The following is a 57,671-nucleotide window of genomic DNA, read 5'->3' as shown; positions in this document are numbered from 1 at the left end:
CCGGGGCCGGCAAGTCCACCATCGCCTCGCTGGCCGTCCGGCTGGTCGACCCGGACGCCGGCACGGTCACCGTCGACGGGGTGGACGTGCGCCGGCTCACCGCCGCGTCGCTCGCCTCGACCGCCGCCCTGGTCGCCCAGGTGCCGTTCGTCTTCGACGACACCGTCCGGGCCAACATCAGCCTGGACCGGCCGGGTATCGACGACGAGGACGTCTGGGCGGCGCTGCGGCTGGCCGAGGCGGACGGTTTCGTCGCCGCCCTCCCCGACGGGTTGGACACCATGGTCGGTGAGCGGGGGACCTCGCTCTCCGGCGGTCAGCGGCAGCGGCTCACCCTGGCCCGCGCCCTGGCCGGCCAGCCCCGGCTGCTGGTGCTCGACGACGCCACCAGCGCGGTCGACCCCCGGGTCGAGGCCGCCATCCTGGCCGGGCTGCGCGCCCCGGCACCCGGACAGCCGGCCGCCGCGTCGATCCTGGTGGTGGCGTACCGGCGGGCCACCATCGCGCTCGCCGACGAGGTGATCTACCTGGAGCAGGGCCGGGTGCTGGCCCGGGGCACCCACGCCGAGCTGCTGGCCACCGTGCCCGGCTACGTCGACCTGGTCACCGCCTACGAGCAGGCCGAACAGGAACGCGCGGAGAACCGGACGTACGACGAGGTCGCCCCGCTGCCGTCGGGCCTGGAGATCGAGGTGGACCGGTGAGCGCGAGGAGTGCAGCGCAGCGGAGCCCCGCAGTCGCGAGCGGAGAGGTGGACCGGTGAGCGCGAGGAGTGCGGCGCAGCGGGGTCGTGTGGGCGGGAACGGAAGGTCGACGTCGGTGGGCGAGGGTGGCGGGGACGGGCCGGTCGAGCGGACGGAGGGGACCTGGCAGACGTTGCGGCGGGGGTTGGCGCTCTCGCCGGAGCTGCGTACCGGGTTGGCCGGCACGTTGGCCCTGGCGCTGGTCTACATGGTCGGCCGGGTGGCCGTACCGGTGGCCGTGCAGCGCGGCATCGACCAGGGGATCGCCGTACCCGACGGGCCGGATCTCGGGGTGATCGTCACGGTGGTCACCGCCACGGCGGCGGTGCTGGTGCTCACCACCGTCTGCGGTTACCTGATGATGCGGCGGCTGTTCACCGTCAGCGAGACCGCGCTGGCCAACGTCCGGACCAGGGCGTTCCGGCACGTGCACGACCTGTCGATGCTGCACCAGCAGTCGGAGCGGCGCGGGTCGCTGGTCTCCCGGGTGACGAGCGACGTCGACCAGATCACCCAGTTCCTCCAGTGGGGCGGGGTCATCCTCGTCGTCAACCTGGGCCAGCTCGCGGTCACCACGGCGGTGATGCTGGCGTACTCCTGGCAGTTGACGCTGGTGGTGCTGGTCGCCTTCGCGCCGGCGGTGCTGATCATCAGGTTGTTGCAGCGCCGGCTGGCCGGGGCGTACGGGGTGGTCCGGCAGCGGACGGGCACCCTGCTCGGCACGATCGCCGAGAGCGTGGTGGGTGCGCCGGTGATCCGGGCGTACGGCGTGTCGGGACGCACGGCCCGACGGCTGGACGCGGCGATCGAGGGGCAGCGGTTGGCCCAGCAGCGGGCCATCCGGATCAGCATCATGGGCAGCTCGGTGGGGGAGTTGGCGGCCGGGGTGGCGCTGGCCGGGGTGGTGGTGGTCGGGGTGTCGCTGGGGGTCGACAGGACGCTGTCGGTCGGTCAGCTCACCGCGTTCCTGTTCCTGGTCACCCTGTTCATCCAGCCGGTGCAGATCGCCACCGAGGTGCTCAACGAGGCACAGAACGCGATCGCCGGCTGGCGGCGGGTGCTCGACGTGCTCGACATCGCGCCGGACGTGGCCGATCCGGGGGAGCAGGGCCGGGACCTGCCGGCCGGTCCGTTGGACATCCGCTTCGCCGACGTGACGTTCGCCTATCCCGGGGGCCCTCCGGTGCTGCACGGCGTCACCCTGGACATCGCGGCGAAGAGCCGGGTGGCGGTGGTCGGTGAGACCGGCAGTGGCAAGACCACCTTCGCCAAGCTGCTCACCCGGCTGATGGATCCGACGCAGGGGCGGGTGCTGCTGTCCGGGGTGCCGCTGCACGAGGTGCGGTTCGACTCGCTGCGGTCCCGGGTGGTGATGGTGCCGCAGGACGGGTTCCTGTTCGACGCCACGGTCGGGGAGAACGTCCGCTTCGCCCGTCCCGAGCTGACCGACGCGGAGTTGACGGCCGCCTTCACCGAGCTGGGCCTGGCCGACTGGCTGGACGGTCTGCCGGCCGGACTGGCCACCCCGGTGGGGGAGCGGGGGGAGGCGTTGAGCGTCGGGGAGCGGCAGCTGGTGGCGCTGGCCCGGGCGTACGTGGCCGATCCGGACCTGCTGGTGCTGGACGAGGCGACCAGCGCGGTCGACCCGGCCACCGAGGTACGTCTGCAACGCACCCTGGACGCGGTGACCCGGGGCCGTACGACGCTGGCCATCGCGCACCGGTTGTCCACCGCGCAGGCCGCCGACGAGGTGGTGGTGGTGGACCGGGGCCGCATCGTCCAGCGCGGCCCGCACGAGGAGCTGCTGCGTGATCCGGACTCGGTGTACGCCCTGCTCTACGCCTCGTGGTTGGAGCAGACCCGCTGATCCACCTGCTGCTCCCCGGTGGCGGTGGCATCCGGTGGACGTGGTCGCCCGGGTGCTCTACTCTGCGGGTTAGGTAAGGCTAACCTTTTTCGGAGGTGCCCGTGGCTCCGACCCCTGCTGAGCTGATCCGTACCCTGGTGGCCGGTCGGTTACCCGGCCTGGTGCACCTCGCCCACCGCCCCGGCCCGTTCCACGTGCGGCACGCCACCGACGCGGAGGGACGCGTGCTGCTGCTCGTCCCGGTGTTCAGCGACCTCGCCGCCGAGCTGGACCCGGCCGCCGCGCGGGACGTCGCCGTGGTGCTCGACGTGCTCGACCTGCCCCCGGCCGCCGGTGCGCCGTCGGCCGGCCGGGCCTGGGTGTCCGGCTGGGCGGCGCCGCTGACCGGCGACCCGGCCCGCCGGGCGGCCGTGGAGTTCGCCGCCGTGGACCCGACCGGCGACCTGCTCGACGTCGGCAGCCGGTTCCGGCTGCACCGCTTCGAGGTGGCCGAGGCCCGGCTGGAGACCGCAGGCGTGGTGCACCGGGTCGATCCGGGCGAGTACGCCGCCGCCGAACCGGACCCGGTGCACGCCGACGAGGCCGCCCTGCTGGCCGACCTCGCCGACCACCACGGGCCGCAGGTGACGGCGTACCTGCGCCGCCGGCTCGACCTGGCCGGCGGTGAGCCCCGGGTGGTCCGTCTCGACCGGTACGGACTGGTCGTGGCGCTCGGCGGCCCCGGCGACCGCCGTCGCGCCCGCCTGCCGTTCCCGCACCCGGTGACCGACCTGTCGGAGCTGCCCCGGCTGCTGCACCCGCTGCTCTGCACCCGTTCCACCGCTCACCCCCGCCCGCACCGCCACCCCGCCAACACCCGAACCGACCGCGACTAGCCCGCCCCACCCCCCGGCGTCCCACCCTGCCCCGGTGATCAAGAGGTTCGCGTCAGGACAGCCGCCCGGCACGCGAACCTCTTGATCACCGAGGCGGAGCGGTGGGGGAGTGGGGGAGGGGGGCGGTGAGGTAGCGGTGGATGGTGGGGCCCAGGGTGGCGGCCAGGGCGTCGGCGCTGGCGGAGGCGACCGGCTCCAGCCGGATGACGTAGCGCATCATGGCCAGCCCGATCATCTGGGTGGCGACCAGCCCGCCGCGCAGCGGCAGCTCCGCCGGGTCCACGTCGAGCTGGTCGAGGACCCGGCGCAGCACCTGGGTGGTCAGGAACTCGCGCATCAGCCGGGCCGTCCACTCGTTGTCGGTCGCCGAGCGCAGCAGCGCCACCGCCGCCCCACCGGCCGGCGAGTCCCACACCCCGAGGAACGTGCGGACGAGCCGCTCCCCGATCCCGTCCGGGTCGCCGGCCAGCACGGCGGGCAGCAGCGCGGCCGGGTCGACCGGGATGTCGACGGTGGCCCGGAACAGCTCCTCCTTGCTGCCGAAGTAGTGGTGCACCAGGGCCGGATCGACCCCGGCGGCGGTGGCGATCTGCCGGATCGAGGCCGCGTCGAAGCCGCGCTCGGCGAACGCCGACCGGGCGGCGGCGAGGATCGCCTGCCGGGTGTCCTGGTTGCCGGGGCGGCGGCCGGTGCGTCGGGCCACCGGGCTCACCCGCTGCGCCGACGCAGGGTCGCCGCCGCCAGCACCAGGGCCAGCACCGCCGCGCCGGCCACGATCGACACGTCCCGCCACATCAGGCCGGTCGGTGCGGAGTGCGCGCCGACCTCCTGGAGCGCCTCCACCGCGTACGACAGGGGCAGCGCGTCGCTGACCGCCTGGAGCCAGCCGGCCATCTGGTCGCGCGGCACGAACAGCCCGCACAGCAGCAGTTGCGGGGCGACCACGACCGGCATGAACTGCACCGCCTGGAACTCGGTGCGGGCGAAGGCGCTGCAGAACAGCCCCAGCGCGACGGCCAGCACCGCGTTGACCGCGGCGATCAGCACGACCAGCCCGGCGGACCCGGCGGTGGTCAACCCGAGCAGCCGGTACGCCGCCGCGGCGGCGACGGTCGACTGCACCGCCCCGGCCAGCCCGAACGCGATGCCGTAGCCGAACAGCAGGTCGAGCTTGCCCAGCGGGGTGGTGAGCAGCCGCTCCAGCGTCCCGCTGGTGCGTTCCCGCAGCATCGCGATGCTGGTCACCAGGAACATGATGATGAACGGGAAGAAGCCCAGCATCACCAGGGCGACCCGGTCGAAGGGGGACGGCTGGCCGGGCGGGGCCGGCTGGTCGGCGTACATGAAGTAGACCAGGGTGAGCAGCACCGTCGGCACCACCACCAGCAGCGCCACCGTACGCCGGTCGTGCCGCAGCTGACGCAGGATGCGCGCGGTGGTGGCGGCCAGGATCGTCGGGTTCACGCCGCCTCCCCGGTGCCCGTCGGGCCCGCCCCGGCGGCCCGGATCAGCCGCAGGAACGCCTCCTCCAGGTCGTCCACCCCGGTGGCGGCACGGACCGCGTCCGGGGTGTCGTCGGCGATCAGCCGGCCGTGGCGGATCAGCAGCAGCCGGTCGCAGCGGGCCGCCTCGTCCATCACGTGGCTGGACACCAGCAGGGTGGTGCCGGCGGCGGCCAGGGCGTGGAACCGGGCCCACAGGTCGGCCCGCAGCACCGGGTCCTGCCCGACGGTGGGCTCGTCGAGGACGACGAGTTCCGGCTCGCCGACCAGCGCGCAGGCCAGCGAGGCCCGGCTGCGTTGCCCGCCGGAGAGGGTGCCGACCAGTTGGCCGGCGGCGGCGGCCAGGCCGACGTCGGTGACCGCCGCGTCGGCGTCGGCGGTGCTGCGCCCCTGGAGGGTGGCGAAGTAGCGGGCGTTCTCCCGGACCGTCAGGTCGGCGTAGACGCTGGGGGCCTGGGTCAGGTAGCCGACCCGGCGGCGCAACTCGGCCGCGCCGGCCGGGTGCCCGAGCACGGTGACCGTGCCGGAGCTGATCGTCTGCACCCCGACGACGGCCCGCATCAGGGTGGTCTTGCCGCTGCCGCTCGGGCCGAGCAGCCCGGTGACCGAGCCGCGCGGCACCGTGCACCCGATGCCGTCCAGCACTCGTCGTCGACCCCTGTCGACGACGAGGTCGCGGACGGCGACGGCGTCGTCCATGGCACCTCCTGACGAACTCATCGCTTGTTGAAATCAACAGTAGTTGAATTCCTCGACGCCGCGCAACACTCCCGCCGGCCGGCGCTGCTCGAGGCGTACCGGGCGGGGTGCTGACCCGGACGACCCCACCCGCAGGAGGACTCGCAGCAGGCGCGGCTGCGGGAGGCGGTCCCCGTCGACGCGGTGGCCGGCGAGCGGTGTCCGGCTGCCGCGATGCGGACGGCCGGGCACTGGTCCATCGACCGACCGCTTCGCACACTAGCCTTCGGACCGGGCGCTAGCTTCCGGACCGGACAGGGAGTCCGCCTTCGGGCATTGCGCCCCGATCGGACCTACGGCACGATGGCGCGGTGGATCACGCTCCGTTGCCGGAGGCCGCCTTCCTGGCCGACTGGACCGACCGGCTGCGCGGGTCCGCCGAGCGCCCGGTGGTCGGGATCCTGCTGCGTGGCAGCCACGCCCGGCGGGCCGCCACCGCGTACAGCGACGTCGACCTCGACGTCCTGGTGAGCACGACCGGGCCCACCCCGGCGACGCCGCCGGGCGGGCCCGGCCCGTGCTGCGCACCCGAACAGGCCCGGGCGGCGGGCCGGTCCGCGCCGCCGGGGCCGCCGGGCCGGGCGGGCGGCGCGCGGCGCGGCCCGGTCGACCCACCGGGCGGGTCCACGCGCGGCCGGTGGCCGACCGGGACGCCGTACGACGCCCGCCGGGCCTACCTGGCCGAGGTCGACGGGCGGATCGTGCACGTGTCGGTGGCCGCCCGGGACGTCCGCACCTGGGTCGACCGGCTCGGCGAACCGGCCGACTGGGCGTTCGGGCTGCCGGTGACCACCCCCACCCGGCTGCTCTGGGCCGACCCGACCTGGCGTCGCCGGATCGACCTGCCGGTGCTCTGCCAGCCCGCCGACCAGCCCCGCCTGGAGGAACTGGTGGCCACCCTCGGCAAGGTGGCCGGGGCGCTGGCCGCCGACGACCCGCTCGGCGTCCGGCTGGCCGCCGCCGACCTGGCCCGGCTCTGCCCGTCCGTGCTGCGCCCGGCCAACCCGGGGGTGCGGGTGGCGTCCCGCCGGGCCGCCTTCACCGCCGCCCTGGACCTGCCGGTCGCGCCGCCGGGCTACCGCGACGACATGCTGCTCTGCCTGGGGGTACGCCCGGGCGGCACCGGCGAGGTCGGCGTGGCCGCCGCCCGCCTGGTCAGCGGGGTGCTCCCGCTGGTGCGCCCGTACGCCGACCGGGTCGCCGAGACCGCCGGCCCGGACCTCGCCCGCGCCCTGTGCGACGGCCGGCTGGAGCGGTACGTCGCCCAACTGTCCCGGGCGGTCGGGGACGGCTCGCAGGTGCCCGCGCCGCGTGCGGGACAATCGGTAACTGTGCCCGTACCTGACTCTTCCCCCCGCGACGGCGGACCCGGCGGCGCGGTCCGCCCCTCCCGTCTCGACCCGGCCGTCGCCGCCCGGCTGCGTCGCACCCCGGACGGCCTGGTCGCCGCCGTCGTGCGCCAGCACGACACCGGCGAGGTGCTGATGGTCGCCTGGATGGACGACGAGGCGCTGCACCGCACCCTCACCACCGGCCGGGCCACCTACTGGTCGCGTAGCCGGCAGGAGTACTGGGTCAAGGGCGCCACCTCCGGCCACCACCAGTACGTCCGCTCGGTGGCGCTGGACTGCGACGGCGACGCGCTGCTGGTCGGCGTGGACCAGGTCGGCGCGGCCTGCCACACCGGTGAGCGCACCTGCTTCTTCACCGAACTCCCGGTCACCTCCCCGGGGGGAGCGTCCTCATGACCGACGGTGCGCTCAGCCCCGATCTGGCGGGCTTCGTCGAGGCGGCGGCCCAGTGGCGGGTGGTGCCGGTGACCCGTCGGCTGCTGGCCGACGCGGAGACCCCGGTGGGGGTCTACCGCAAGCTGGCCGGCGGGCCGGGCACCTTCCTGCTGGAGTCCGCCGAGCAGGGCGTCGGCTCGGCCGGCATGGCCTGGTCGCGTTACTCGTTCATCGGGGTGCGCAGCAGCGCCACCCTGGTCGAACGGGACGGCGTCGCCCAGTGGACCGGCACCCCGCCGGCCGGGGTGCCGGTCTCCGGCGACCCGGTGCACGTGCTGCGGGAGACCGTCGCGGCGCTCGCCGGGGGGACGCCGGACCCGGCCGCCGGCCTGCCGCCGCTGACCGGCGGCATGGTGGGCTACCTGGGGTACGACCTGATCCGCCGGTTCGAGCGGCTGCCCGAGCTGACCGAGGACGACCTGGGGCTGCCGGAGCTGGGCATGATGCTCGCCACCGACCTGGTGGTGCTTGACCACTACGACGGGTCGGCGATCCTGGTCGCCAACGCGGTGCTGCCGCCGCTGACCGACCCGGACCGGGCCGAGCGGGTCACCGCCGCGTACCACCACGCGGTGGGACGGCTCGACGCGATGACCACCGCGTTGTCCCGACCGATTCCGCCCATGATCTCGACGGTGGGCCGGCCACCGGCCGGTGACGTGGTCAGCCGGACCCCGGACGGCGGCTACCCGAAGGCGGTCGAGGCGGCGAAGGAGGCGATCCGGGCCGGCGAGTGCTTCCAGATCGTGCTGGCCCAGCGGTTCGAGCGGGCCACCGACGCCGATCCGCTGGACGTCTACCGGGTGCTGCGGACGACCAACCCGAGCCCGTACATGTACCTGCTCCGCTTCGACGGGTTCGACATCGTCGGCTCGTCCCCGGAGGCGCACCTCAAGGTCAACGCCGACACCGACGGGCAGCGCCGGGCCATGCTGCACCCGATCGCCGGCACCCGGCCGCGCGGGGCCACCCCGGTGGCCGACGCGCGGCTCGCCACCGAGCTGCTGGCCGACCCGAAGGAACGCGCCGAGCACGTGATGCTCGTCGACCTGGGCCGCAACGACCTGGGTCGGGTGTGCCGGCCGGGCACCGTGCAGGTGCCGGAGTTCGCCACCATCGAGCGGTACAGCCACGTGATGCACATCGTCTCCACGGTGGTGGGCACCCTGCGCGACGACCGGACGGCGTTCGACGCGCTGGCCGCCACCTTCCCCGCCGGCACCCTGTCCGGGGCGCCGAAGGTGCGGGCCATGGAGATCATCGAAGGGCTGGAGCCGGTGCGCCGGGGTCTCTACGGCGGCACCGTGGGCTACTTCGGGTTCGGCGGCGACCTCGACATGGCGATCGCGATCCGCACCGCGCTGATCCGCGACGGCCGGGCGTACGTGCAGGCCGGGGCGGGTGTGGTGGCCGATTCCGATCCGGCCGCCGAGGACCAGGAGACCCGGAACAAGGCCGCCGCCGTGCTGGCCGCCATCGCCGCCGCCGAGACCCTGCGGCCGGCGCGGTGAGCGGCACCGGGGCCACCACGACGACGGCGACCGACGGCCCGTCGACCGGCCGGCGCGAGCTGACGTACGCGGTGCTGCTCTGCCTGGCCGGCGCTGGCCTGGCGGCGTGGGCGGCGACCCGGACCTGGTCGGTCGAGGTGCTCGCCCGGGGTGCGCTGCCGCCGAGCCGGCAGGAGCGTTCCGGGGCGGACCTGCTGCCGTGGCTGTCGGCGTTGGCGTTCGTCGCGTTGGCCGGCGGCGGCGCGGTGCTGGCCACCCGGGGACGGGTCCGGCGGCTGCTGGGTGGCCTGGTCACCCTGCTCGGCCTGGCGGTGGCGGCCGGTGGCGGCTACGGGCTGGTCGCCACCGGCGGCGGCGAGGCGCACCGGCAGTGGCCGGCGCTCTGCCTGCTCGGCGGGCTGGTGGCCGCCGGCGGGGGGCTGCTCACCGCACGGCGCGGCGCGGCCTGGCCGGCGATGGGCGCCCGCTACGAGCGGACGGTCCGCGCCGACGGCCCGGCCCGACCGGGCGGCCGGCCGATCGCCGGGGGGAGCAACCGGGAGGCGTGGGACGCGCTCGACCGGGGTGAGGACCCGACGGTCAGCTGACCGGGTGCGGCGCGCGGGCGGCCTGCCGGTCCCGGGTCGTGGCCCGGGTGGCGGCCAGCTCGGCGACCAGCCGGTCCAGGGCGGCGCGCTGGTCGGCGCGGGCCCGGTCGGCGCAGACCGCCTCCCAGGCGTTGCCCCGCGCGGTACGCACCCGGCCCTCGCCCACCACGACGCGTTCGACGGTGTGCACCACCTCGACGGCCAGCGAGGCGACGGTCCGGGAGATGGTGGTGAGTCCGATGCCGGCGTTCGGCCCCGCAGTGCTCATAGGTCACCCCGCACGATGAGATCCGATGGTGGGCAGGCGCATCGTCGAGTCTGCCCGACACCGATGCTGCCGGGTTCACGTTTCGCCCTGGTGACGGCCCGGTCAACGGCCCCCACCTGGGTGGCGGCGTCCTTCTTGAGCTTGGTCACAGCCGCCGGGTCCGACCGGTCGAGCTGCGCGCCGGGCCCGGACGTGATCTCATAGCGTATGGGCATCGATCGATGGTCCGGGGCGTTCCGGACGACGGGTGTCGATGACACCCACCGACGGGCCCGGTGGCGCTGCGTGACATTCCGTTCACCGGAGGTCCGGCATCATGCCACAGCCCATCTCGTGAGGAGCGCCATACCCCCGGCGTCTGTCGCCAGGTGGCGCCCCCTAGCATCGGCCCATGACACCCGGAGAGGGGAGTCCGTTGGTGACTGCTGAGCATGCGCACGCAGAGGGGGACGGGGCCGGTTCGGCGGCGTCCGGAAGCGTGCTCGACGAGATCCTGGCCGGCGTCCGTGAGGACGTGGCCCGGCGGCAGGAGCAGCTTCCGCTGGAGCGGCTGCGGGAACTGGCCGCCGCCGCGCCACCACCGCTGGACGCGTACGCGGCCCTGCGCAAGCCCGGCGTGGCCGTGATCGCCGAGGTGAAGCGTTCCTCGCCGAGCCGCGGCCGGCTGGCTGAGATCGCCGACCCGGCCGAGTTGGCCGGCGAGTACGCCTCCGGCGGCGCGCGGGTGATCAGTGTGCTGACCGAGGGACGCTGGTTCGGCGGTTCCCTCGACGACCTGGCGGCCGTGCGGGCCGCCGTGCAGGTGCCGGTCCTGCGCAAGGACTTCGTGGTCTCCAGCTACCAGGTGCACGAGGCGCGGGCGCACGGTGCCGACCTGGTGCTGCTGATCGTCGCCGCGCTGGAGCAGAACGCCCTGGTCGGGCTGCTGGAGCGGATCGAGTCGCTGGGCATGTGCGCGCTGGTCGAGGTGCACACCGAGGAGGAGGCCGACCGGGCCCTGGAGGCCGGCGCGCAGGTGATCGGGGTCAACGCCCGTGACCTGCGTACCCTGGAGGTCGACCGGTCGGTGTTCGAGCGGATCGCCCCCGGCCTGCCCAGCAGCGTCGTCAAGATCGCCGAGTCGGGCGTGCGGGGCCCGCACGACCTGATCCGGTACGCCTCGGCCGGCGCCGACGCCGTCCTGGTGGGCGAGGGGCTGGTCACCCAGAAGAGCCCCCGCGAGGCGGTCGCCGAGCTGGTCAACGCCGGGAACCACCCGGCCACGCCCCGCCCGACGCGCTGACCCGACGGGCAGATCCGCGCAGCGAGAGGACATCGCGATGAGCGAGCGATTCGTCACCGGCGACGCGACGGTGCGTCGGCGCGCGACCGGCCGGGGAGCGACGGCATGAGCGCCGGCGAGGCGGCCGAGCGGTTCCCCGACTCCGCCGGTCACTTCGGCCGCTTCGGCGGCCGGTTCGTCCCCGAGGCGCTGGTCGCGGCGCTCGACGAGCTGGACGCCGCGTACCGCAAGGCGATGACCGACGAGGAGTTCCTCGCCGAGTTCGACGCCCTGCTGCGCGACTACGCCGGCACCCCCTCGCTGCTGTACCCCGCCGAGCGGTTCTCCGCCAGGATCGGTGCCCGGGTGCTGCTCAAGCGGGAGGACCTCAACCACACCGGCGCGCACAAGGTGCGCAACGTGCTGGGCCAGGCGTTGCTCACCCGGCGGATGGGCAAGCGCCGGGTGATCGCCGAGACCGGCGCCGGCCAGCACGGGGTGGCCACCGCCACCGCCGCCGCCCTGTTCGATCTCGAGTGCGTGGTCTACATGGGCGAGGTCGACACCGAACGGCAGGCGCTCAACGTGGCCCGGATGCGGATGCTCGGCGCCACCGTCGTACCGGTGACCACCGGCTCGCGCACCCTCAAGGACGCGATGAACGAGGCGATGCGGGACTGGGTCGCCAACGTCGACGACACCCACTACCTGATCGGCACCGCCGCCGGCCCGCACCCGTTCCCGGAGCTGGTCCGGGACTTCGTGCGGGGCATCGGCGACGAGGCCCGCCGGCAGTGTCTCGACCTGACCGGCGCGCTGCCCGACGCGGTGCTGGCCTGCGTCGGCGGTGGCTCCAACGCGCTGGGCATCTTCCACGCGTTCGTCCCCGACACCGACGTGCGGCTGTACGGCTTCGAGGCCGGCGGCGAGGGCGTGGAGACCGGCCGGCACGCGGCCAGCATCACCGGCGGCAGCTCCGGAGTGCTGCACGGCACCCGCACCTACGTGCTCCAGAACGCCGACGGCCAGACCATCGAGTCGCACTCCATCTCCGCCGGTCTGGACTACCCCGGGGTCGGCCCGGAGCACGCCTGGCTGCACGACACCGGCCGGGCCCGCTACCGGCCGGTGACCGACGCCGAGGCGATGGCCGCGTTCGAGCTGCTCTGCCGTACCGAGGGGATCATCCCGGCGATCGAGAGCGCGCACGCCCTGGCCGGCGCGGTGCAGATCGCCCCGCAACTCGCCGCCGAACTGGGCCGGGAACCGGTCCTGGTGGTCAACCTCTCCGGTCGGGGCGACAAGGACGTGCACACCGCCGGCGAGTACTTCGGCATCCTCGACAAGGAGCAGTGAGACCGTGAGCCGGATCGGGGTGGCCTTCGACAAGGCCCGCGCCGACGGGCGGGCCGTCCTGGTCGGCTGCATGCCGGCCGGGTTCCCCACCGTCGACGGCAGCATCGCCGCGATGACCACGATGGTCGAGGCCGGGGTGGACGTCATCGAGGTGGAGATCCCCTACTCCGACCCGGTGATGGACGGCCCGGTGATCCAGAAGGCCAGCGACATCGCCCTGGCCGGCGGCGTCCGCACCGCCGACGCCCTGCGCATCGTCGAGGCGGTCGCGGCCACCGGCGCGCCGGTGGTCACCATGACCTACTGGAACCCGATCGAGCAGTACGGGGTGGACGCGTTCGCCAGGGACCTGGCGGCCGCCGGGGGCACCGGCCTGATCACCCCGGACCTGATCCCCGAGGAGGCCGGCGAGTGGCTGGCCGCCTCGGACGCGTACGGGCTGGACCGGACGTTCCTGGTCTCCCCGTCGTCGACCGACGCCCGGCTGCGGATGACAGTCGAGCACTGCCGGGGCTTCGTCTACGCCACCGCCATCATGGGGGTCACCGGGGCCCGGTCGCAGACCTCCGACGCCGCACCGGTGCTGGTGTCCCGGGTGCGGGAGGTCACCGAGTTGCCCGTCGGGGTGGGGCTCGGTGTCGGCACCGGCGCGCAGGCGGCCACCGTCGCCGGGTACGCCGACGGGGTGATCGTGGGCAGCGCGCTGATCCGCCGGCTGCTGGACGCGCCGGACCTCGACGCGGGGCTGGCCGCCCTGCGTACCCTCTCCGCCGAACTCGCCGAGGGCGTCCGCCACCCGGCCCGCTGACCTGCCCGCCCCGGCCACGGGCGATCGAACTCCAGGCCGGCGACGCTCGGGTTCCCCGACGGTGGGGTGCCGGCGTGCCGCCGACCGGGGTGGTGCGCGCGGATCACCGGGCCGGACCGGGGCGCGGCCGTTCGGACCGGGGCTCCGACCGGACCGGGGTGCCACGGCGGGCGTCCGCAGCGGTAGCCTGTGCACCCGTGACCCTCGTCTCGATGACGCCCCTGGCGGCGCTGCCCAGCCCGACCACCGCCGTCTGGCAGCTCGGGCCGGTCCCGCTGCGGGCGTACGCCCTCTGCATCGTCGCCGGCATCGTGGTCGCCTGCCTGGTGACCGAGCATCGGCTGCGCCAGCGGGGCGTCGCCCCCGGCGCGGTGCTCGACATCGCGGTGTGGGCGGTCCCGACCGGCATCATCGGCGCCCGGATCTACCACGTCGTCACCTCACCCGAGAAGTACTTCGGCACCGGCGGCGACCCGTGGAAGGCGTTCGCCATCTGGGAGGGCGGTCTCGGCATCTGGGGGGCCGTGGCCGGTGGCGCGGTCGGCGCCTGGATCGCCGCCCGGCAGCTCGGCATCCCGCTGACGGTGGTGGCCGACGCCCTGGCCCCGGGCCTGCCGCTGGCCCAAGCGGTGGGTCGGCTGGGCAACTGGTTCAACAACGAGCTGTACGGCGGGCGGACCACCCTGCCGTGGGGCCTGGAGATCCACCGGATGGACCCGGACAATCCCGGGCACGCGCTGCGCGACGACGCCAACCAGCCGATCCTGGAGCCCGGCCTCTACCATCCGACGTTCGCCTACGAGGCGCTGTGGAACCTCGGCGTCGCCGGCCTGGTGTTCGCCCTGGACCGGCGGTTCAAGCTGGGACGTGGCCGGGCCTTCGCGCTGTACGTGATGGGCTACACCGCCGGCCGGTTCTGGATCGAGCTGATGCGCACCGACGAGGCGAACCACATTCTCGGTCTGCGGCTCAACGTGTGGACCGCCGGCCTGGTCTTCCTCGGCGCGTTGGTCTACTTCCTGCGGGCGCGGGGCCCCCGCGAGTTCCTGATCCCGCTCGACGCCCCCGCTGCCGTTCCCGCCACCGACGCCGCCGGTGGCGACGTCTCCCAGGTCGACCTCGCCGCCACCGGGAAGGGGTCCCCGACGGCCGTCCCGGCGGGGTACCGGGTGGTCGACGAGGAGCAGTTCACCGCGTACCGGGAGAGCGGGGTGCTGCCCGACGCGGCCGACGGTCCGGCGGCCGACGACGGGGTCGACCGGCCGGAACCCGGTGACCCCCCTGCCGACACCGACGCCCGGTCCACCGGGGCCGACAGCGGCGACGAGCCCGCCGGAGCCGACCGGTCCGCCGGTGCCGCCGGCCGGTCCGCCGACCGGGACAGCTGAGCGGGCGCGGCATGCGCAGCGCGGTGGTGGTCGGGGCCGGCCTCGGCGGTCTGGCGGTGGCCGGCGCGCTGGCCCGCTCCGGGTGGCGGGTCACCCTGCTGGAACGGGCCGACCGGGTACGCCCCGAACCCACCGCCGTGGTGCTGTGGCCCAACGGGGTACGCGCGTTGCAGGTGCTCGGCATCGGTGCCGGCCTGGACGCCATCGCGACCCCGTTGCCCGACGGGGGTATCCGCCGCCCCGACGGTCACTGGCTGGTGCAGCCCCGGCCCACCCCGACCGACCGGATGCCGGTGGTCGTGCACCGGGAGGACCTGCACGACGCGCTGTTCGCCGGCCTCGGCGACCGGGTCGAGCTGCGCACCGGGGTCGCCGTGGACCGGGTCCGGGCGGACGCCGCCGAGCGGCCCGGGGTCGGCTGGAACGGCCAGTTCGTCGAGGCGGACCTGGTGGTCGCCGCCGACGGCACGGACAGCGTGCTGCGCCGCCAGCTCGCCCCCGAGGCCGCCGTGGTCAGCTCCGGCTGTGCCGCCTGGCGGGCGGTGATCCCCTGGTACCGGGCCCCCCTGCCGGCCGACCAGCCGGTCGGGGGCGAGGTGCTGGGCGCTGGCTACCGGTTCGTGGCCGCCTCGCTGGGGGAGCGCGGCTCCTCCGGGGCGTCCCGCCGGGGCGGCGTCTACTGGGTGGCGACCGCCGCCGGCGCGCCCCGGCCGGAGCCCCCGCAGACCCAGCTCGCCCTGCTGCAACGCTGGTACGCCGGCTGGCCCGCGCCGATCGGTGAGCTGCTGGCCGCCACCGAACCCGCCGACCTGGTGCAGCAGGAGATCCGTGAGCTGCGTCCGCTGCCCCGGGCGTACGGCTTCCCGGCCGGGCCGGGCGGGGTGGTGCTGCTCGGTGACGCCGCCCACGCCATGCCGCCGCACCTCGGGCAGGGCGCGTGCCTGGCGTTCGAGGACGCGGCCACCCTGTCGTCGCTGCTGCGCGAGTCCCGGCTCCCCGACGCCGTGCTGGCGTACGACCGGGTGCGGCGGCCCCGCGCGGCCACCGTGGTCCGGCAGACCCGGCGGATGTCGGCGGTGCTCCAGACCCGGGGCCGGCTGGCCCTGCGCGCCCGCGACGCGGCCCTCGGCACGATCACCCCCCGGCTGCTCTCCGGCGCTGCCGCCACCGCCGCCACCTGGCGTCCCCCCACCCCCTGACCCACCCACCCCGCTCTCTGCCTCCCGCCCTCGCCGCCTGCCTCGCCCTGCCGCCATCGGGCGGTGATCAAGAGGTTTGCGTCACGGTGAGCGCCCGAGGTGACGCAAACCTCTTGATCAACCCGCGAACCTCTTGATCACCTGAACGCCGGGTCGGGTCACGGCCGTGGCAGGGCAGCGCGGGGCCAGGGCGCGCCGGGCCGGGGTCAGATGAGGGCGGTGGGTTCGGCGATGCAGGCGGTGCCGATGCGGCGGAAGCCGACGCGCAGGTAGATCCGGGCGACGTCCTCGCTGCCGGCGGAGAGGAAGACCAGGTCGGTGCCGGCGGCGCGCAGGGTGCGGGCCAGGGTGGCGGTGACCGCGGCGGCGAGCCCCCGGCGGCGGGCGGCGGGCAGGGTGGCCACCCCGGCGATCTCGGCGACGTCGTCGACCCGCATCGCCATTCCGCTGGCGAGCACGCCGTCCTCCGGCGTCCAGGCGACCGCGGACAGCCGGCGGCCGGCGGCGATGGCGGCCCGCTCCTCGTCCAGCGCGGCCACGTCCAGCTCGGTCATCGCGGCGTCCCGGTCGGCCGGTCCGGCGTCGCCGGGGACGGTGCCGGCGGCGGAGAACCCGACCGCGGCGACCGCGCGCCGGGCCGCCACGTCGAGCGCGAAGCCGGGCGCGTCCGGGTCCAGCACCCGCACCGGTACGTCGGTGAGCGTCGCCGGGTCGGGCGGGGCAGCCTGCGGGTCGAGCACCATCAGCGGGGCCTCCAGCACGGCCAGGCCGGCGGCGCGGGCGGTGGCGAGCAGGTCCGGGGTGGTCTCGTGCACCCACTCGAACGCCTCGGGCAGGCCCAGCTCACGCTGCCGTTCCCGGACGGTGTGCAGGTCGGCCAGCGACGGGGGCGTGTCGGCGTCGAGGCGGGGGCGGGCATAGAACGGCCAGCCTGCCCCCTCCCGGGCGAACAGCACCAGACCGCCGTGTTCCTCGGCGCGGGCGGCGTCTCGGGGCACCGCGTCGTAGAAGCGTTCCAACCGGTCGAACAGGTCGCGGTGTGCAGGATCCACCGCGCGAGACTACACGTCCCAGAGTCTGGAAGGTGTGATCAATCTGCACTGGCCCTGCCCGGGTCGCCCTAACGTAGACTCAACAGACCGCCCAGGGCCGACGTCGTCCCGACCATGAAACAACCTGAGTGACGACAGGAGACCCGGTGGCCCTTCCGTACCCGCACAGCCCGCAGCCGGTCCCTTCCGCGACCGGTCTGTACGACCCGGCGCACGAGCACGACGCGTGCGGGGTGGCCTTCGTGGCCGACCTCTACGGGCGGCGCTCCCACGCGGTGGTGGCGAACGGCCTCGGCGCGCTCTGCCGGCTCGACCATCGTGGCGCCCGGGGCGCCGAGCAGAACACCGGCGACGGCGCGGGCATCATGATCCAGGTGCCGGACGCGTTCCTGCGCGCGGTGGTGGACTTCCCGCTGCCCCCGGCCGGCCAGTACGCCACCGGCCTGGTCTTCCTGCCCGACGACGACGGCGGTGAGGCCCGCGCCCGTCAGGTGGTGGAGAAGTACGCCCTCGTCGAGGGGGCCGAGGTGCTGGGCTGGCGCGAGGTGCCGACCGACCCGAGCGGCCTGGGCGAGACCGCGCTGGCGGCGATGCCCCGCATCCGCCAGCTCTTCCTGGCGGCGCACCGGCTCACCGACACCCCGGCCGGCCCGGCGGGCTCCCCGCTGTCCGGCATCGACCTGGACCGGGTGGCGTTCTGCGTCCGCAAGCAGGCCGAGCGGGAGACCGCCGAGCGGGGCGTGACCGCCTACTTCCCGTCGTTGTCGGCGCGGACGATGACCTGGAAGGGCATGCTCACCCCCGACCAGCTGCCGGAGTACTTCCCGGAGCTGACCGACGAGCGGGTCGACAGCGCGATCGCGCTGGTGCACTCCCGGTTCTCCACCAACACCTTCCCGTCCTGGCCGCTGGCCCACCCGTACCGGTTCATCGCGCACAACGGCGAGATCAACACGATCCGGGGCAACCGGAACTGGATGCAGGCCCGCGAGGCGCTGCTGCGCAGCCCGCACCTGCCCGGCAACATCCGCCGGGTGTTCCCGGTCTGCACCCCGGCCGCCTCCGACTCGGCCAACTTCGACGAGGTGCTGGAGCTGCTGCACCTGGCCGGCCGGAGCCTGCCGCACGCGGTGTTGATGATGATCCCGGAGGCGTGGGAGAACGATCCGGCGATGCGTCCGGACAAGCGGGCCTTCTACCGGTTCCACGCCAGCCTGATGGAGCCGTGGGACGGGCCGGCATCGGTCGCCTTCACCGACGGTGAGATCGTCGGGGCGGTGCTGGACCGTAACGGCCTGCGGCCGGGCCGCTGGTGGCGGACCACCGACGGGCTGGTGGTGCTGGGCAGCGAGGCGGGTGTGCTCGACCTCGACCCGGCCACGGTGGTCGCCAAGGGCCGCCTCCAGCCGGGCCGGATGTTCCTGGTCGACACGGTCAACGGCCGGATCGTCTCGGACGACGAGATCAAGACCGAGCTGGCCGCCGCCCAGCCGTACGACGAGTGGCTGCACGCCGGCCTGATCGACCTCGGTGACCTGCCCGCCCGGGAGCACGTGGTCTACACCCACGACTCGGTGCGCCGCCGGCAGCAGACCTTCGGCTACACCGAGGAGGAGCTGAAGATCCTGCTCGCCCCGATGGCCCGTACCGGGGCGGAGCCGCTCGGCTCGATGGGCACCGACACCCCGATCGCGCCGCTGTCGACCCGGCCCCGGTTGCTCTACGACTACTTCCACCAGCTTTTCGCCCAGGTCACCAACCCGCCGCTGGACGCGATCCGGGAGGAGTTGGTGACCAGCCTGGCGTCGACCATCGGTCCGGAGGGCAACCTGCTGGACCCGGGTGCGGCGAGCTGCCGGCAGATCGTGCTGCCCTACCCGGTGATCGACAACGACGAGCTGGCGAAGCTGCTCGACGTCGACGAGGACGGTGACCTGCCCGGCTTCAAGGCGGTCCGGGTCTCCGGGCTCTACCGTGTCCGTGACGGCGGGGCCGGCATCAAGGCCCGGCTGACCGAGATCTGCCGGCACGTCTCCGAGGCGATCGAGGACGGCGTGCGCATCCTGGTGCTGTCCGACCGGGACTCCAACGCCGACCTGGCGCCGATCCCATCGCTGCTGCTGACCGCGGCGGTGCACCAGCACCTGGTGCGGGAGCAGACCCGGACCCAGGTGGCGCTGATCGTGGAGTCCGGCGACTGCCGCGAGGTGCACCACGCGGCGGTGCTGATCGGGTACGGCGCGGCGGCGGTCAACCCCTACCTGGCGTTCGAGTCGGTGGAGGACATGATCGCCACCGGGGCGCTGGTCGGGGTGGAGCCGGGTAAGGCGGTCCGCAACTACGTCAAGGCGCTCGGCAAGGGCGTCCTCAAGATCATGTCCAAGATGGGCATCTCGACGGTGTCGTCGTACTGCGGGGCGCAGGTCTTCGAGGCCGTCGGCCTGGACACCCGCCTGGTCCACAGGTACTTCCGGGGGACGCCCAGCACCATCGGCGGGATCGGGCTGGCCGAGATCCACGCCGAGGTCGCGGCCCGGCACGGGCAGGCGTGGCCGACGCCCGGCACCACCGGCTCCGCCCGGCTGGAGGTGGGCGGCGAGTACCAGTGGCGGCGCGAGGGTGAGCTGCACCTGTTCAACCCGGAGACGGTCTTCCTGCTCCAGCACGCCACCCGCAGCCGCCAGTACGACGTGTTCCGCCGGTACACCGCCAGGGTCGACGAGTTGGCCGCGCAGGCCGGTTCGCTGCGCGGGCTGTTCACCCTGCGGACCGGGCTGCGCCCGGCGGTGCCGATCGAGGAGGTCGAGCCGGCCACCGAGATCGTCAAGCGGTTCGCCACCGGCGCCATGTCGTACGGGTCGATCTCGGCGGAGGCGCACGAGACCCTCGCCATCGCGATGAACCGCCTCGGCGGCAAGTCCAACACCGGTGAGGGCGGCGAGGACGTCGACCGGCTGCACGACCCGGCCCGCCGCTCGGCGGTCAAGCAGATCGCCAGCGGACGCTTCGGGGTGACGAGCGAATACCTGGTCAACGCCGACGACCTCCAGATCAAGATGGCGCAGGGGGCGAAGCCCGGCGAGGGTGGGCAGCTGCCCGGCAACAAGGTGTGGCCGTGGATCGCCCGCACCCGGCACGCCACCCCCGGCGTCGGCCTGATCTCCCCGCCGCCGCACCACGACATCTACTCCATCGAGGACCTCGCCCAGCTCGTGCACGACCTCAAGTGCGTCAACCCGGCCGCCCGGGTGCACGTCAAGCTGGTCAGCGAGGTCGGCGTGGGCACCGTCGCGGCCGGGGTCGCCAAGCTCAAGGCCGACGTCATCCTGATCTCCGGGCACGACGGCGGCACCGGCGCGTCCCCGCTCAACTCGCTCAAGCACGCCGGCACCCCCTGGGAGCTGGGCCTGGCCGAGGCGCAGCAGACGCTGCTGCTCAACAAGCTGCGCGACCGGGTCACCGTGCAGGTCGACGGGCAACTCAAGACCGGCCGGGACGTGCTGGTCGCGGCGCTGCTCGGTGCGGAGGAGTTCGGCTTCGCCACCGCCCCGCTGATCGTCGAGGGCTGCGTGATGATGCGGGTCTGCCACCTCGACACCTGCCCGGTCGGCATCGCCACCCAGAACCCGGTGCTGCGGGAACGCTTCACCGGCCGGCCGGAGTTCGTGGAGAACTTCTTCCTCTTCCTCGCCGAGGAGGTCCGGGGATACCTGGCCGAGCTGGGCTTCCGCAGCATCGAAGAGGCGATCGGGCGGACCGAGGTGCTCGACGTCGTACCGGCGATCGACCACTGGAAGGGCCACGGCCTCGACCTGACCCGCGTGCTGCACACCCCGGAACTGCCGGAGGGCACCGCCCGGCGGGGCATCCGCGCCCAGGACCACGGCCTGGAGCAGGCCCTGGACAACGAGCTGATCGCGCTGGCCGAGCCGGCGCTGCGCGACGGCAGCCCGGTCCGGGTGGAGGTGGCGGTGCGCAACGAGCACCGCAGCGTCGGCGCGATGCTCGGCGGCGAGGTGACCCGCCGGCACGGCGGCGCGGGCCTGCCCGACGACACCGTCGAGTTCGTGTTGCGCGGCACCGCCGGGCAGTCCTTCGGCGCGTTCCTGCCGCGCGGGGTGACCCTGCGGTTGCACGGCGACGCCAACGACTACGTCGGCAAGGGGCTCTCCGGCGGCCGGATCGTGGTCCGCCCGGACGCCGCCGCGCCGTTCGTCGACCCCGAGGCCACCGCCGGGCAGCGCGCCGAGGACCAGATCATCGCCGGCAACACCATCCTGTACGGGGCCACCGGCGGCGAGCTGTTCCTGCGCGGCCGGGTGGGGGAGCGGTTCGCGGTCCGCAACTCCGGCGCGGTGGCCGTCGTGGAGGGTGTCGGCGACCACGGCTGCGAGTACATGACCGGCGGCACTGTGGTGGTGCTCGGTGAGACCGGCCGCAACTTCGCCGCCGGCATGTCCGGCGGTACGGCGTACGTGCACCGGCTCGACACCGGCCGGGTCAACGCGGAGCTGGTCGACCTGTCCCCGCTGCGTGACGCCGAGCGGGAACTGCTGCACGACCTCGTGCAGCGGCACGTCGCCGAGACCGACTCGGCGGTCGGCGCGGAACTGCTCAAGCGCTGGCCGGAGGCGGTCGGGGAGTTCACGGCCGTGGTCCCGAGGGACTACCGCCGGGTGATGGAGATCATGAAGGCCGCCGAAGCCGCCGGCCGCGACGTCGACGACGCGGTCATGTCTGCGCTGACCGCGTCGGTGCCGCCCGTCCCGCGGGTGGTCGCCCAGGAGGTGGCTCGTGCCTGACCCGAACGGTTTCCTGCGCTACGAGCGGCGGTTGCCGGCCCGTCGACCGGTGGCGGTACGGATCACCGACTGGCGGGAGGTCTACCCGCCCGCCGGGGAGGAGCTGATCCGCGAGCAGGCCACCCGCTGCATGGACTGCGGCATCCCGTTCTGCCACGACGGCTGCCCGCTGGGCAACCGCATCCCGGACTGGAACGACCTGGTCCGCACCGGCAGTTGGGACGCCGCGGTCGACTCGCTGCACGCCACCAACAACTTCCCCGAGTTCACCGGCCGGCTCTGCCCGGCTCCGTGCGAGGCGGCCTGCGTGCTGGGCCTGGGCGGGCAGCAGCCGGTCACCATCAAGCAGGTCGAGGTGGAGATCGCCGACGCGGCGGTGGCCCGGGGCGGGCTGAACCCCCGCCCGGCGTCGGCGTCGACCGGGCGCTCCGTCGCGGTGGTCGGCTCCGGGCCCGCCGGGCTCGCCGCTGCCCAGCAGCTCGCCCGCGCCGGTCACGCCGTCACCGTGTACGAGCGGGACGACGCGATCGGCGGTCTGCTCCGCTACGGCATCCCCGACTTCAAGCTGGAGAAGCAGCACATCGACCGCCGGCTGGACCAGCTCGCCGCCGAGGGCGTGCAGTTCCGTACCGGGGTGAACGTCGGCGTCGACGTGACCGCCGAGGAGCTGCGGGCCCGGCACGACGCGGTGCTGCTGGCGTGTGGGGCGCTCCAGGGGCGGGACACCCCGGAGACGCCCGGTCGGCCGCTGCGCGGCGTCCACCAGGCGATGACCCACCTGGTCGCGGCGAACCGGGTGGTGGCGGCGGCCGGGGACGGCCGGCCCGCGCCGGCGGTGCTGCCCGACGGTACGCCGATCGACGCGGCAGGCAAGCACGTGGTGATCATCGGTGGTGGCGACACCGCCGCCGACTGCCTGGGCGTGGCCCACCGGCAGGGCGCGGCCGGCGTCCACCAGCTCGACCTCTACCCGGAGCCGCCGCACGGCCGCGACGCCGAGCGGGACCCGTGGCCGACCTGGCCGTGGGTGCTGCGCAACTACCCGGCGCACGAGGAGGGCGGGGAGCGGGTCTTCGCGGTGGCCGTGCAGGAGTTCGTGGACGACGGCACCGGTCAGGTCAGGGCCGTCCGGATCGCCGAGGTGACGGTGGAGCGGCGCGACGGTCGACGGATCGTCACCGCGCTGCCCGGCTCCGAGCGGGAACTCCCGGCCGACCTGGTGCTGCTGGCCATCGGCTTCGAGGGCACCGAGGAGCAGCCGCTGCTGGCCCAGTTCGGGGTGACCCGCAACGCCCGGGGCGCGGTCGACGCCCGCCCCGACTGGCAGACCGACGCCGACGGGGTGTTCGTGGCCGGGGACATGCACCGGGGGGCGTCGCTGATCGTCTGGGCGATCGCCGAGGGGCGGGCCGCCGCTGCCGCGATCCACTCCTACCTCGGAGGGGTGGGTGACCTGCCGGCCCCTGTCGACCCGGCCCGCCAACCCCTCGCCGCCCGCTGACCCTCGCCCGCCGCGCCCGGCCGGCTCACAGCCGCTTCTGCCGCGACCACCTGACCCGGCTCTGCCGTTGTGGTGTCCCGGGGCGTCGGAGCCAGCCCGCCGAGAGTGCATGTCATCACGGAGAGCGATATGCCTGACAGGCATAAATATGACTGTCAGGCATATCGCTCTCCGGAACCATCGTTCCGGGACGGCCCGACCCTGCCCCGACCAGAGCCGGCCCGACCGGCCCCGGACCCGGCCGGACCCCGAGCGGACCGGACCCGACCTCGGGCCGAAACCGGGCCGCGCCGAAACCGAGGCGCGCCGATACCCGCCCGGGTGTAGGAAGATGACTGCCGGTCCGGGCTGCCCGCGCCGGTGCCGGGGGCGGGCAGCCCGAACCGGGGTCGGTCAGCGCGCCAGTAGCTGGTGCGCCGCCCGGATCTGGGTCCACGACCTCGGCTGGGCCGGTGCGGTCGTGGTGCGGGTGGCGGCGGCCGGAGCGGGCCGGCCGGGGGTGAACAGCCAGGTGGTGAAGACCGGGTCCAGATCGAGGCCGGAGATCTGCTCGGCGAGGGCCTGGAACTGGCCGATGGTGCCGTTGCCGTACTGGTGGGCGGCGGTCCAGGCGGGCAGGATGCGGAAGAACGCGTCGTCGCCGACGGCCAGCCGGAGCTGGTGCAGGGCCATCGCGCCCCGGTCGTAGACCGCGTCGTCGAAGACCGCGCCGGCACCCGGGTCACCCGGCAGCACCTGCCAGAAGCCGTCGTCGGCGGGGTAGTTGGCGTAGGTGAAGTCGAACAGTTCCTGCGCGGTGCCCTCGCCCTGCGCCTCCGACCAGAGCCACTCGGCGTACGAGGCGAAGCCCTCGTTCAGCCAGATGTTGCTCCAGTTCGCCACCGAGACCGAGTCGCCGAACCACTGGTGGGCGTTCTCGTGCACCACCACGTACGGGTTGCTGCCGCGTCGCCAGAAGCCGGGCCCGTACACCGGGCGGGTCTGGGTCTCCAGGGCGAAGCTGAGGCTGTCGAGCGGCGCGGCCACGCCCCCCTGCGCCTCGAACGGGTACGGCCCGAAGATGCCGCTCTCCCAGTCGACGACCTCGGCGGTGCGTTCGATGCTGGCCCGGGCGGCCGGCTTCCGGTCGCCCAGCGTAGTGCTGTAGGCGTTGATGACCGGCTGCCCGTTCGGGGCGGTGTCGGTGACGATGTCGTACTGGCCGATCGCCAGGAACGCCAGGTAGGTGGCGCCGGGCTTGGTGCTGCGCCAACCCCACCGCATTCGGTTGCCGGCCTCGGCCAGCGGGGGCCGGGGCTGCACGCCGTTGCTGATCACCTCGACGCCGTCGGGCACCGACACCGAGATGTCCCAGGTGGCCTTGTCCAGCGGGTGGTCGTTGGAGGGGAACCACCACCAGGCCGACTCGGGCTCGTTGACGGCGAGCGCGCCGTCGACGGTGCGGGTCCACCCGGAGTAACCGTCGACCAGGGTCTCCGACGGCACGCCGGAATAGGTGACCACGACGGTCATCGCCTGACCGGTGGTGATGCCGCGCGGCGCGGTCACCACCAGCTCGTGGACGCCCTCCCGGGCGAACCGGGCGGTCCATCCGTTGACCCGTACCGACTCCACGTCGAGCAGGAAGTCGAGGTTGAACCGGGAGAGGTCCTGGGTGGCGGTGGCCAGGATGGTGGTGGTGCCGCTGAGCCGGTCGGTGGCCGGCTCGTAGCGCAGCCGGACGTCGTAGTGGTCGACGTCGTAGCCACCGTTGCCGTAGTCGGGGAAGTAGGGGTCGCCGAGGCCGGGGCTGCCGGGTTTCGGGGCGGCCGAGACCGCGACCGACCGGCTCTTGCCCGGTCGGGCGTCGGCCTGGCCGGGGGCACCGGTCACCAGGGTGCCGGCGGTGGTGACGGTCAGGGCGGCGATGGCCGCCGTGAAAACACGTCGCACGGGGTGGACTCCCTCCATCGGGGTGTTCGCACCGACAACCTAATCGACGGCGGTGGAATAGTCCGCCCCGGATGGTGGCCGCGCCGACCGGGCCGGCCGGGTGACCGGCGGCATCCCACCGGACACCCCCGGTTGCCCCCGTCGTCGACAATGGGAGCCCTCTCTGGACCCTGTCGGCGGCGGAGGTGCCCGCATGCGCGAACCGGTGACCCCGCCGCCGCCCCGGCCCCCCACCGTGGACGGCCCCCCGGCCGGTGGCACCGAACTGCTCGCCCTGCTCACCCGGCTGCTGCGCCGGCCGCGTCGGGGCGACCGCCGGCTGCCCGTGCTCTGGCTGGTCCGGGCCGCCACCGGCGGTGACCCGGGGGGCCTGCTGCGCCGCTTCGTCGGGCGGGGCGCAGGCCGCCGGGTCCCGCACGCCGTCCTCGACCTGGCCGCCCGCCCCGACCTCGCCGACGTCCCGGCGGTGCTGCGGGAACTGCACAGGCAGTTGTCGCTGGAGGCGTTCGGGGCGGCCCGGCTGCGGTTCCGGCACCACCCGCTGGCCGACTGGCTGATGCAGCAGACGCTCGACGTGGGCGTCGACGCCGCCGACAGCGGCCGGGCCACCCTGGTCCGCCGGCTGCGCGACTGGCGTGGCCGGCGTCCCGTCGAGGAGCCGCAGGTCAGCGGGGAGTCGGGGGTCGGCACGGCGCTCCAGGTGCTGCTCTGGCTGCTGCGCCGGGCGGTGCCCAGCGCGGTGTTCCGGATCGCCGTCTCCGGCCGGGTGCCTGTCGTCGGCGGCCACTACCGGTGGTTCATGCGGCAGCAGTACCTCGCCCCCCGCCAGTCGGTGACGTTCCTCGGGTTCGCCGAACGGCTCACCGCCGGCTGGCGCGACGGCGAACAACCCGCCCAGGTGGACAAGCTGCTGCTGCACGCGTTCCTGGAGGACCTGCGGCAGGCGTACCGGCGACGGGTGTGGCGGCCCGGGGACTGGCGGCGCACCGCGTACCCGGTGCTGCTGCTCGACGGGGTGGACGCCGACGGCGTCGGGCACACCCTGGTCCGGCTGCTCACCGACGTGCGCAACGAGACCGGACGCAACGACCCGCTGCTGGTGGTGGCCCTGGCCACCGCGCCGCCGCCGGAACTACCCGGCACCCGCCCGCTGCGCGAGGCGGACGACGCCTACGACGAGTGGGCCGAGGCGCTGCCCGAGACGCGGCGGCTGCGGCGTTCCGCCGCCTGGCTGGTGGCGCTGCGCCCGGACGACGAGGACCCCGTCCCGCCACCGGGTGCCGTCCCGCCCGCGCTCGTCGCCCCCGACCCGCCGTGGTGGGCGCGGCGGTTCCTGCCGGCGGCGGTGGCCGTGGCCCTGCTGGCCGGGGTGGGCGTGTGGGCGGACAGCCGGTGGACGCTGGACTGTCATCCGACGCCCACCGGCCAGGTGCGGGTGCAGGTGACCGCCGGGGAGTGCGTCGGCTACAGCGACACCGCCGCCCAGGTGTTCAACGGCGAACCCGGCCAGGAACGGCTGCGCGCGGTGCAGCGGCGGATTTTCGCGCAGAACCGGGCCGCCGAGGAGGTGTGGCGGCGCAGCGACCGGCGGCGGCCCTACCTCACCCTGGTCTACCTGGGCACCCTCACCGGCAACCGGACCCGGGCCGACGAGGAGTCCTACGTCTCCGAACGCGAGGAGTTGGAGGGCCTGGCCACCGCCCAGTACGCCCTGCTCAAGGAGTCCGCGGCGGCCGACGGGGCGGCCCTGCTGCACGTGGTGGTCGCCAACGGGGGCCGGCAGATGCGTCACGCCGGGCCGGCGGTGGCGATGCTGGAACGGCTGGCCCACGACGACCCGACCGTGCTCGGGGTGGTCGGGCTGGTGGAGAGCCGCACCAGCACCGCCGCGGCGGTGCGCGAACTCAACCGGGTCGGCCTGCCGGTGCTCGCCCCCACCCTGTCGGCCGACCGGATGGACGGGAACTCCAGCCTCTACCTCCAGATCTCCGCGCCCAACTCGGCGCAGGCCGCGATGATCGAGACGTACGCCCGGCAGGTGCTGCGGGTGACCGAGGCACACGCCTACTACACCACCGGCGAGGACAGCTCCCTCACCGAGGACCTCTACGTCGGCACCCTGGTCGACGGGCTGCGCCAGCGGTTCGGCAGCCGGCTCACCCGGCTCGACGAGTGGCGTACCGGGCGTCGGTTGACCGCCGAGTGCGGCTACCGGGGGGTGCTGCTGTTCGCCGGGCGCTGGTCGGAGTTCGACGGGTTCCTGCGGGCGTTGAAGGAGTGCGGCAACGACCCGCCCCGGCACCTCGTCGCCGACGACTCGGTCAACCGCTACATGGCCAACCCGGGGCTGCGGGCCAGTGCCCCGGGCAACCTGCCGGTGACGTACGTGTCGAAGGCGGCGCTGGCCACCTGTGCCGCGCTGCGGGCCGCGCAGGCCGCCCGGGACGACGCCCGGGGCAGCTTCCTGACCTGGGTCGGCGCCGACGACCTGCTCGACCCGCCGCGCTGCCGCGACGGTGCCGGCGCATCCGTCGGCGAGCGGGTCAGCCTCGCCTACGACGCGGCGATGATGATGGTGCGGGCGCTGGAGAGCCTCGCCGCCCGGCTGCGGCACGCCGACACCGGCCGGCGCTGGGAGCCGCGCTCGGTCAACCCGGTCGGCGTGCACGCCGAGGTGCTGCGGCAGAACGCCGCCGCCGGCTACCCGGGGGTCGCCGGGGTGATCCGGTACGCTCCCGACTCGGGCGAGCCGGTCGCCAAGCGGCTGGCGTTGCTGCGGGTGGTCCGGGTGCCGGACGTGGCCGCCGAACCGGTCGAGGTGTTCCACTGTGGCGCCGCCGACAGTGGACCCGACCCGGGCTGCCGACCGGTCTGACCCGTGGGCGGGTCGTGCGTCCGGGTGCGCCGGGGCGCTAGGGTTCCCTCGATTCGTCCGCACGTGGGTGGGGAGCAGTGGGTGGGCAGGCTCGCATCGGCGTACGGGCAGGCGGTCGCCGCGCACCGGCAGGCCCGGCAGCGGTGGACGGCGGCCCGTGCTTTGCTGGACCGGCTGGCCGGGCAGCCCGTCCCGGAGCGCACCGCCGACCTGGTCGCCCGACTGGCCCGGCTGGCCGACGCGCTGGCCGCCCCGCCGCCCGGCAGCACCGACCGGGCCGACCCGGCCGCACCCGCCGGCCCGCCCCCCGGCCCCGTCGCCGGGGCACCCGGTGGCCCGCCGCCGGGGCACGTCGTCGTGTCGCCTGGCGGTCCGGCCCGTGGCCACCGTGCAGCGTTCTGCGGGGACGGGCCGGCGGCGGTGCGCATCGGTGAGGCGTCCACGGCGGACGGCCGGTTCCCGCTGCTGCTGCCGTTGGGCGCCGGCCGGCACCTGGCGGTCGACGGCGACGCCCGTGATCCCCGGGTGGCGGTGCTGCTGCGGGTGCTGGTGCTGCGGCTGCTCACCACGGCCGCCCCGGGCAGCGTCCGGGTGGTCGGCATCGACCCGGCCGCCTGGGGGGCCACCTTCATCCCGCTGCGTCCGCTGCGTGACGCCGGGGTGCTCGGCGGGGTCGCCACCACCGAGGCCGAGATCGGCGCGCTGCTGGACGCCGCCGAGGCGCACGCCCGCGCGGGGGAGGCCGAACTGCTGCTGGTGGTGGCCGCGTCCGCACCCGGCCCGCGCGAGCTGGGCCGGCTCGCCGCGCTCACCCACGCCGGACCGTCCGCCGGGGTGTGCGTGCTGTTCGCCGGGCGCGCGGTGACCACGCCCGGCCAGGCCCCACCCGCACTGGGCGGCACCACCGAGGTACGTCTCGACGAACGGTACGCCCGCGTCGGCGACCCGCCGGGGTACCCGTTCAGCGCCGACGGCACCGGCCTGCCCGTGCCGGTGCTGCTCGACGGTGACCCGCCCGCCGCCGCCGTCCAGGCGCTGGCCGACCGGCTGGGCGCGCAGGTGCGCCGGGACACCGCCCTGCACCTGGCCGACCTGCTGCCCGAGCGGCGCTGGACCGGCTCCGCCCGGGCCGGCCTGTCGACGGTGGTCGGCCGCTCCGGGCGTACCCCGGTCAGTCTGGCCTTCGACGACGCGACGCCGCACTGGCTGGTCGGTGGCCGCACCGGAGCGGGCAAGACGGTCTTCCTGCTCGACGTGCTCTACGGCCTGGCGGCCCGCTACTCCCCGGCCGAGCTGCACCTGTGGCTGCTCGACTTCAAGGAGGGGGTGAGCTTCACCGAGTTCGTCCCCACCGACCGGGACCCGTCGTTCCTGCCGCACGCGCGCGCCGTCGGCGTCGAGTCCGACCGGGAGTACGGCCTGGCCGTGCTCCGCGAACTGCGCCGGGAGCTGGGCCGGCGGGCCGGGCTGTTCAAGCGACACGGGGTGACCAAGCTCGCCGACCTGCCGGACACCGAACCGGTGCCCCGCACGGTGGCCGTGATCGACGAGTTCCACGTGCTGTTCGCCGGCAACGACCGGCTGGCCCGGGAGGCCGTCGACCTGCTGGAGGAACTGGCCCGCAAGGGCCGCTCGTACGGCGTGCACCTGGTGCTGGCCAGCCAGAGCACCAGCGGCGTGGAGGCCCTGTACGGCCGGGCCGAGTCGCTGTTCGGGCAGTTCGCGCTGCGGGTGGCGCTGCCCGGCGGGGAGGCGGTGCTCGGCCCCCGGGCGACCGTCGCCGGCCCGACCTCGATCGGCACGGCGCTGGTCAACACCGCCGCCGGGGCGGCCGGCGCGGACACCCTGCTGCGGTTCCCCGACGCGCACGCCGACACCCGCCAGCTGGCCCGGCTGCGCTACGAGCTGTGGGACGCGCGCCCCGACGACACCGGCCCCCCCGAGGTCTTCCGGGGCTACGCCACCGCCCACCTGGAGGACGAGCCGTCCCCCGCCGCCACCCGCCGCCCGGCGGTGCTGGTGGGTCGTACGGTCGACGTGGCCGGCAGCACCGCCCGGTTCGACCTGGACGCCTCCCCCGGCCGGCACCTGGCCGTGGTGGGCACCTCGGCCACCGGCGCGCACGTGTTGCGGGCCGCCGCGCTGAGCCTGGCCGGCCAGCACCGGCCCGGGGAGGCCGAGTTCGTGCTGGCCGCGCTGGTGGCCGCCGCCGACGAACTGGCCGACGACACGGCCGCCGGGCTGAAGGCCGCCGGGCACCCGGTGACCCAGGTCGACGCGGCCGGGCTGCGCGCCCGCATCGGTGAGCTGGCCGCCGGCGGCGGGGAGCGCGGCCGGACGTACCTGGTGGCCTTCGGGGTGGACGCGGCCCACGCGGTGCTCGCCGCCACCGACCCCGACAGCTACCGCACCGGCCACGACGACCTGCGGGCGCTGCTGCGGGCGGGGCCGGGGCGCGGGGTGCACCTGCTCGGCTGGTGGCGGGGCCTGCGCCGGCTCGCCGACGACCTCGGCGGCAGCCAGAACCGCGACGACGTGGCCTGCCTGGTGGCGCTGAACGTGCCCGCCGACGACCTGGGGCTGCACCTCGGGGTGACCGACCTGGTGTGGACCCCCCGCCCCAACCGGGCCCTGCTCGTCGACCGGCACGCCCCGGGTACCGCGCTGATCGTGCCGTTCGTCCGCCCCGGGTATCACCCCGAAGAGGAGCACTGAGTGGCCGGCTACGACGAGTACGCGGCGGCCGTCCGGCAGCTCTCCGCCCGGATCAGGGAGGGGGAGCGCGGCGCCGTCGCCGAGGCGGAACGCCGCCGTACCCTGCACGCCGGGGTGACCCAGCTCGGTCAGCGGCTGGCCGCCCAGGAACAGCGCCTCGCGCAGCTCGCCGCAGCCGCCGGCCTGCCCGCCGTGCCCGACCCGGCTCCCGGGCCGGACTCCGCGCCCGGGGCCGGTACGGGTCCCGGCGCGGGTGCCGGCTCCGGTTCGGCCCCGGGTTCCGCTGTGTCCCCCGGTTCCGCTGTGTCCTCCGGGTCCGCTGTGTCCCCCGGTTCCGTGGTGTCCCCCGGGTCCGCTACCGCTACCGGGGCGGTCGCCGGGTTCGGTGTGGCCGGCGGGTCCGGGGTGGACGGCGATCCGGCGGTGGTGCTGGCGGAGGCCGGGCGGCTGGTCGACGAGGCCGACCGGCTGGGCCAGCAGGCCGAGGCGCTGGCCCAGCGGCCCGCTCTGCTGCCCACCTGGTCGCCGACCGCCCGCGCGGTCGCCGTCTACGTCGGCTGCGCCACCGTCGGGGCGCTGGTGATGCTGGTGCTGGTGGTCGCCAACGGCATCGGCGTGGTCGACGGCGTCACCCTGGGCGCGCTGACCTGCGCCGGGCTGCCGCTGATCTCCTTCGTGGCCGGTTGGCTGATCCTCGGCCGGTGGGGGCGGCCGGCCCTGGCCACCACCGACCCGCCCCGGTACGCCCCGCTCGGCTTCTTCATCTGCGCCCTGCTGGTGCCGCTGGCGTACTGCGTCACCCTGGTGCTGTTCCGCCTTGCCCGCTGACCGTGATCGCCTCGTCCGGGTGATCCCCTCACGTGGGTCGATGGTGCGGGGTCCGGCGCGTCCCGATGCCGCTACCTCGGCCCCCATGGGGCGGACGCGGGGTGGCCGCGTCCGGTGGTCGCCTCGTAGGCTCGCGGTGACCGTGGCAGGGCGGCAAGGGGCGGGGGGAGTGCGGGTGAGTGCGGCGGAGATGATCGCGAAGCTGGCCGTGGCCGCGCAGAAGCTGGACGAGGCGCGGGCGAAGACGGCCTCGGCCGCCCAGGACGCCGCCGAGGCGCGGGCCCTGGTCGCCGGGGCGTTGCAGGGCGTCGCCGCCGGCCCGCTGATCGGCATGATCGACAACTACCGGCAGGCGCTCGACCGGGCCGTCCAGGGTGGCCAGCCGGCCCGGCAGCAGGTCGAGGAGACCATCACGAAGGTACGCACGCTGGGCAACTGAGCGGGGAACCGGTGACCCGGCATTCCGGGCGGACGCGTGGTGGCGGCCCATCGCACATCGGTCCGGCCCGAGCCGGCGTCGCCTGTCGGCCGGAGGGACAGGATGGACGTGACGATCGGAGTGGCACAGTGACGGTGGTGGGTGGGCGCGACGGCGGCGAGCTGGACGGGTTCCACGTCGGGCGGGTGCCGGCGGGCACCGGGGAACTGGTGTCGGACTTCGCCACCGAGTGGGAGGACGTCGGCTTCGCCACCCGCGTCTGGGAACGGGCGGTGGACGACGGCTACCGGGTGGACCTGCGGGTGCACGTCCTGCGCGGCGAACGGCTGACCACGCTGGTGCGCCTGCGCGAGTTCCTGGCCGGATACCACGAGCGGGACTCCGCCGAGTGGCCGCTGGCGGAGTTCGCCCGTGGCGGGGACGTCGGACTGGCCGGCGGGGGTGAGGCGTTCTGGCTCGTCCGGCCGGGCCTCGCGGTCGACGTGCTGGTGGACGTCGACCGGTTCGACGCGGAAGCCGCGATCGAGGTGGCCGGCTCCGTGACGGAGTTGCCCGCCGCCTGACCACGGGAAAAGCCGGTAAGAGCTATCAGGTCATCGTGCGCGGCAGGTTCGCACCACTCGCTGACGAGCAGCGGGCCGCGCTGCTCGCCAGGGTGGACGAGCATGGCGCCCACCAGGCGAAGTTCACCGAGGAAGGCATCGTGACCTACGAGCGGTCCCTGCTCGGGTTCACCTTCCGCTGTCTCGTCCCGGCCACCGAGGCGGACGGGGCGGCGGTGGTGACCGGCAGGGCGGAAGCGTTGGCCGCTGCCGCCGTCGCGGAACTCGGTGCGGGCCACCGTGACCTCACGTCGGTGTCGACCGACCTCGCCGACATCAAGATCCGCCAACGCGCACGCTCCTGAGGCCAGCCACCTGTCACTGACGTTTCGGGTGAGCAGCGATACTGGTCGCGCGGGTGTGCAGCTTTCGCACCGGTATTGCCATGTATACCGAATGCTATACTGCGTGAGTGGTGGGAGAGTGGGACGTCTACCTCGTCGACGAGATGCGTGACTGGATCGGAAGCCCCGATCCCGTCACCTATGCGCCCGTCGTGCAGGCCATCCGACCTTCTCGCTGAAGTCGGTCCTGGGCTGGGGGGCGCTGGTTGACACCATCCACGGCTCGACGATCGCGAACCTGAAGGAGTTGCGGCCCGGCAGCGTGCGCATCCTGTTCGCCTTCGACCCGTGGCGTTCGAGCGTTCTCCTGGTTGCGGGCGACAAGTCCGGACAATGGCAGCAGTGGTACGTCGAAGCTGTTCCACTGGCCGAACACCGCTACGAGGTTTACCTGAAGGAACGCGCCGAGGAGAGGGGTAATCGGTCGTGAGCAGCAACTACGTGCGGTGGAATGACATCCGCGCCGAGCATGTGGAGCGGGCCGGTGGTGAGGGAGCTGTCGAAGCCGGCAAGCGGGAACTGCTCGCCGAGGTGCTCGGGCACCGTCTTGCCGAGGTGCGCCGTGCCCGCAACCTGACCCAGCAGCAGGTCGCCGACCGTATGGGTGTCACCAAGGGGCGTGTCTCGCAGATCGAGCAGGGCAAGGTCTCCGGGCAGGAGGTCCTCGCCCGCTACGCCGCCGCGCTCGGCGGACGCCTCCATCAGGCGATCTACTTCGACGACGGAGATATCGCCGCCATCGCCTAGCCCGTACAACTCCGAGATTTGGTTTGCTCTCGCGTGCGTGGTGAGCGCCAACCACGATCGAACGTGTGCTGTGGCGTTCCGGCTTACTCCGGGCAGGCGTGAGACCGCCGCTCCGGGAGGACAGATGAGGCTCGTACACCGGCGGGTTCGGGGCCACCGTCGCCGTCACCAACCTCGGTGACCCCGTCACCGGCTGGCAGCTCACCTGGTCGTTCACCGCAGGTCGGCGTGAGCATCACCTTCTACGAACGCCGCTAGCGCGGGGGAGGGTGCCCGCCCTCCGCCCCGGCACCCGGCCCCGCCCACGGTCCCGGTGGGTCGGGGCCGGGGCGCGTCCGGCCCCGGCCGGTCAGCCGTCCAGCGCCAGCCGGGCCACCTCGTCGGCGCAGCCCCAGGACAGGGTCACCCCGGCACCCCCGTGGCCGTACGCGTGCACCAGCCGTTGCCCCGGGGCCGGCCCGGCCTGCACCGCGACCCGCGGCCCACCGTGCCGGGCCGGCCGCAACCCGACCCGCACCCCGAGCACGGGGGCGTCGGCCAACTCCGGCACCAGCGCCACACACCGGGCCCGGATCGCCGCCGAGGTGGCCGGGTCGGGGCCGGTGTCCCACGCGTCCGGTTCGGCGGTGCCGCCGAGCACCACGTCGTGCCGGCGCGGGTGCACGTAGGTGATCCCTGCCGGGTTCTCCTCGTCGCGCACCGAGGTGGTCAGGCCCGGGTTCGCCACCAGCACCAACCGCCCGCGTACCGGGTGTACCGCGGGGTCGTCGGCGAGCCGGCCGGCGGCCAGCCCGGTGGCGTTGACCACCGTCGGGGCCAGCGCGAAGCCGTCGTCGAGCCGCTCCAGCCGGCCGGTCACGACCCGCCCGCCGGTGGCCGTGAACCGGTCGGCCAGCCAGCCCAGGTACGGCGACATCTCCACCGCCGGCGCGGTGAACCGCAACCGGGTGGCGTACGGCCCGGAGCCGGGGTGGGCGACCAGGTCACCGGCCGCCGCCGCCCACCACGGCGGGCCGGTCCACGGGCGACGCAGCAGCATCCGGGTCGGCCGGGCCACCACCCCGGGCACCCCGGCGTCGGCCTGTCGGCCCAGTTCCGCGTACGTCCCGATGGCCCAGCGCAGCACCCGGGGGTCGGCGTCGGTGTGGCTGGGGTACCAGACGGCGGCGGCGACCGCCGACACCGTGTCGCCGGGCGGGTCGGCGGTCAGCAGGGTCACCCGCGCGCCGTGCTCGCGTAGCCGCACCGCCGCCGTCAGGCCGATGATCCCGCCCCCGACCACCAGCACGTCCGTGTCCATCGTCGACCTCCCCGCCGGTGCCGCCCGTGGACACGGGCCGCCGGACCTGGATCGTCTCCCCGACCGGCCCGCCGGGTCCACGACAGAAATGGTGCCGGGAACCGTCGACGGACAGATATCCGACAGTTGTTCGGAAAGCCGATCTCCGCTGGGAAATGGGATCGCGGACGGCATTCGTCATCGGTAATGTCCAGCGGCGTCGAATTCCGCCAATCGCGGAGTCGGCCGACAGCATTGGTGTCATTCGTCGCCGGTGGCGACCGGTCAGGCGATCCGTTTCGGTCCGCCGACCCGTCCGGTTTCGCGGCCGTCGGGTCCGCCGACCGACCGGTCCGCAGGCGGTCCGGTCCGCCGGGCCCCGGTCACGGCCGGCGACATCCGTAGTCGAGGAGCCTCCCGTGCCCGACCTGGACCCCGAGCCGCAGCCCGAACCCCGCGCGGCCCAGCCCGGCCCGCCCGCCGACGGGCAACCCGCCCCGCCGGCCGGGACACCCCTGCGCCCGGCAGGCGACCCGGCGTCACCCGGCGGCGAACCGCCGGCCGGACCGACGGCGTCGGCAGGTGCCGCCCACGCGCAGGAGTCCCCGGCCGCCGGGGACCGGTTCGCCCACCGCCCGCCCGGCTACCCGAGCGCCCTGGTCTGGCTGCGCGCCGGCATCGTGCGGGACTGGCGGGGCGTGCTCGGCGCCTTCCTCGCCACCTGGTTCTACGTACCGTTGGCGCTGGTCGCGGCGGTCTGGGGTGGCCTCGCCCTCGGCCTGTACGGGCTGGTCGCCGGGGGCACCCAGTCCGACGAGGCGGTGCCGGCGCTGTTGCGGGACGCGCCGCTGGTCGGGCCGCTGCTGGACGCTTTCGTGACGCGTTCCGGCGGGGTGGTCGGCGGGTTCGCCGGATTCGCGCTCGGTGCCCTGGTCGGCTTCCTGGCCATCCTCGTGCTGCCCTGGCGCAACGCCTTCGACGAACCGGCGAACCTGTTCACCGGCCTGGCCGGGATGGTGGTCGCCGCGGGCCTCGTCGGGCTGCTCTACACCGTCGGGCGGGTGCTGCTCGAACCCTGGCTGCTCGGCGTCTCGGGGGCGCGTCAGCTCAGCCGTCGGGAGGCCGAACGGCTGCGTCCACTGCTGAGCGACTGCGCGGCCCGGCTCGGCCTGCCCGGTGAACCCCGGCTGCTGATCGAGGACGACCCGGTGCTCACCAACGCCCGCGCGTACGCCCGGCACGTCGTGGTGAGCACCGCCGTGCTCGATCGCACCGACGAGGAGATCGCCGCGCTGCTCAGCCACGAACTGGTGCACTGGCGCACCGGCGACGAGGTGACCAGCGCGTTCATCCGGGGCGTCGGCCTGCCGTTGGTGCTGGTGCACGCCGTACCGGCCTGGCTGATGCGGCGGTTCCCGCACCCGGCCACCGACTTCGTGGTGTTCCTGTTCTTCTGGCCGGTGCTGCTCACCATGCGTTACCTGGTCCTGCCCTGCCACCGCCGGGACGTCCGGGCCGCCGAGTACCGGGCCGACGCCGGCGCGGTGCTCGCCGGGCATCGGGAGGGGATGCGGTCCATGCTGGAGCGGCGACGCTCCTTCGAGACCGGACGCAGCGGCTGGGACGAGGCCGTCTGTGCCACCCACCCCCCGTCCGAGCTGCGCCTGGACCGGCTGGACCGGCCCGTCCCCGACCCGACCGCCGACCGTGCCGCCACCGCGCGCGGCCTCGACGAGCTGTTCGGCGGTACGACGACGACTGTCGGCTCCCGTCGCGCCCTGCTGGTCGTCGGCGCGCTGGTGCTGGTGAGCTGCCTGGGCGGGGGGCTGACCACGGCCCAGTGGGCGTTCTTCCGCCCCCAGGCGGCCGTCGGCGACTACTTCGCGGCCCTGGCCGACCACGACGGCCCGGAGGCGCTCGAACGGCTCACCCCCGACGTGCGGGCGGCGCTGGGCGACAGCGGGCAACTCGCCCGGATGGTGGCGGCGAAGGACTACCGCCCGCCCACCGACGTGTCCGTGACGGGGGTGGAACGCGACGGCGACGAGGCGGTCGCCACGGTCGGCTACACCCTCGGCGGGCAGAAGCTGACCGCCGAGCTGCCGTTGCGCCGCGACGAGCAGGCCGTGCTCGGGCTGTTCCACCGCTGGCACATCGACGCCGCCCCGGCGACCCTGACCCTGCCCGGCGGCCCGGCCCCGCTGACCGTCAACGGGGTGCCCGCACCCACCGGTGCGGAGGGGGTGGCGGTGCCGCTGCTGCCCGGGGCGTACACGGTCGCGGGGGAGAACAACGCGCTCAGCGAGACGGCGTCCCGGGTGGTCTACGTCGTACCCGGGCAGCAGAGCGTGAGCGGCGCGGAGCTGACGCCCACCCTGCGGCCCGAGGCGCAGGCGGCGGCGGAACAGAGCGTGCGATCCTACCTGGACGGCTGCGCGGCGCAGGCGGTGGCCGCCCCGCAGGGGTGCCCGTTCCGCTACTACACCGGCGGCTCGACGGTGAAGAAGATCGCCTGGAAGATCACCCGGTACCCGACGATCGAGCTGACCCTGACCGGCCCGACCACCGCCCGGGTCTCCACCTCGTACGAGGCACAGGGGTCGGCGCAGGCCACCGGCAGCACCGTCGGCTACTTCGGGACCACCCCGTTCACCGAGAACGAGACGTTCGGGGTCAGCGGCGTGCTGTCGGTGGTCGACGGCACGCTGACCTTCCAACCCGGTGACGACTGAGCCGCCCGCCGGACCGCACCGTGGGCGACGACCGAGAGGGAAACCGAGATGACCGCGCCCCGCTCCACCGCACCGGTCCGGCTGGTGCTGGCCCCCCGTGTCGCCGGCCCGCAGCTGACGACGCTGCTGGCCTGGCTGCACCGCGAGCCGCGCTACCGGGCACTGGTCCGTGACGCCGGGCCGGGGAGCGGGCCCGGTGGCCGGGCCGGCTTCAGCGACGCGGTGATCATCGCGGTGGTCGCCCAGGGGCTGCTGCCCGGCCTGTTCAACCTGGTGCAGAGCTGGGTGGACCAGCAGCGGACCGAGGTGAGCATCCGGCTCCAGGTCGGCGACTCCGAGGTGGAGATCCAGGTCAACGGCCGCACCGACGCGGCGAAGCTGCTCGACGAGGCACAGCGGGCCCTGCGCCCGACGGACCCCGGCGACGAGATCACCCCCGCCGGCTGACCCACGCCCCGCCCGGTCCCGCATCGGCCGCGCCGGCGGGTCCCGCTCCCGGGCGGGCCGCTCTACCGCCGTCGGCGCTCGGCCAGGGGGCGATGTAGCGGTATCCCGAGCCAGGGATGCGGCTACATCGCCCCAGTCGGACACCCGGGTGCGGGGTGGGCCGGTCAGGCGGCCTTGGCCAGGGCGTCGTACTCCTCGTCGGTGAGCTGCACCTCGGCGGCGGCGACGTTCTCCTCCAGGTGACCGACCGAGGACGTGCCAGGGATGGGCAACATGACCGGCGAGCGGCGCAGCAGCCAGGCGAGCGCGAGCTGGGCGGGCGTCGCGTCGTGGCCGGTGGAGATGGCGTCCAGCGGGCCGCCCGGCTTGGCCAGGTTGCCGGTGGCGATCGGGAACCACGGGATGAACGCCAGGTCGTTGCGCTCGCAGTGGACCAGGACGTCCTCGGCGCTGCGGTCGGCCAGGTTGTAGAGGTTCTGCACCGACACGATCGGGGTGATCTTCTGGGCCGCCTCGATCTGCGCGACGGTCACCTCGGACAGCCCGATGTGCCGGATCTTGCCCTCCTGCCTGAGCAGGGCCAGCTCGCCGAGCTGGTCTTCCAGCGGCACCTTCGCGTCGATCCGGTGCAGCTGGTAGAGACCGATCGACTCCAGACCCAGGTGCCGCAGGCTCAGCTCGCACTGCTGGCGCAGGTACTCCGGCCGTCCCACCGGCCGCCAGTCACCCGGCCCGGAGCGGGTCAGGCCGGCCTTCGTCGCGATGACCAGGTCGTCGGCGTACGGGTGCAGCGCCTGCCTGATCAGCAGCTCGGAGACGAACGGCCCGTACGAGTCGGCGGTGTCGATGAACGTGACGCCCAGCTCGTACGCCCGACGCAGCACCCGGACCGCCTCGGCCGGGTCCTTCGGGTCGCCCCACACCCCCGGCCCGGTGATCTGCATGGCCCCGTAGCCGAGCCGGTCGACCTGGAGGTCGCCGCCGATCCGGTAGGTGCCTGACGCCTTCGCGGGCTGACTGCTGGACCCCATGTGCCGTACCCCGATCCTGTTCGTTGTCGTCGGTGGCAAATCTAGCCACCCACCCCGACGGCTTTCCCGAGGATCGCGGCCGGCAACACCCACGGACCGGATGTGGGCACCGACACTCAACCGGCGTGCCGGATGATCACCAGCGCCTGGTCGTCGTCGGAGCCGGAGAGCTTGGTCAGCAGGGTGTCCGCGATGACCTCCACGGGCTGGTCCCGCACCGGCACGAGCACCTCGTGCAGGGCCGTCACCCCGGCGTCGTACGCCTGGTCGCGCCGCTCCACCAGCCCGTCGGTGTACGCCACCAGCAGGTCACCCGGGCCGAACGCCACGGTGGTCACCGGCACCGGGTCACGGACCAGCCCGAGCGGCAGCGAATGCCCCGTCCAGACCGTCTCCGGCGGTCGCCCCGGCCGCAGCAGCACCGGATGCGGATGCCCCACCCGGGCGACCTGCGCCTCGCCGGCCAGCGGGTCGACCACCATCGCCAGGCAGGTGCCGAGGAACCCGACCCCGAGCAGCCCGGTCAGCCGGGGGAACACCTCGGCCAGCGGCACCCCGGAGCGGATCAGCGTGTTCACCACCGTCCGCAGCTGCGCCATGTCGGCCGCCGCCTCGACCTGGTGGCCCACCACGTCCCCGACGACCACGGCCAGCCGACCGTCGTCCAGGTCGACCAGGTCGTACCAGTCGCCGCCCAGGTGCAGGCCGCTCATCGCCGGCTGGTAGCGGGTCGCCAGCTCCAGGCCGGGCGGCCCGATCGTGGCCGAGGTGCGTAGTCGGCCCGCCAGCCGGGTCACCAGGTTGTGTTCGGCGGCGGCCAACCGGACCCGTTCCAGGGTCTGTTCGCACAGGTCGGCGACGGTGTCCAGCAGGGCCAGGTCGTCGTCGTGCAGCGCCCGTTCCCGGGGCCAGCCGAAACCCAGCGCGGCGATGGGCCGCCGGGAGGCGTCCAGCAGCGGCAGTACGACGGTGGTCACCATCCCGTACTCGCCCGCCGGGTCCGGCAGGCCGGGGTGCCGGGCGGCGAACTCGGCCCGGTTACCCAGGATGATCCGTTCCCCGGTGCGCAGCGCGTGGGCGATCGGTCGGGGGTCGTCGATGGTCAGGTCGTCGAAGGTGGCGACCAGCCCGCTCGGCAGCTCCGCGTGCCACAGCCGGACCCGTCGTCCCTCGTCGCGCATCGCCAGGCCGGGCAGCGCCGCGCCGAGCGCCGACGGGGCGGCGTCCAGGATCACCTCGATCGCCTCGCCGGTGGAGCGGGTGACGCTGAGCCGGGCGGCGAACTCCGCCATCGCCCGCGCCGACGCGGTCAGTTCGGCCCGTCGCAGCGCCTGGCTGCACAGGCCCGCCACCGCGTCGAGCAGGATGCGGCGGGCCTCCTCGTCGGCGGCCGGCCCGTCCCAGCGCACCTCCAACGCCCCGAGCACGGTGCCGGTGCCGTCGCGCAGCGGCAGGCAGAGCCCGTCCGGCAGCGGCACGCTCGTCTCCTCGCGTACCGCGCGGGCCAGCGGTTCGTCGTCGGTGATCCGCAGTCCGGCGGTGCCGGCGTCGTCGGTCACCGTCAGCTCCCAGGCACCCGCCGTGGCCGCCGCGACCCGGACCCCGTCCGCGCCGACCAGCCCCGGGGTGACGGCGCCGACCACGTCCATCACCGCCTGCCGGCTGCCGGCGGCGCTGAGCGCCCCGGCGAGCCGGGCCAGCCCCTCGGCCTGCCGCAGCGCCCGCCGCCGGTCCCCGTCGGCGACGCCGACCGGGCCGCCCGACGCGGCGGCGTCGGTGGTGCCGCCGGGCACGACGGTGACGGTGGTGAGGACGCCCTGCGGGTGGCCGGCGGCGTCGACCACCGGACCCGAGGAGAAGACCGGCCCCGCCCCGTCGTCGCCGTGCCGGCAGGTGACCCGGGCGGCGGTCAGCACCCCGGTCAGCGCGGGCACCGCGTCGGGCCAGACCGCCGAGGCGGGCCGGCCCAGCGCCCGCGTGCCGCCCGGGCCCAGCAGGGCCAGGTAGCCGTCGTTGGCGAGCAGCACCAGGCCCGGCCCCCACCAGAGCGCGGCCGGCGTCGGGCTGTGCAGGCAGACGACCAGGGCGGTACGCAGGCTGGGCGGCCAGTCCGCCAGCGGCCCGAGCGGGGTGCCGGTCCAGTCGTGGTCGACGATCCGCCGGCCGGCCCGGCCGGCGCGGGTGAGCAGATCGCGCCAGCGGGAGTCGTCCGGCGGCCGGGGGGCGTCGGCGGAGCGAGTCATCTCGGGACCTCCGCTCTGCGGATCGAGCGCCTTCCCCATCAGTCGGACCGTACCAGCGTCGGCTGAGGGGCACGTCTGCCGATCTGCCGGCGTGGGCGGGCCGAAAGGCCGTCGGTGCCGCCCGCCGCACCCGGTGTCCGCCCCGGGAGCCCCGTCCGACCCGGAGTTGTCCCGACCGGCGGTCAGCGGCGTCCTCACCGTGGGACGCTGGCCGGGTCGGGGGACACCGGCGCGGTGTGGCGCCGACGCGGGGGAGGGGACGCGATGACGGGTACGCCGCAGCTGGACTTCGCACTCGACACGTACGAGTGCATCGTGCTCTATCCGGGCCCGGCCGGTCGGGTGCTGCCGAAGGAGACCGTGCAGCGCCTCCAGGCCGAGCACACCGCGCACATGCGGGCCCTGCAACGGCGGGGTGTGGTGCTGGTGGCCGGCTCGATCGACGGTCCGGCCCGGGAGCCCGCCCCGCCGATCGGCATCGGGCTGGCCCGTACCGGTTCGGTCGAGGACGTACGCAGCGTGATGGAGGCGGACCCGGCCGTGCAGGCCGGGCTCTACATGGTCGACGTGCTGACCTTCCTCTGCCCGGCGGGCTCGCTGGAGTTCCCGCTGGTCAAGACCGACAGCTGACCGTCGGGGCGGCGGGCGCGGCGCGGCGGTGACCGACGGTGGCGGCGTCGGCGCACGAGAGCACGGGAGCGCGCAGACGGCGATTGTCGTCGGGCGGTACGATTCCCGGCGCGCGGTCGCCGATGCCCGCCACTTTCCGACGTGCCCCCGGCGTGGCCCGCGTCCCGCCGGCAATGCGCCCACCCCGCGCGTCGTCGGACCCTGTTCCTCAGTCCGCAAGGGGTCGGCCCGCAGGTCGACCCGGAGGAGAGACTAGCCTGATGGGCGTGAACCGCCGCGCGAAGATCGTCTGCACTCTTGGCCCCGCCACCTCGTCCCCGGAGCGGATCCGGGGGCTCGTCGAGGCGGGCATGAACGTGGCCAGGCTGAACTTCAGCCACGGCAGTCACGCCGACCACGAGTCGGTGTACCGCCTGGTCCGCGAGGCCTCCGAGGTGGTCGGCATCCCGGTCGCCGTCCTGGCCGACCTCCAGGGCCCCAAGATCCGGCTCGGCCGGTTCGCCGACGGGCCGCACGAGTGGCGTACCGGCGACTCGGTGGTGATCACCGGGGACGACATCCTCGGCACCAAGGACCGGGTCTCCTGCACCTACCGCAAGCTGCCCCAGGAGGTGAAGCCGGGCGACCGGCTGCTGATCGACGACGGCCGGGTCGCCGTCGAGGTCAGCGACGTCACCGGCAACGACATCAGGTGCCTGGTCACCGAGGGCGGCCCGGTGTCCAACAACAAGGGCGTCTCGCTGCCGAACGTGGCGGTCAGCGTCCCGGCCCTGTCGGACAAGGACGCCGAGGACCTGCGTTTCGCCCTCGGCCTGGGTGTCGACATGATCGCGTTGTCCTTCGTCCGCTCGGCCGAGGACATCAAGCTCGTCCACTCGATCATGGACGAGGAGGGCGTCCGTCGCCCGGTGCTGGCCAAGGTCGAGAAGCCCGAGGCGGTCGACCACCTGGAGGCGATCGTGCTCGCCTTCGACGGCGTCATGGTGGCCCGGGGCGACCTCGGCGTGGAGCTGCCGCTCGACCAGGTGCCGCTGGTGCAGAAGCGGGCCGTGCAGCTGTGTCGGGAGAACGCCAAGCCGGTCATCGTGGCCACCCAGATGCTCGACTCCATGATCGAGAATTCCCGGCCTACCCGCGCCGAGGCCTCCGACGTGGCCAACGCGGTGCTCGACGGCGCGGACGCGGTGATGCTGTCCGGCGAGACCAGCGTCGGCAAGTACCCGGTGCTCACCGTCAGCACCATGGCGAAGATCATCACCACCACCGAGGCCGGTTCGATCGGGGTGCCCCGGCTCCAGCACGACCCGCGTACCCACGGCGGCGCGCTGACCGTGGCCGCGTCCTCGATCGCCCGCGCCATCGGGGCGAAGGCCCTGGTCGCCTTCTCGCAGACCGGTGACACCGTCAAGCGGCTCAGCCGGCTGCACTGCGACCTGCCGCTGCTGGCGTTCACCCCGGTCCCCGAGGTCCGCAGCCAGCTCGCCCTCTGCTGGGGCGTGGAGACCTTCCTGATGCCGTTCGTGCAGCACACCGACGACATGTTCCGCCAGGTCGACCAGGCGTTGCTGGGCCTCAACCAGGCCACCCCCGGCGACTACGTGGTGATCGTCGCGGGCAGCCCGCCCGGCACCCCCGGCTCCACCAACACCCTGCGCGTGCACCAGCTCGGCTCCCTGGTCGACGCCGCCTCCGCCCGGGCGCTCCAGTGAACACAGCGACAGTCCCGGTGAGCGCGAGGAGCGCGCCGGGGTTGCGCGCCCCGCAGTCGCGAACAGCGCAGGTCCGGGTGAGCGCGAGGAGCGCGCCGGGGTTGCGCGCCCCGCAGTCGCGAACAGCGCAGGTCCGGGTGAGCGCGAGGAGCGCGCCGGGGTTGCGCGCCCCGCAGTCGCGATCTGAGCAAGCTCGGTGACCGGGCGTCCGGCGGCGACCGGCCAGGCCGCGGTCGACCAGCTCCTTGAGGTCCTCGACCTCGACCACACCGGCGCGACGACCTTCCGTGGGGTCAGCCCCTCGGTCGGCCCGCAGCGGGTGTTCGGGGGGCAGGTCGCCGGCCAGGCACTGGTCGCCGCCGGGCGCACGGTCGACCCGGAGCGGTTCGTGCACTCGCTGCACGGCTACTTCGTCCGCCCCGGTGATCCGGCCGAGCCGATCGACTACCAGGTGGAGAACGTCCGGGACGGGCGGTCCTTCTCGGTCCGCCGTTCGGTGGCGTTGCAGCACGACGAGCCGATCTTCTTCATGTCGGCGTCCTTCCAGCGGCAGGAACAGGCCCTGGAACACCAGGCGCCGACCCCGCCGGACGTGCCCGGCCCGGACGACGTCCCGACGATGTCCGACCGGTTGGCCCGCTATCCGGAGCGGCTCGGCATCTGGGGTCAGATCCCCCGACCGATCGACGTCCGCTACGTCGGCGAGCCCGGCTGGGTACGCCCCGGTGACCGTCCCGCCGACCCGTACCAGCGGGTCTGGATGCGCATCGACGGCAAGCTGCCCGACGATCCGCTGCTGCACGCCTGCGCCCTGACGTACGCCTCGGACCTGACCCTGCTGGACTCGGTCCTGTCGGTGCACGGCGAGGTCTGGGGTCCGGGCGGCCTGGTCGGGGCGAGCCTGGACCACGCCCTGTGGTTCCACAGGTCGTTCCGGGCCGACGAGTGGTTCCTCTACGACTGCTGGAGCCCGTCGGCCTCCGGCGCGCGGGGCCTGGCCACCGGCCGGATGTTCACCCTCGACGGCCGGCACATCGCCAGCGCCGTCCAGGAGGGACTGCTGCGCCGCGTCGGCGCCTGAGCGCACCGGCGGAGCGTACGGACGTACGGCGCGGGGCCGGCGGTCAGAAGCTGCTGACCACCTTCACCAACGCCTCGTCGATGGTGGCCGGGTTCTTGGCGTCGAACGCCTTGCCGGCCGACGCCTTGGCGATCCGGTCCAGCGCGGCCAGGTCGGAATCCTGGTCGAAGGCCACGCAGAAGACCTTCACCGGCTTGTTCGGGTCCAGCGCGATGTCCCGCAGCAGCCGGTTCAGGTCGCTGTCCTTCTGGTACTCGTTCTTGCCGTCGGTGAGCACCACCACCGCGTTGATCCGGTTGGGGTCGTACTTGTCGAGCAGGGTGCGGTGCGCCGCGCGGACCGTGGCGTACAGGGCGGTGTTGCCGCCGATGCGCAGCCCGGCGAGTTTCCGGTTGAACGCGTCCCGGTTCAGCGGCGCGAGCCGTACCTCCTCGCTGTACGGCTTCGTCGGCCGTTGCGGGGTCTCGCTGGAGAACGACCAGAGCGCCACCTGGTCGGCGGCGTTGAGTAGCCTGATCGCCTTGGTGGCGGCGTCGGTGGCCACCTGGAACCGGGTCCGGTCGCCGACGCCGGCCTTCATCGAGCCGGAGGTGTCCACGGCGAGCAGGATGTTGGCCTTCTTGCGCAGGGTGTCCCAGTTGCCGAGGATCGCGCCCACCACCTCGGGGGTGGGCGGGTCGAAGTAGGTGAGCTTGTCGCCGCCCGGCCCGGCCACCGTGGCCAGCAGCGTGTCGGCGGGCCGGCGCTGGTCGTCCCGGAAGCCGAGGGCGGCGAAGCTGCGTTGCTGCGGGCCGTCGCGGAGGAAGGTGAGGAAGTCCTCGGCGGCCTCGCGTTGCGCCGGGTCGGCCGACGGCAGCACCACGTACGGGTGGTCGAGGTTGAAGGTGCCCTCCTTGGGGTGCACCGCCACCAGCGGTACCCGGGGCTTGCTGCCGGTGGGGCTGAGCTGGCCCTGGTTGTAGAGGTAGACCAGCTCCTCCTGGAGGACGATCGCGCTCATGTCGGTCGCCGGGGCGTCCCCGGTGGCGGCGGCGTCGGCCTCGGCGAGACCGCGCAGCAGGTCCACCGAGTCGTCGCTGTAGTGCGAGACGTTGGCCTCGATCCGCCTGACGAACTGGGTCACCGCCGGCTGGGCGAGGTCCTCGCTGGTCAGGTCGCTGGCCCGGTTGACCGCCGCGTAGTAGGTGGCGATGGTGGCGGCCAGGCCGGAGGTGGACAGGTGCGGGTTGTCCTTGCCGAAGGTGAACCGGCCCCACTCGGGCCGCCCGAACGCCGCCCAGCCGGTGTCGCCGGAGAGGCCGAGCACGTCGGCCCAGCCGAGCGGCCCGCCCTGCTGCACCAGTTCGCCCCGGTCCTTGGGCATGGCGATGACCAGGGGGCTGTTGGCGATCGACGGGTACTGGCCGGGGGTCTGCGCGGGCCGGCCCGCCGCCTTGTCGAGCAGGCGCAGCTGCCCGGTCCACAGTGACGAGGTGGGCAGCCACACCTGCGGCTCGGCGACCTTGGGCTGGGTGAGCGCCCACCCGCCGGCCAGCGCCTCCATCGCCTCGCCCGAGTTGAGGCCGTGCACGGTCACCTGCGCGCACCGCCCACCGAAGCGCCGGTCGGCGGTGTTGTACCGGTCGGCGAGCTGGGCTACCAGCTCGCTCTTCTCGGTGGAGGAGCTGACCTCCAGCGGTACGCAGTCCGCCCGGTCGGTGCCGGGCGTCGGCCGGACGTACAGGTACGCCCCGGCGATCACCGCGAGCCCCGCGACGACGGCCACCGCGTGCGGCAGCCACGGTCGGGTGGGACGCTGACCGGCGGCCATCGGCTCCTCCAGGGGTTCGTTAGGCGGGTCAGACGTCGGTGCGGGGTGCCGGCACGGGCGGCGCGCCGGGCTGCTCGATCGAACCGTCCGGCGGGCCGGACGGGGTCAGCGCGGCGGCGACGAGCAGACGGACACCGTAGACCACGACGAGGGCGAGCACCCCGACGGCGGCGGCGGTGCCCACGTCGGTGCTGGCGACGTACCCGGCGGCGAAGCCGACCGCGCCGAGGAAGATCGCGAGGGACATCCCCCACGGGTCGGCCCACTGTCGACGCAGCCGCCGACCGAAGCCGTCCCTGCCGACGGGCGGGGTGGCCGGCGGGTCCGTGGTGGCGTCCGGGGTGGGCCAGGCCGTGGCCGGTGTGGCGGCCGGGGTGGGCCAGGCCGTGGCCGGTGGGGCGGTCGGGGTGGGCCAGGCCGTGGCCGGTGGGGCGGTCGGCGTCTGCGGCGCGGGGTGCGCGGTCGACGTGGTGGGCCACGGCGTCGCCACCGGGTCGCCGGTCACCTGGGGGGCCGGGTGGGCGGTCGGGGTGGCCGGCCAGGCCTGCGCCACCCCGGCGGTCGGCCAGGGGTCCACCGCCGCCGCCGTCGTCGGCCACGGGTCGGCCGCCGCGACGGCCGGCGTGGCCGGCGGGGCGGTGGCCACGGTACGGGGGACGTGCTGGGTGGCCGCGGCGTCGGTGCCGGCCCGCAGCACGGTCTGCAATGGCACCTCGCCGCTCGGGTGGGCGTCCCGCCCGAGCAGCCGCAGCAGCACCTCCTGGGCGGTCGGCCGGGCCCGGTGGTCCTTGTCCAGGCACTGTCCGATCAGGGTGGCCAGCGGGCCGGTGAGCCCGGTCAGGTCCGGCGGCTCGTGCAGGACCCGGTGCATCACCGCGGCGACCGGACCGGTGCCGAACGGCGGCTGTCCGCCCGCTGCGTAGGCGATCGTCGCGGCCCAGGCGAACACGTCGCTGGCCGGCCCGACCTCGTCGTCGCGGAACCGCTCCGGGGCCATGTACGGGGCGGTGCCCATGATCCGGCTGGTCATCGTCTCGGTGACGTCCAGCGCCCGGGCGATACCGAAGTCGATCACCCGGGGGCCGTCCGCCGCGAGGATCACGTTGTCCGGCTTCAGGTCGCAGTGCACCACGTCGGACTGGTGGATCGCGGCGAGCGCGGTGGCGGTGCCCACGGCCAGCCGGTGCAGCGCGTTGCCGGCGACCGGGCCCTGCTCGCGGACGTGCCGTTGCAGGGTGACGCCCTCGATGAACTCGCTGACCACGTAGGGCAGGTCACCGTCGACGTCGGCGAAGAGGATCTGGGCGGTGCAGAACGGCGCGACCCGGCGGGCGGCGGCGATCTCCTTGACGAACTGGGCCTTCGCGCGGGGATGCTGGTGCAGGTCTACGTTGATCACTTTGACCGCGACCCACCGGCCCTGTTCGTCACGGCCCAGGTAGACCACGCCCTGGCCGCCCGCGCCGAGCCGACCGATCAGCTCGTACGGCCCGGCCTGGCGCGGGTCCCGCGGGTTCAGCGGCGTCACGTCCGGCATCGCTGTCGCTGCCCCTATCGACCTGTGCTCCGGTGCGCTGGTTTCCGTCACCGGCGACCCTGCCGGCGACAGGGGTATGGTGCCATGCCCACGCCACCGGGGCAGCCCACCCTGGCCGTTCGGTGGAGGGTGGCGGCCCGGCCGGCGGGGGCGGCGACTAACCTTGCGGCCATGCGCCTCTCCGCCCGGGTCGACTACGCACTGCGTGCGGCGGCCGAACTCGCGTCGGTCGCCGACGGCGCGGACTCCGGCCGGTCCCGTCCGGTCACCGCCGAGCAGATCGCCCGGTCGCAGGACATTCCGCCGAAGTTCCTGGAGAGCATCCTGCTCCAGCTGCGCCGGGGCGGCATCGTGCACGCCCAGCGGGGGCCGGAGGGCGGCTACTGGCTGGCCCGGCCGGCGGCGGAGATCTCCCTCGCCGAGGTGATCCGGGTGATCGACGGGCCGCTGGCCCACGTCCGGGGGCAGCGGCCCGAGCAGCTCGGCTACCACGGCGCGGCCCGCGCGTTGCAGGAGGTCTGGATCGCGCTGCGGGCCAGCGAGCGGGAGATCCTGGAGCAGGTCACCATCGCCGACGTGGCGGCCGGGGTGCTGCCGGGCCGGATCAACGAGCTGGCCGCCGACCCCCGCGCCTGGAGCTGACAACCCTTCGGGCTGAGCCGGCCCGCCGCATCTGGCGCGGGGTTCCGTCCGCGTGTTCCGCTCCGCCGGGCCCGTCCCACCCACCGATCCGGGGGTTGACCGGGGAGCGTCCGTGCCGCATTCTCGACCAAGTCGATAGGAGATGCCGAAAAGTTCGGAGGGCTCGTGCGCAAGCTTCTGATCCTCGCTCTGGTCGGGCTGGCCGCCCAACTGGTCGACGGCGCGCTCGGCATGGCGTACGGGCTGACCTCGTCGACCCTGCTGCTCTTCGTCGGGGTCGCCCCGGCCGCCGCCTCGGCGTCGGTGCACCTCGCCGAGATCGGCACCACGCTCGCCGCCGGTGTCGCGCACTGGCGGTTCGGCAACGTCGACTGGCGGGTGGTGACCCGGATCGCCCTGCCCGGTGCGGTCGGCGCGTTCGTCGGGGCGACCTTCCTCAGCTCCATCTCCACCGAGAACGCCGCCCCGTGGATGGCCGGCATCCTGTTCACCCTCGGTGCGTACCTGCTGGTGCGCTTCTCCCGCCCGCTGCGCCAGCGCTCCGGTGCCGGGCGGCTGCGCGGCCGGTTCCTCGGCCCGCTGGGTCTGGTCGCCGGGTTCGTCGACGCCACCGGCGGCGGGGGATGGGGTCCGGTGGCCACGCCGGCGCTGCTGGTCTCCGGCCGGATGGAGCCCCGCAAGGTGATCGGCTCGGTGGACACCGCCGAGTTCGTGGTGGCCGGGGCGGCCAGCATCGGCTTCCTGATCGGCCTGGGCAGCGAGGGCTTCCTGCTGCCGACCGTGGCGGCGCTGCTGGTCGGTGGCCTGATCGCCGCGCCGGTGGCCGCCTGGCTGGTGCGGATCGTCCCCGCCCAGATGCTGGGCGCCACCATCGGCGGGGTGATCGTGTTGACCAACGCCCGCACCCTGCTCAACGCCGGTGACGCCGGCTCGACCGTCCGTCCCGTGGTCTACGCGCTGCTCGCCGTGGGGTGGGTGGTCGCCCTGACGTTCGCCGTCCGGGCGTTGCGCCGGACCCGCCGTGCCCGCGCCGTCGTCGACGCCGCCGCCGCCGCCACCGCCGCCGCCGACGCCACCGTCGTCGTGCCGCCGTCGGCGGACACCACGGCTGCGGCCGTCGCGGCGGCGGCCGTCGCCGGCCCCGCGCCGGCCGGCACCGACCCGGCCGGGGCCGACGACCGGCTGGCCGTCGTCGAGCGCTGACACCGACGGGGTACGCCACAGGCGTCCCCACCGCCGCGCCCGTCGTCAGCGCCGGGCGACCCGGAACGGGGCGGCGACGGTCACCCCGGGAAGCGCCGCCCGGAGCAGCTCAGACCGGAGCAGCTCAGACCGGAGCGGGTCCGCCCGGAGCAGGTCGGCCCGGTGCGGCCGGGGCGGGGTTCCCGGCGAGGAGGTCCGTCGCGGCCGCCGACAGCAGCGCCCAGGCCCGGTCCACGTGCTCCGGCCCGGTCAGCGGCGAGCCGACGGCCAGCCGCAGGGTGTACCGGCCGTTGACCCGGGTGTGGGTCAGGTAGGCCTGACCGCTGGCGTTGACCCGGGCCAGCAGCGCCGCGCCGGCCTCGTCGCCTGCCCGCAGCCGGAACGTGACCAGGGAGAACGGGTGCGGGGCGGCGAGGGCGAACCGGTCGTCGGCGCGGACCAGGTCGGCGAACCGGTCGGCCAGGGCGATCCCTGCGCGCAGGTGTGCGCGGAGCCCCTCGACGCCGTACCAGCGCAGGACGAACCAGAGTTTCAGCGCCCGGAACCGGCGGCCCAGCGGGACCTGCCAGTCCCGGTAGTCGATCACCGCACCGGACTCGCTGGCGGCGTTGCGCAGGAACTCCGGCATGACGGTCAGCGCCTCGATCAACTCGCCCCGGTCGGCCACCCAGAAGGCGTCGCAGTCGAAGCCGGTGAGCAGCCACTTGTGCGGGTCGAAGCAGTACGAGTCGGCATGCTCCACCCCGGCGTGCGTCCAGCGCAGCTCGGGGCAGACCGCCGCCGCCCCGGCGTACGCGGCGTCGACGTGCAGCCACACGCCGTACCTGGCGCAGATCGCGCCGATCTCCGGCAGCGGGTCGACGGCGGTGGTGGAGGTGGTCCCGATGGTCGCCACCACGATGGCCGGCACCTCGCCGGCGGCCAGGTCCGCCTCGATCGCCGCGCGCAGCGCCGCCGGGCGCATCGCCTGGGTCGTCGGGTCCACCGCGATGGTCCGGACGCCCGCCTCGCCGAGGCCGGCGATGCGGGCCGCCTTCTCGATCGAGGAGTGCCCGTGCGTCGAGGTGTACGCCCGGTAGCGGCGGTCGACGCCGACCTCCCGCCAGCGTCCGCCGCTGGCCCGGTGCAGGGCGGCCAGGGTGGCGACCAGGGTCGCCGAGGAGGCCGAGTCCTGGATGACGCCGCCGCCGGTGCCGGTGGAGCGGAACCGCGCGGGCAGGTCCATCAGGTCGGCCAGCCAGTCCAGCACGACCGTCTCCAGCTCGGTGCCGGCCGGGTTGGTGGCCCAGAGCATGCCCTGGCTGCCCAGGCCCGAGCTGACCAGGTCGGCCAGCACGCTGGGGCCGCTGGTGTTGGCCGGGAAGTAGCCGAAGAAGCCGGGGTGCTGCCAGTGGGTGACCCGGGGCGCGATGATCGCGTCCAGGTCGGCCAGCATCGCCGCGACCGGCTCACCGTGCGCGGGCGGGCCGGTCGGCAGGGCGGCGGTGACCGTGCCGGGCGGGTCCTGCGGGGTGACCGGGCGTCGGTCCAGCGTCCGCCAGTAGTCGGCGACCCAGTCGACCACCGCGTACCCGGCGCGGCGGAACTCCTCGGGGTCCATGTGCTCAGCCATCCGCCGAGTCGATCAGGTGGGCCGGCCGGGAGCAAGAGCGGGTACGGCTTGTGCGGGCGGAAAGCGTTGTCCTACGATCCGACTGCGCGGAGTCGAACTATGGATGTCGATGCAAAGGCATCCGTCACCACCGTCAGCGTGGCGTCATCCCGCCGGTCCGGGCAGACCGGCGTCGCCACCGTGCGCTGACCTCCGCGAAAGGCGTTTCCGTGCACCCGAGCCCCACCCGTCGTCGCGCCGCGCTGCTCGCCGCCGCCGCGGCCACCACCCTCACCGCCGGCACCCTCACCGCCGTGACGGCCTCGGCCGCCGCCGCCGGCTGCCGGGTCGACTACACGATCAGTAGCCAGTGGGGCGGCGGCTTCGGCGCCGACGTCCTCGTCACCAACCTCGGCGACCCGATCAACGGCTGGACGTTGACCTGGTCCTACACCGCCGGCCAGCAGGTCACCCAGGCGTGGAACGCCACGGTCACCCAGTCCGGGGCGCAGGTCAGCGCCAAGGACGCCGGGTACAACGCCACCCTCGCCACCAACGGCACGGCGAACTTCGGCTTCAACGCGTCGTGGAACAACGCCAGCAACCCGCCGCCTGACAGCTTCGCCCTCAACGGCACGACCTGCACCGGCGGCACCGCGCCGACCACCGCGCCGCCGACCACGCCACCGCCCACCACCGCGCCCCCGACCACACCACCTCCGACGACACCGCCCCCGACCACGCCCCCGCCGACCGACCCGCCCGCCGGGGCGAAGCAGCTGGAGGATCTCGACCGGGGGCTGATCAGCGTCCGCTCCGGCAGCGGGAACCTGGTCTCCTGGCGGCTGCTCGGCACCGAGACCTCCGGGGTGTCGTTCAACCTCTACCGGGGCTCCACCAGGGTCAACGCCTCACCGATCACCGGTGCCACCAACTATCTCGACAGCGGGGCGGCGGCCGGCTCGGCGTACACCGTGCGGGCCGTGGTCAACGGTGCCGAGCAGGCGGCGTCCGCGCCCGCCCTCCAGTTCGCCAACGGCTACCTGGACGTGCCGATCCAGCCGCCGGCCGGCGGCACCACCCCGAGCGGGGAGGCGTACAGCTACTCCGCCAACGACGCCAGCGTCGGTGACCTCGACGGCGACGGTGACTACGAGATCGTGCTCAAGTGGGACCCGTCCAACGCCAAGGACAACAGCCAGTCCGGCTACACCGGCAACGTCTTCGTCGACGCGTACACCCTCACCGGCAGCCGGTTGTGGCGCATCGACCTGGGTCGCAACATCCGCGCCGGCGCCCACTACACCCAGTTCCAGGTGTACGACTACGACGGCGACGGGAAGGCCGAGGTGGCCATGAAGACCGCCGACGGCACCCGCTCCGGCACCGGCCAGCTGATCGGCTCGTCGTCGGCGGACTACCGTAACTCCAGCGGCTACGTGCTGTCCGGCCCCGAGTACCTGACCATGTTCAACGGGCAGACCGGCGCGATCGCCTCCACCGTCAACTACGACCCGCCGCGCGGCACCGTCTCCTCCTGGGGCGACTCGTACGGCAACCGGGTCGACCGGTTCCTCGCCGGCACCGCCTACCTGGACGGTCAGCGGCCCTCCCTGATCATGGCGCGTGGCTACTACACCCGCGCGGTCATCGCGGCCTGGGACTTCCGCAACGGCGCGCTGACCAAGCGGTGGACGTTCGACTCCAACGCCTCCGGCAACTCCGCCGCCGCCGGCCAGGGCAACCACCAGCTCTCCATCGCCGACGTCGACGCCGACGGCCGCCAGGAGATCGTGTACGGCGCGGCCACCATCGACGACAACGGCCGGCTGCTCTACTCCACCGGCAACGGCCACGGCGACGCCCTGCACGTCGGTGACCTGGACCCGAGCCGCTCCGGCCTGGAGGTCTTCAAGGTCGACGAGGACGCCAGCAAACCCAGCTCGTACTTCGCCGACGCGCGGACCGGCCAGATCATCTGGAAGACCGCGGCCAACGGCGACAACGGCAGGGGCGTCTCGGCCGACATCTGGGCCGGCAGCCCCGGTGCCGAGTCGTGGTCGTCGGCGGTCGACGGGCTGGCCAACACCCGGGGGCAGAACATCGGCCGCAAGCCGTCGTCGGCGAACTTCCTCGCCTGGTGGGACGGCGACCCGGTGCGTGAGCTGCTCGACGCCACCAAGATCGACAAGTACGGCACCGGCGGCGAGACCCGGCTGCTCACCGGTAGCGACGTGGCCTCCAACAACGGCACCAAGTCGACCCCGGCGCTGTCCGGCGACATCCTCGGCGACTGGCGCGAGGAGGTGATCTGGCGCACCAGCGACAGCCGGGCGCTGCGGATCTACAGCACGCCCACGCCGACCAGCACCCGGATCTACACGCTGATGCACGACGCCCAGTACCGCGTGGCGATCGCCTGGCAGAACACCGCCTACAACCAGCCGCCGCACCCGGGCTTCTTCATCGGTGACGGCATGTCCACCCCGCCCACGCCCAACATCTACCTGCGCTGACGGTGCGGGCCCGGCGCTTGCCGGGCCCTACACAAGCAGGCACCGGGTCGCCAGCCGCGGAATCCGCTCAGCTGGCGACCCGGTGCACCACACCGCAGCACCCCCGACCCGTCCCGACCGGGAGTGCCGTACCACCACCGGTAATAAAGTTAGAGGTCGTCCGCAACGGTGGGGTGACGTGGCTATGAAGAGCGTGTTTCAGACGCTCCGGGAGAGCCCGCCGACCACCTTCTCGGCCACCAGCTCGAACGAGCGCACCCGGTCGGCCACGTCGTACACCATGGTGGTGAGCATCAGCTCGTTCGCGCCGGTGCGGGCCAGCAGCTCGGTGAGCTGCCGGCGGACCGTCTCCGGCGAACCCATCGCCTGACCGTCGCGGCGCTGTTGCACGAACTCCCGCTCCAGCTCGGTGTACGGGTACCGGGCGGCGTCGTCGGGGCTGGCCAGCGGCTCCGGCCGCCCCGAGCGCAGTTTGAGGAACGACAGCCCGGCCGGCCCGGACAGCCACTCGGCCCGCTCGTCGGTGTCGGCGCAGACCACGTTCACCGCCACCATCGCGTACGGCTCGGTCAGCCAGCGCGACGGCCGGAAGCTCTGCCGGTAGAGCTGGAGCGCGGGCAGGGTGTGCTGGGAGCTGAAGTGGTGCGCGAACGAGAACGGCAACCCCAGCAGCCCGGCGAGCTGGGCGCTGAACCCGCTGGAGCCGAGCAGCCAGACGGCGGGCGACTGGCCGAGCCCCGGGCTGGCGGTGATCGCGCCCGGGTCGTCGCCGCTGAAGTAGTTCATCAGGTCGGCCAGCTCCCGGGGGAAGCCCTCCGCCGACAGGCCCTCCATGGTCCGCCGCAGGGCCAGCGCGGTCCGCTGGTCGGTGCCGGGGGCGCGGCCGATGCCCAGGTCGATGCGGCCCGGGTGCAGCGCCTCCAGGGTGCCGAACTGCTCGGCGACCACCAGTGGCGCGTGGTTGGGCAGCATCACCCCGCCCGAGCCCAGCCGGATCGTGGTGGTGTGCGCCGCCAGGTGGGCGAGCAGCACCGCCGGTGCGGAGCTGGCGATCGCCGGCATGTTGTGGTGCTCGGCCACCCAGAACCGGCGGTAGCCCAGCTGCTCGGTCCGGCGGGCCAGCTCGGTGGTGTGCCCGAGCGCCTCGGAGGCGGTGGCCCCGGCGGCGACCGGAGCAAGATCAAGAACAGACAACGGTACGTCGATCACACCTGTCCCCAACCCGTCCCGGCCCGGACTTGTTCCCTGGTCGGGCCCTGCCCGGCCCGGGGTTCGGGGCGGTCCGTGGATACCGCGACATCAGCGGTGTTGCGGTATCCGGCTCTGCGGATACCGCAACACCGCCGCCGTTGAGTCGATCTCGGCGGCCGGCCGGCGGGTCAGCCCCGGCCGCGGGCCTGTTCGAAGATCAGGCTGGTCTGGGTGTGCTGCACCGCCGGGTCCACCGCCAACTGGTCCAGGACGAAGTCACGCAGCGCGTCACCCGACGCCGCCCGCACGTGCAGCACGTAGTCCTCCGCGCCCGCCACGTGGAACACCGACACCACCCCGGGCAGCCGTACCGAACGGGCCCGGAAGGCGTCCACCGCCGCCCGCTCGTGCGCGGTCAGCCGCACCGACACCAGCGCCTGCAACGGCAGCCCCACCGCCGCCGGGTCCACCTCGGCGTGGAACCCCCGGATCGCTCCGCAGTCCCGCAGCGCCCGGGTACGGGTCAGACAGGTCGACGGGGCCACCCCCACCCGTTCGGCGAGGGCGTTGTTCGGCAACCGGCCGTCGGCGGCCAGTTCGGTCAGGATCGCGCGGTCGACGTCGTCCAGGGTGGCGAAGGGCCGTACATCGTTCGGTGCGGAGGGCATCCCGGCATCCTCCCGCGAATCCGAGCGTAGGAAAAGCCGTACCGCCAGAATATCGTTCGAAAGTATTGCCCGTCGTCAGGCTGATGTTCGAGGCTTCCGACATGACGGCGGCTACGGCACCCCCCACCTCCAGCGTCGGGACGACCCTCGACGACACGTCAGTGGACACCCGGGCCGTGCACGCCGGCCGGGAGGACCTCGCGGCCCTCGGGGTGCACGTGCCGCCGATCGACCTGTCCACCACCAACCCGCTGCCGTCGGTCGAGGCCGGCGGCGCGGCCTACGAACTGCTCGCCACCGGCGGCACCCTCCCGCCCGGCGACAGCGCCGTCTACCAGCGGCTGTGGAATCCCACCGTGGCCCGCTTCGAGACCGCGCTGGCCACCCTCGAAGGCACCCCGGCGGCGGTCGCCTTCGCCAGCGGCATGGCCGCGCTCACCGCGGCCCTGCTCGCGGCCACCCGGGACGGTCGCCGGCACGTCGTCGCCGTCCGTCCCCTCTACGGCGGAACCGACCACGTGCTCGCCACCGGCCTGCTCGGCACCGAGGCCAGCTGGGCCCGTCCCGACGAGGTCGCCGACGCCGTACGGGCCGACACCTGCCTGGTCGTCGTGGAGACCCCGGCCAACCCCACCCTCGACCTCGTCGACATCGCCGCCCTGGCCGCCGCCGTGGGTGACGTCCCGCTGCTGGTCGACAACACCGTCGCCACCCCCGTGCTCCAACAGCCGGCCCGGCACGGTGCCGCGCTCGTCCTGCACAGCGCCACCAAGAGCATCGGAGGACACGGCGACGTGCTCGCCGGCGTGGTGGCCTGCGACGCCGACTGGGCCGCCCGGTTGCGCCAGGTGCGCGCGGTCACCGGCGCGGTGTTGCACCCGCTTGGCGCGTACCTGCTGCACCGAGGGCTCCAGACGCTGCCGCTGCGGGTCCGCGCGCAGCAGGCCGGCGCGGAGAAGCTCGCGCTGCGGCTCGCCGGGCACCCCGTCGTCGCCCGGGTCCACCACCCCTCGGTGCACGACCCGGCCGGGCTGGTCGGCCGGCAACTCGCCGGCACCGGAAGCCTGCTCGCCTTCGAGGTGCGCGGCGGCGCTCCGGCCGCCGCCCGGGTCGCCGGTGCCTGCCGGCTGATCAACTACGCGGTGTCGCTGGGCGGGGTGGACACCCTGATCCAGCACCCGGCCTCGCTGACCCACCGGCCGGTGGCCGGGGAGGCGAGACCGGGCGACGGGCTGCTGCGGATCTCGGTCGGCCTGGAGGACCCCGAGGACCTGTGGACCGACCTGGCCCGCGCGCTCGCGGCGGGATGAGCGTCCGGCCGCTCCGACGGGTTGGCTGCCCCGTAGCAGGGGCAGTGGTCGCGTGCTTCGGTGCCGGGAGCGGGATTCGAACCCGCAAGCCCTTTCGGGCAGAAGTGTTTGAGACTTCCGTGTATGCCGTTCCACCACCCCGGCGTCACCCCGAGGGGCGCGTGGCTCACTGTACCCGACTAGGCTCATGCGGGAGCATGGGTGGTAGCCGGTGTGGGATCGATGGTGGGGGTAGGGCTGGTGGCCGAGACGCAGACGGATGCCGAGCGCAGGCGGGTGCTGATCGCCGAGGACGAGGCGCTCATCCGACTGGACCTGGCCGAG

At 74.4% G+C, this 57,671-nt stretch carries 44 protein-coding genes, 1 tRNA gene and 2 pseudogenes (2 of these 47 cut by a window edge); 32 read left to right on the top strand and 15 right to left on the bottom strand.

What is annotated here, in order from left to right:
- The 3 genes from Q2K16_RS10985 to Q2K16_RS10975 form a co-directional block, all read left to right on the top strand.
- Window positions 1-704, top strand: the 3' end of a protein-coding gene (locus Q2K16_RS10985) for an ABC transporter ATP-binding protein (RefSeq protein ID WP_302745181.1). It extends 1,171 nt beyond the left edge of the window; only the last 704 of its 1,875 coding nucleotides appear in the window; the start codon falls outside the window, past its left edge; the stop codon is at window positions 702-704.
- A gap of 115 nt (window positions 705-819) precedes the next feature.
- Window positions 820-2,610 carry an ABC transporter ATP-binding protein gene (locus Q2K16_RS10980; protein WP_302745180.1) on the top strand — a complete coding sequence of 597 codons (1,791 nt, stop codon included), beginning with the start codon at window positions 820-822 and terminating at the stop codon, window positions 2,608-2,610.
- Window positions 2,611-2,711: 101 nt separating this feature from the next.
- Window positions 2,712-3,485 (top strand): DUF2470 domain-containing protein, encoded by a 774-nt coding sequence (locus Q2K16_RS10975; protein WP_302745179.1) that lies wholly within the window; start codon window positions 2,712-2,714, stop codon window positions 3,483-3,485.
- An 85-nt stretch (window positions 3,486-3,570) separates the two neighbouring features.
- Here the strand turns inward: Q2K16_RS10975 and Q2K16_RS10970 are convergent, their stop codons facing one another.
- Genes Q2K16_RS10970 through Q2K16_RS10960 form a run of 3 tightly spaced genes read right to left on the bottom strand, consistent with a single transcriptional unit; the run spans window position 3,571 to window position 5,686 of the window.
- Window positions 3,571-4,188 carry a TetR/AcrR family transcriptional regulator gene (locus Q2K16_RS10970; protein WP_302745178.1) on the bottom strand — a complete coding sequence of 206 codons (618 nt, stop codon included), beginning with the start codon at window positions 4,186-4,188 and terminating at the stop codon, window positions 3,571-3,573.
- A 5-nt stretch (window positions 4,189-4,193) separates the two neighbouring features.
- Window positions 4,194-4,949, bottom strand: coding sequence for an ABC transporter permease (locus tag Q2K16_RS10965; RefSeq protein WP_302745177.1), 756 nt, complete (start codon window positions 4,947-4,949; stop codon window positions 4,194-4,196).
- Window positions 4,946-5,686 carry an ABC transporter ATP-binding protein gene (locus tag Q2K16_RS10960; RefSeq protein WP_302745176.1) on the bottom strand — a complete coding sequence of 247 codons (741 nt, stop codon included), beginning with the start codon at window positions 5,684-5,686 and terminating at the stop codon, window positions 4,946-4,948. The genes Q2K16_RS10965 and Q2K16_RS10960 overlap by 4 nt, the downstream gene beginning before the upstream one ends.
- Window positions 5,687-6,036: 350 nt before the next feature.
- Here Q2K16_RS10960 and Q2K16_RS33205 point away from each other — a divergent pair.
- The 4 genes and pseudogenes from Q2K16_RS33205 to Q2K16_RS10945 form a co-directional block, all read left to right on the top strand.
- Window positions 6,037-6,876 (top strand): annotated as a pseudogene (locus tag Q2K16_RS33205) (hypothetical protein); the annotation flags it as partial.
- Between the two features lie 147 nt (window positions 6,877-7,023).
- The gene (hisI, locus tag Q2K16_RS33200) at window positions 7,024-7,473 is read left to right on the top strand and encodes a phosphoribosyl-AMP cyclohydrolase (RefSeq protein ID WP_489671911.1); all 450 of its coding nucleotides are present in this window, start codon (window positions 7,024-7,026) and stop codon (window positions 7,471-7,473) included.
- Window positions 7,470-9,023, top strand: coding sequence for an anthranilate synthase component I (locus tag Q2K16_RS10950; RefSeq protein ID WP_302745174.1), 1,554 nt, complete (start codon window positions 7,470-7,472; stop codon window positions 9,021-9,023). The genes hisI and Q2K16_RS10950 overlap by 4 nt, the downstream gene beginning before the upstream one ends.
- Window positions 9,020-9,610 (top strand): Trp biosynthesis-associated membrane protein, encoded by a 591-nt coding sequence (locus tag Q2K16_RS10945; RefSeq protein ID WP_302745173.1) that lies wholly within the window; start codon window positions 9,020-9,022, stop codon window positions 9,608-9,610. Before Q2K16_RS10950 ends, Q2K16_RS10945 begins: the two co-directional genes overlap by 4 nt.
- Here the strand turns inward: Q2K16_RS10945 and Q2K16_RS10940 are convergent.
- Window positions 9,603-9,878 carry a hypothetical protein gene (locus Q2K16_RS10940; protein ID WP_302745172.1) on the bottom strand — a complete coding sequence of 92 codons (276 nt, stop codon included), beginning with the start codon at window positions 9,876-9,878 and terminating at the stop codon, window positions 9,603-9,605. The genes Q2K16_RS10945 and Q2K16_RS10940 overlap by 8 nt on opposite strands.
- A 478-nt stretch (window positions 9,879-10,356) precedes the next feature.
- Here Q2K16_RS10940 and trpC point away from each other — a divergent pair, with 478 nt between their 5' ends.
- From trpC to Q2K16_RS10915, 5 genes are all read left to right on the top strand, one after another.
- The gene (gene trpC / locus Q2K16_RS10935; RefSeq protein ID WP_302746435.1) at window positions 10,357-11,160 is read left to right on the top strand and encodes an indole-3-glycerol phosphate synthase TrpC; all 804 of its coding nucleotides are present in this window, start codon (window positions 10,357-10,359) and stop codon (window positions 11,158-11,160) included.
- A gap of 105 nt (window positions 11,161-11,265) precedes the next feature.
- The gene (gene trpB / locus Q2K16_RS10930) at window positions 11,266-12,495 is read left to right on the top strand and encodes a tryptophan synthase subunit beta (protein ID WP_302745171.1); all 1,230 of its coding nucleotides are present in this window, start codon (window positions 11,266-11,268) and stop codon (window positions 12,493-12,495) included.
- 4 nt (window positions 12,496-12,499) lie between these two features.
- The gene (gene trpA, locus Q2K16_RS10925; RefSeq protein WP_302745170.1) at window positions 12,500-13,303 is read left to right on the top strand and encodes a tryptophan synthase subunit alpha; all 804 of its coding nucleotides are present in this window, start codon (window positions 12,500-12,502) and stop codon (window positions 13,301-13,303) included.
- 197 nt (window positions 13,304-13,500) lie between these two features.
- Window positions 13,501-14,691, top strand: coding sequence for a prolipoprotein diacylglyceryl transferase (lgt, locus tag Q2K16_RS10920; protein ID WP_302745168.1), 1,191 nt, complete (start codon window positions 13,501-13,503; stop codon window positions 14,689-14,691).
- An 11-nt stretch (window positions 14,692-14,702) separates the two neighbouring features.
- Window positions 14,703-15,890 carry an FAD-dependent oxidoreductase gene (locus Q2K16_RS10915; RefSeq protein WP_302745167.1) on the top strand — a complete coding sequence of 396 codons (1,188 nt, stop codon included), beginning with the start codon at window positions 14,703-14,705 and terminating at the stop codon, window positions 15,888-15,890.
- Between the two features lie 206 nt (window positions 15,891-16,096).
- Here the strand turns inward: Q2K16_RS10915 and Q2K16_RS10910 are convergent, their stop codons facing one another.
- Window positions 16,097-16,942 (bottom strand): GNAT family N-acetyltransferase, encoded by an 846-nt coding sequence (locus tag Q2K16_RS10910; RefSeq protein WP_302745165.1) that lies wholly within the window; start codon window positions 16,940-16,942, stop codon window positions 16,097-16,099.
- 146 nt (window positions 16,943-17,088) lie between these two features.
- Here Q2K16_RS10910 and gltB point away from each other — a divergent pair, with 146 nt between their 5' ends.
- Together gltB and Q2K16_RS10900 are read left to right on the top strand one after the other, a co-directional pair.
- Window positions 17,089-21,744: a glutamate synthase large subunit gene (gene gltB / locus Q2K16_RS10905; protein WP_302745163.1), complete on the top strand. Its 4,656-nt coding sequence runs from the start codon at window positions 17,089-17,091 to the stop codon at window positions 21,742-21,744.
- On the top strand, window positions 21,737-23,245 hold the full coding sequence (locus tag Q2K16_RS10900) for a glutamate synthase subunit beta (protein WP_302745161.1): 1,509 nt from the start codon (window positions 21,737-21,739) through the stop codon (window positions 23,243-23,245). Before gltB ends, Q2K16_RS10900 begins: the two co-directional genes overlap by 8 nt.
- A gap of 393 nt (window positions 23,246-23,638) precedes the next feature.
- Here the strand turns inward: Q2K16_RS10900 and Q2K16_RS10895 are convergent, their stop codons facing one another.
- Window positions 23,639-25,177: a M1 family metallopeptidase gene (locus tag Q2K16_RS10895; protein ID WP_302745159.1), complete on the bottom strand. Its 1,539-nt coding sequence runs from the start codon at window positions 25,175-25,177 to the stop codon at window positions 23,639-23,641.
- A gap of 193 nt (window positions 25,178-25,370) precedes the next feature.
- On the opposite strand from Q2K16_RS10895, the gene Q2K16_RS10890 reads away from it, so the two are divergent.
- From Q2K16_RS10890 to Q2K16_RS10855, 8 genes and pseudogenes are all read left to right on the top strand, one after another.
- Window positions 25,371-28,052 carry a type 1 periplasmic-binding domain-containing protein gene (locus Q2K16_RS10890; protein ID WP_302745158.1) on the top strand — a complete coding sequence of 894 codons (2,682 nt, stop codon included), beginning with the start codon at window positions 25,371-25,373 and terminating at the stop codon, window positions 28,050-28,052.
- A gap of 81 nt (window positions 28,053-28,133) precedes the next feature.
- The gene (locus tag Q2K16_RS10885) at window positions 28,134-30,767 is read left to right on the top strand and encodes an FtsK/SpoIIIE domain-containing protein (protein WP_302745156.1); all 2,634 of its coding nucleotides are present in this window, start codon (window positions 28,134-28,136) and stop codon (window positions 30,765-30,767) included.
- On the top strand, window positions 30,768-31,595 hold the full coding sequence (locus Q2K16_RS10880; protein ID WP_302745154.1) for a hypothetical protein: 828 nt from the start codon (window positions 30,768-30,770) through the stop codon (window positions 31,593-31,595).
- A gap of 175 nt (window positions 31,596-31,770) precedes the next feature.
- The gene (locus Q2K16_RS10875; protein ID WP_302745152.1) at window positions 31,771-32,034 is read left to right on the top strand and encodes a DUF6244 family protein; all 264 of its coding nucleotides are present in this window, start codon (window positions 31,771-31,773) and stop codon (window positions 32,032-32,034) included.
- Window positions 32,035-32,171: 137 nt separating this feature from the next.
- Entirely contained in the window at window positions 32,172-32,597 is a 426-nt protein-coding gene (locus Q2K16_RS10870) for a hypothetical protein (protein WP_302745150.1), read from the top strand.
- Window positions 32,486-32,941: a DUF6204 family protein gene (locus tag Q2K16_RS10865; protein ID WP_368052565.1), complete on the top strand. Its 456-nt coding sequence runs from the start codon at window positions 32,486-32,488 to the stop codon at window positions 32,939-32,941. Before Q2K16_RS10870 ends, Q2K16_RS10865 begins: the two co-directional genes overlap by 112 nt.
- 143 nt (window positions 32,942-33,084) lie before the next feature.
- Window positions 33,085-33,410: pseudogene (locus Q2K16_RS10860) on the top strand (type II toxin-antitoxin system RelE/ParE family toxin).
- Window positions 33,407-33,727, top strand: coding sequence for a helix-turn-helix domain-containing protein (locus Q2K16_RS10855; RefSeq protein WP_302745148.1), 321 nt, complete (start codon window positions 33,407-33,409; stop codon window positions 33,725-33,727). Before Q2K16_RS10860 ends, Q2K16_RS10855 begins: the two are co-directional and overlap by 4 nt.
- 349 nt (window positions 33,728-34,076) lie before the next feature.
- Here Q2K16_RS10855 and Q2K16_RS10850 read toward each other — a convergent pair whose 3' ends face one another.
- Window positions 34,077-35,027: an FAD-dependent oxidoreductase gene (locus Q2K16_RS10850; protein WP_302745146.1), complete on the bottom strand. Its 951-nt coding sequence runs from the start codon at window positions 35,025-35,027 to the stop codon at window positions 34,077-34,079.
- A gap of 398 nt (window positions 35,028-35,425) precedes the next feature.
- On the opposite strand from Q2K16_RS10850, the gene Q2K16_RS10845 reads away from it, so the two are divergent.
- Window positions 35,426-37,738, top strand: a complete 2,313-nt coding sequence (locus Q2K16_RS10845) for a M48 family metalloprotease (protein WP_302745144.1) — start codon at window positions 35,426-35,428, stop codon at window positions 37,736-37,738.
- Window positions 37,739-37,786: 48 nt separating this feature from the next.
- A complete protein-coding gene (locus Q2K16_RS10840; RefSeq protein WP_302745143.1) occupies window positions 37,787-38,185 on the top strand; it encodes an effector-associated constant component EACC1 in 399 nt (132 codons plus the stop codon).
- Between the two features lie 164 nt (window positions 38,186-38,349).
- Here Q2K16_RS10840 and Q2K16_RS10835 read toward each other — a convergent pair whose 3' ends face one another.
- Window positions 38,350-39,216: an aldo/keto reductase gene (locus tag Q2K16_RS10835; RefSeq protein ID WP_302745142.1), complete on the bottom strand. Its 867-nt coding sequence runs from the start codon at window positions 39,214-39,216 to the stop codon at window positions 38,350-38,352.
- A gap of 116 nt (window positions 39,217-39,332) precedes the next feature.
- On the bottom strand, window positions 39,333-41,459 hold the full coding sequence (locus tag Q2K16_RS10830) for a PP2C family protein-serine/threonine phosphatase (protein ID WP_302745140.1): 2,127 nt from the start codon (window positions 41,457-41,459) through the stop codon (window positions 39,333-39,335).
- A gap of 264 nt (window positions 41,460-41,723) precedes the next feature.
- Between Q2K16_RS10830 and Q2K16_RS10825 the strand changes: the two genes are divergently transcribed.
- The 3 genes from Q2K16_RS10825 (at window position 41,724) to Q2K16_RS10815 (ending at window position 44,879) form a co-directional block, all read left to right on the top strand.
- Window positions 41,724-42,089: a YciI family protein gene (locus Q2K16_RS10825; RefSeq protein ID WP_204959203.1), complete on the top strand. Its 366-nt coding sequence runs from the start codon at window positions 41,724-41,726 to the stop codon at window positions 42,087-42,089.
- A 260-nt stretch (window positions 42,090-42,349) separates the two neighbouring features.
- Entirely contained in the window at window positions 42,350-43,798 is a 1,449-nt protein-coding gene (gene pyk / locus Q2K16_RS10820) for a pyruvate kinase (RefSeq protein ID WP_302745137.1), read from the top strand.
- A gap of 196 nt (window positions 43,799-43,994) precedes the next feature.
- The gene (locus Q2K16_RS10815) at window positions 43,995-44,879 is read left to right on the top strand and encodes an acyl-CoA thioesterase (RefSeq protein WP_302745136.1); all 885 of its coding nucleotides are present in this window, start codon (window positions 43,995-43,997) and stop codon (window positions 44,877-44,879) included.
- A gap of 43 nt (window positions 44,880-44,922) precedes the next feature.
- On the opposite strand, the gene Q2K16_RS10810 is transcribed toward Q2K16_RS10815, so the two are convergent.
- Both Q2K16_RS10810 and Q2K16_RS10805 read right to left on the bottom strand, forming a co-directional pair.
- A complete protein-coding gene (locus Q2K16_RS10810) occupies window positions 44,923-46,689 on the bottom strand; it encodes a vWA domain-containing protein (RefSeq protein ID WP_302745135.1) in 1,767 nt (588 codons plus the stop codon).
- Between the two features lie 28 nt (window positions 46,690-46,717).
- Window positions 46,718-48,226: a serine/threonine-protein kinase gene (locus Q2K16_RS10805; protein ID WP_302745134.1), complete on the bottom strand. Its 1,509-nt coding sequence runs from the start codon at window positions 48,224-48,226 to the stop codon at window positions 46,718-46,720.
- A 171-nt stretch (window positions 48,227-48,397) separates the two neighbouring features.
- Here Q2K16_RS10805 and Q2K16_RS10800 point away from each other — a divergent pair, with 171 nt between their 5' ends.
- Both Q2K16_RS10800 and Q2K16_RS10795 read left to right on the top strand, forming a co-directional pair.
- Complete coding sequence (locus Q2K16_RS10800) at window positions 48,398-48,868, top strand: RrF2 family transcriptional regulator (protein ID WP_302745132.1); 471 nt, start codon at window positions 48,398-48,400, stop codon at window positions 48,866-48,868.
- Window positions 48,869-49,033: 165 nt separating this feature from the next.
- Entirely contained in the window at window positions 49,034-50,071 is a 1,038-nt protein-coding gene (locus tag Q2K16_RS10795; RefSeq protein ID WP_302745130.1) for a sulfite exporter TauE/SafE family protein, read from the top strand.
- Between the two features lie 124 nt (window positions 50,072-50,195).
- Here Q2K16_RS10795 and Q2K16_RS10790 read toward each other — a convergent pair whose 3' ends face one another.
- Complete coding sequence (locus Q2K16_RS10790; RefSeq protein ID WP_302745128.1) at window positions 50,196-51,683, bottom strand: pyridoxal-dependent decarboxylase; 1,488 nt, start codon at window positions 51,681-51,683, stop codon at window positions 50,196-50,198.
- Between the two features lie 209 nt (window positions 51,684-51,892).
- Between Q2K16_RS10790 and Q2K16_RS10785 the strand changes: the two genes are divergently transcribed.
- The gene (locus Q2K16_RS10785) at window positions 51,893-54,178 is read left to right on the top strand and encodes a rhamnogalacturonan lyase family protein (RefSeq protein ID WP_302745126.1); all 2,286 of its coding nucleotides are present in this window, start codon (window positions 51,893-51,895) and stop codon (window positions 54,176-54,178) included.
- Between the two features lie 198 nt (window positions 54,179-54,376).
- Here Q2K16_RS10785 and Q2K16_RS10780 read toward each other — a convergent pair whose 3' ends face one another.
- Together Q2K16_RS10780 and Q2K16_RS10775 are read right to left on the bottom strand one after the other, a co-directional pair.
- Window positions 54,377-55,387: an LLM class flavin-dependent oxidoreductase gene (locus Q2K16_RS10780; RefSeq protein ID WP_302745125.1), complete on the bottom strand. Its 1,011-nt coding sequence runs from the start codon at window positions 55,385-55,387 to the stop codon at window positions 54,377-54,379.
- A gap of 170 nt (window positions 55,388-55,557) precedes the next feature.
- Window positions 55,558-56,037: an Lrp/AsnC family transcriptional regulator gene (locus tag Q2K16_RS10775; protein ID WP_302745124.1), complete on the bottom strand. Its 480-nt coding sequence runs from the start codon at window positions 56,035-56,037 to the stop codon at window positions 55,558-55,560.
- A 101-nt stretch (window positions 56,038-56,138) separates the two neighbouring features.
- Between Q2K16_RS10775 and Q2K16_RS10770 the strand changes: the two genes are divergently transcribed.
- Window positions 56,139-57,347 (top strand): trans-sulfuration enzyme family protein, encoded by a 1,209-nt coding sequence (locus tag Q2K16_RS10770; protein WP_302745123.1) that lies wholly within the window; start codon window positions 56,139-56,141, stop codon window positions 57,345-57,347.
- A gap of 61 nt (window positions 57,348-57,408) precedes the next feature.
- Here the strand turns inward: Q2K16_RS10770 and Q2K16_RS10765 are convergent.
- Window positions 57,409-57,491: transfer RNA gene (locus Q2K16_RS10765), tRNA-Leu, on the bottom strand.
- Between the two features lie 96 nt (window positions 57,492-57,587).
- Between Q2K16_RS10765 and Q2K16_RS10760 the strand changes: the two genes are divergently transcribed.
- On the top strand, window positions 57,588-57,671 hold the 5' end (the start) of the coding sequence (locus tag Q2K16_RS10760; RefSeq protein ID WP_088643111.1) for an ANTAR domain-containing response regulator. Its footprint extends 540 nt past the window's final position; only the first 84 of its 624 coding nucleotides appear in the window; the start codon lies at window positions 57,588-57,590; the stop codon falls past the right edge of the window.

The organism is Micromonospora cynarisoli, assembly GCF_030518815.1.
Classification (GTDB): Bacteria; Actinomycetota; Actinomycetes; order Mycobacteriales; family Micromonosporaceae; genus Micromonospora; species Micromonospora wenchangensis.
This window is presented reverse-complemented; position numbering and strand designations above follow the sequence as displayed.

Excerpts from the sequence above, each read along its gene's own strand:
- Q2K16_RS10800 (WP_302745132.1), top strand. The coding sequence starts at position 48,398 with ATGCGCCTCTCCGCCCGGGTCGACTACGCACTGCGTGCGGCGGCCGAA.
- Q2K16_RS10915 (WP_302745167.1), top strand. The coding sequence starts at position 14,703 with ATGCGCAGCGCGGTGGTGGTCGGGGCCGGCCTCGGCGGTCTGGCGGTG.
- Q2K16_RS10840 (WP_302745143.1), top strand. The coding sequence starts at position 37,787 with ATGACCGCGCCCCGCTCCACCGCACCGGTCCGGCTGGTGCTGGCCCCC.
- Q2K16_RS10805 (WP_302745134.1), bottom strand. The coding sequence starts at position 48,226 with ATGCCGGACGTGACGCCGCTGAACCCGCGGGACCCGCGCCAGGCCGGG.
- trpB (WP_302745171.1), top strand. The coding sequence starts at position 11,266 with ATGAGCGCCGGCGAGGCGGCCGAGCGGTTCCCCGACTCCGCCGGTCAC.
- Q2K16_RS10940 (WP_302745172.1), bottom strand. The coding sequence starts at position 9,878 with ATGAGCACTGCGGGGCCGAACGCCGGCATCGGACTCACCACCATCTCC.
- Q2K16_RS10810 (WP_302745135.1), bottom strand. The coding sequence starts at position 46,689 with ATGGCCGCCGGTCAGCGTCCCACCCGACCGTGGCTGCCGCACGCGGTG.
- Q2K16_RS10950 (WP_302745174.1), top strand. The coding sequence starts at position 7,470 with ATGACCGACGGTGCGCTCAGCCCCGATCTGGCGGGCTTCGTCGAGGCG.
- Q2K16_RS10790 (WP_302745128.1), bottom strand. The coding sequence starts at position 51,683 with ATGGCTGAGCACATGGACCCCGAGGAGTTCCGCCGCGCCGGGTACGCG.
- pyk (WP_302745137.1), top strand. The coding sequence starts at position 42,350 with ATGGGCGTGAACCGCCGCGCGAAGATCGTCTGCACTCTTGGCCCCGCC.
- Q2K16_RS10770 (WP_302745123.1), top strand. The coding sequence starts at position 56,139 with ATGACGGCGGCTACGGCACCCCCCACCTCCAGCGTCGGGACGACCCTC.
- Q2K16_RS10830 (WP_302745140.1), bottom strand. The coding sequence starts at position 41,459 with ATGACTCGCTCCGCCGACGCCCCCCGGCCGCCGGACGACTCCCGCTGG.
- Q2K16_RS10825 (WP_204959203.1), top strand. The coding sequence starts at position 41,724 with ATGACGGGTACGCCGCAGCTGGACTTCGCACTCGACACGTACGAGTGC.
- Q2K16_RS10850 (WP_302745146.1), bottom strand. The coding sequence starts at position 35,027 with ATGGACACGGACGTGCTGGTGGTCGGGGGCGGGATCATCGGCCTGACG.
- Q2K16_RS10890 (WP_302745158.1), top strand. The coding sequence starts at position 25,371 with ATGCGCGAACCGGTGACCCCGCCGCCGCCCCGGCCCCCCACCGTGGAC.
- Q2K16_RS10775 (WP_302745124.1), bottom strand. The coding sequence starts at position 56,037 with ATGCCCTCCGCACCGAACGATGTACGGCCCTTCGCCACCCTGGACGAC.
- Q2K16_RS10835 (WP_302745142.1), bottom strand. The coding sequence starts at position 39,216 with ATGGGGTCCAGCAGTCAGCCCGCGAAGGCGTCAGGCACCTACCGGATC.
- Q2K16_RS10960 (WP_302745176.1), bottom strand. The coding sequence starts at position 5,686 with ATGGACGACGCCGTCGCCGTCCGCGACCTCGTCGTCGACAGGGGTCGA.